Source organism: Methylobacillus sp. (genome assembly GCF_036844465.1).
GTDB lineage: Bacteria > Pseudomonadota > Gammaproteobacteria > Burkholderiales > Methylophilaceae > Methylobacillus.
Genome location: NZ_DAIUFW010000006.1, coordinates 1 through 55,293, shown reverse-complemented (window position 1 = coordinate 55,293; position 55,293 = coordinate 1). Strand labels below are relative to the sequence as shown.

The following is a 55,293-nucleotide window of genomic DNA, read 5'->3' as shown; positions in this document are numbered from 1 at the left end:
ACAAAAGGGGCATTTCGCCCCTTTATGTTTTGTAAGGATATGTGCCTTTAAACCACCTGGCCCATTTTGAAGATCGGTAGGTACATGGCAATCACCAAGCCGCCGATCAGGGTGCCGAGTACAACCATGATAATAGGTTCCATCAGGCTGGAAAGCGCCTCCACGGCATCATCCACTTCCCCTTCGTAGAAATCGGCCACCTTGCTCAGCATGGAGTCGAGCGCGCCTGATTCTTCGCCAATCGCCACCATCTGCAACACCATATTGGGGAATACTTCCGTGTTCTGCATGGCGACAGTCAGGCTGGCACCTGTGCTGATTTCGCTCTGTATTTTCTTGGTAGCATCATAATAGACGCGGTTACCCGACGCGCCTGCTACCGAGTCCAGTGCCTCAACCAGGGGCACACCTGCCGCGAACATGGTCGATAATGTCCGCGAAAAGCGTGCAATGGTTGCCTTGCGGATCACTTCACCAAAAATTGGCAATTTGAGCATCAGGCGATCCATGGTGGACTGCATTTGCTCCGAGCGTTTCCAGGTATAGAAAAAGAACCAGAGTCCGCCGCCGATAGCGCCGAAAATGGCCCACCAGTAATCGACGAAGAAATCGGAAATCGACATCACCAGCACGGTTGGCGCAGGCAGGTCTGCTCCAAAACTGCTGAACAGCTCCTTGAAGGCTGGAATCACGAAGATCATGATGACTGCCGTAATCACGAAGGCAACCACGATGATGGAAATTGGATAGAACAAGGCAGACTTGATCTTGCCTTTGATAGCGAGAATCTTTTCCTTGTAGGTGGCCAGCCGATCCAGCAGCGAATCCAGAATACCCGCCTGTTCGCCAGCGCCTACCAGATTGCAAAACAGGTTGTCGAAATACAGCGGATATTTGCGGAAAGCCTGGCTCAGGCTGCTGCCGGTTTCCACATCGGCCTTGATGTCTCCGAGCAGCTTGCTGACGGCAGGGTTGCTATGGCCCTTGCCGACGATGTCGAATGCCTGCAACAGTGGAACGCCGGCCTTCATCATGGTAGCAAGCTGACGAGTGAAGAAGGTGACGTCCTTGTCTGTGACTTTTCCGCTAGCCTTGAAGCGCTGCTTGCTGACCTTGACCACATTGATGCCCTGGCGACGCAGGGTAGCCTTGACGAATGATTCGCCGCTGGCCTTCATTTCTCCCTTGACGCGTTTGCCCTTTTTATCCGTACCCTCCCAAGCGTACGTGACTTCCTTGGTTTCCTTGGCGGCCATGGTTTCCTATTTCATTTTATTCGTTGGTGACAGCTTCAATCTCTTCCAGCGAAGTCAGGCCCTGCTTGATCTTGAGCAACCCGGATTGCCGCAGGTCGCGTATGCCTTCCTTCTGCGCTTGGTCTGCAATATCGTGCGAAGTGCCATTTTTCATGATAATGCGGCTCATCTCATCGGATACCGGCATGACCTGGTAAATCCCCACACGCCCCTTGTAGCCCTGGTTGCAATGGTCACAGCCTTCCGGATTGGCGGAATAAGGCTGCCAGCTGCCATCCAGCTCTGCCTCCGTGTAACCCATATTCAGCAAGGTCTCACGCGGAATGTCAGCAGGCCTTTTGCAATGAGGGCACAATTTGCGTGCCAGGCGTTGTGCTGTTATTAACGACACGGCGGAGGCAATATTGAAGGGTGCGACGCCCATATTGACCAATCGGGTCAAAGTCGAGGGCGCATCGTTGGTGTGCAGGGTGGAAAGCACCATGTGCCCGGTCGAGGCTGCCTTGATCGCCATATCTGCGGTTTCCAGGTCGCGGATTTCGCCGATCATGATGATGTCCGGATCTTGACGCAGGAAGGATTTGAGCGCTGCGGCAAATGTCAGGCCTTGTTTATCGTTGACGTTGACCTGATTGATGCCGGCCAAGGGAATTTCAGCAGGGTCTTCGGCAGTGGAAATATTCACGCCGGGTTCATTGAGGATATTCAGGCAGGTGTAAAGCGACACGGTTTTTCCCGAGCCGGTCGGGCCTGTTACCAGTACCAGGCCATACGGCCGGGTGACGGCACGCAACAGGGCTTCTTTCTGGTCTGGTTCGTAACCTAGCGCGTCGATCCCGAGTTTGGCGCTACTGGGGTCGAGGATACGCATGACGATCTTCTCGCCATTGATCAGCGGCAGGGTGCTGACGCGGAAATCGATGGCGCGGGTCTTGGATAGTACAAGCTTCATGCGGCCATCCTGTGGCACGCGTTTTTCCGAAATATCCAGGTTGGAAATCACCTTGATGCGTGAGGCCAGTTTTTCCTTGATGGCCAGTGGTGGCTGGGCGATCTCACGCAGGATGCCGTCAACCCGGTAACGGATGCGGTAGAATTTTTCATAAGGCTCAAAGTGCAAATCGGAAGCGCCCATGTTGATCGCATCCAGCAGGATTTTATGGATGTATTTGACGACAGGCGCATCATCAATTTCGACAGTTGCTTCAGGCTCGCTATCCTTGTCCTCGGTTTCTGTATCCAGGCCGAAGTCATCATCGGTGACCAGCGATTGCATGGTGGTGTCGCGCGCCTCCACCAGCTTGTCTATCCATTTGCCGAGCTTGTCGTCCTCCACAACGACCGGGACCAGGGTCTTGCCGGTCTGGAACTGGACTTCATCCAGCATATGCAGGTTGGTGGGGTCGGATACTGCCACAAACATATTGTTGCCACGATTGTATAAAGTCATGGCGCGATAGTTCTGCATCATTTGCGGACTAATGCCCTTGGCAGGGACAAAATCGGCATTCATGGCATTAAGGTCCAGCAGCGGGAATCCAAATGCATGGGAAGCCGCCTGCGCTACCTGTAATGCGGTGAGCTGGCGCGATTGCACAATATGGGTGATGAACGAAACCTGCTTGTTGTTAGCGGCGCTCTGGATAGCGATGGCAGCCTCTTCGCTCAGCAGTTTTTGGTGGATTAGGATGCGAGCAAGACCGCTCAGCTTGTTAGGAGTTGTGTCAGCAGCCATTGATCTTCAAGCCAGCCTTTTCCAGATGATGACAATTTGTTGGAATGATGATGCATGTTGGCATTTTATTTGTAAAGTAATTGCAATTTTAGTGCGATATGGAACGTCGGAAGACTGTTGCAGTCAAATAAAATTCATTGTTGAGAATCGAAAGCACTTGACTTATTCGAATAACCCACGTAAAACGCAAAAAGGCGTTTGGAATTCGAGTGCATTGTAGCCGGCAACTACCGACTTTAATTCTTGAAGTACAAACTTTTGGGGTCGCCTCCCCTATAAAGAGATAAGCAAGGAAGTATTGAAATGGCAACAGGTACCGTAAAGTGGTTTAATGACTCCAAAGGTTTTGGTTTCATTACCCCGGATGATGGTGGCGACGATTTGTTCGCTCACTTCTCCGCAATTGTAGAAGCTGGCTACAAGAGTCTGAAGGAAGGTCAACGTGTATCATTTGATGTTACCGAAGGCCCAAAGGGTAAACAGGCTTCTAATATCCAGAAGGCTTAATTGCCCGCTAGGCATCTAGTCTGAAAAAAGGCCCGGATTTCCGGGCCTTTTTTTATTTTGCCCGCCCGTAGAAACAGGCGGGCAAAATTGTGGTTTTACATGTGTCTGACGATTTCTTCGCCAAACTCTGCGCTGCCTACCTGAGTGGCGCCTTCCATCTGGGAAGAGAAATCGTGAGTCACGCGTTTGGCGGCGATAGCCTTGGCGACACCCTGCAGCACCAAATCCGCGGCTTCCGTCCAACCCAGATGGCGTAACATCATTTCTGCGGACAGAATGAGGGAGCTTGGATTGGCGATGTTCTTGCCCGCAATCTTGGGCGCTGTGCCGTGGGTGGCCTCGAACATGGCGACGGTGTCGGAAATATTGGCGCCCGGTGCGATGCCAATGCCGCCGACCTGAGCAGCCAGTGCGTCAGAAATATAATCGCCGTTCAGGTTGAGTGTCGCCGCTACGTCGTAGTCGGCAGGGTGCAGCAGGATTTCCTGCAGGAAGGCATCTGCAATGCAATCCTTGATAATGATGCCGTTGGGTAGTTTGCACCATGGGCCGCCGTCGATTTCCACCGCACCGAATTCTTCCTTGGCGATTTCATAGCCCCAATTCTTGAATCCGCCTTCAGTGAATTTCATGATATTGCCCTTGTGGACAATAGTGACGGACTTGCGGTTGTTGTCGATGGCATACTGAATCGCCTTGCGCACCAAGCGTTTGCTGCCATCCACTGAAACCGGCTTGATACCGATCGCGGAGCTGTCAGGAAAGCGAATTTTTTTGCGTACGCCCATGTCGCTGAGGAAATCCACGACTTTTTTTACTTCGTCGGAGCCTGCTGCCCATTCAATGCCTGCGTAAATATCTTCAGTATTTTCACGGAAGATAACCATGTCGGTTTTTTCCGGGTGCTTGACCGGGCTGGGCACGCCCTGGAAATACTGTATGGGGCGCAGGCAGACATAGAGATCAAGCTCCTGGCGCAGGGTGACGTTGAGCGAGCGAATGCCGCCGCCAACCGGCGTGGTCAATGGGCCTTTGATGGAGATGACGTAGTCCTTGATTGCTTTCAGTGTTTCGTCGGGCAGCCAGGTGTTGTCGCCGTAGGTGTTAACAGCTTTTTCACCAGCATATACCTCCATCCAGGCAATGGCGCGCTTGCTGCCATAAGCCTTGGTAACAGCGCTATCCACGACATGGCGCATGGGTGGGGTAATATCGACGCCGATACCGTCGCCTTCGATAAATGGGATAATCGGGTGGTCAGGGACGTTAAGCGTGTTATCGGCGTTGATGCTGATCTTCTCGCCATTGGCTGGTACTTTAATTTTTGTAGACATTCAGAACTATCCTATTCAAACGCTGGTGATACAGGCGTAATCATTGCAAGAGACCAAGATGCTGATTTTATTCAATAAGCCTTACGGCGTAATCTGCCAGTTCAGTCCGCATGAAAAGCATGAAACCTTGAAGGATTATATTGCCGTGCCAGGGGTTTATGCTGCAGGGCGGCTGGATACTGACAGCGAGGGTCTGCTTATTCTAACCGATGATGGCATGCTGCAACACCGCCTCTCCCATCCAAAGCATAAAGAATTCAAGACTTACTGGGCGCAGGTGGAGGGAGATCCAGATGATGAAGCGCTGGAGCCGTTGCGTAAGGGGGTTGACCTTGGCGACTTTGTGACGCAGCCGGCACGGGTCAGGCGCATGGAGGAACCCGTGGGTTTATGGCCGCGCAATCCACCCATTCGCGAGCGCAAGGCCATCCCGACCACCTGGCTGGAAATTATCATCAGCGAAGGCAAGAACCGCCAGGTGCGAAGGATGACGGCCAAGGTCGGCTTTCCTACATTGCGCCTGATTCGCTATGCGGTCGGGGCGCATACGATAGAAAACATTGCACCGGGGGAGTGGAGACAGATTTGAATGACGCAGTGCTGCAATATACAGCCAGCCAAATCATGCGGCGGGATATGTTAAAATCGCTATCCTGTTCACTTCACATACCGCGAAAAAATCCATGTCCGGCAATACGATAGGCACCTTGTTTACCCTGACTTCCTTTGGCGAGTCACACGGCCCCGCCATCGGCGGCGTGATTGATGGCTGCCCGCCGGGGCTGGAGCTCACCGCGGATGATATTCAGCAGGAGCTGGATCGCCGCAAGCCCGGCACTTCGCGCCACGTGACCCAGCGCAAGGAACCGGACACGGTGGAGATACTGTCCGGCGTCTTTGAAGGCAAGACGACAGGCACGCCAATCGGCTTGCTGATCCGCAACCAGGATCAGCGCAGCCAGGATTACGGCAAGATTGCCGAGACCTTCCGTCCCGGGCATGCGGACTATACCTATTGGCAGAAATACGGCATTCGCGATTATCGCGGCGGTGGCCGTTCCAGCGCGCGTGAAACTGCGGTGCGCGTTGCAGCGGGCGCGATTGCCAAAAAATGGCTCAAGCAGCGTTATGGCGTGACTATTCGCGGCTATATGAGCCAGCTAGGAGATATCCAGATTCCCTTCGTTTCGTGGGATAAGGTCAGCCAGAACGCTTTTTTTGCACCAAACGAAGCCATCATTCCCGAGCTGGAAGCCTACCTCGACCAGATCCGCAACGAGCGCGATTCTGTCGGCGCACGGATTACCGTCGTGGCGCAGGGTGTGCCGGTCGGCTGGGGCGAGCCTGTCTATGACCGGCTCGATGCCGATATCGCCCATGCCATGATGGGTATCAACGCCGCCAAGGGCGTGGAGATCGGCGATGGTTTCGCCAGCGTGGCCCAGCGTGGCTCGCTGCACAGCGATGAACTCACACCGCAAGGGTTCGCCAGCAACCACGCGGGCGGCGTACTTGGCGGCATTTCCAGCGGGCAGGATATCATCGCCCATGTTGCCTTCAAGCCAACTTCCAGCATTCCGCAATTGCGCCACTCCATCGACAAGCAGGGACAGGCCCTGGAAATGCAGACAACGGGCCGTCACGATCCTTGCGTGGGCGTGCGCGCCACGCCTATCGCCGAGGCCATGATGGCCTTGGTGCTGATGGATCATGCCTTGCGCCACCGCGCGCAGAATGCGGACGTGGTTGTGGACACCGTCAAGATTTAAGCAATGGGCCAACATGGCTGGCCCATTTCCTGACTTCATTCGCTGACCATGCCACAGACGCAATTACCCTATTGGCGGCTGTCCGGCTTTTACTTCGCCTATTTCGGTTTTGTCGGCGCGTTCACGCCGTTCTGGACGCTTTATCTCAAATCGCTGGCGTTCAATGCCTTCCAGATCGCCGTCCTGATGTCGTTGTTCCAGATCGCGCGCAGTTTCTCGCCCAGCCTGTGGGGCTGGGTGGCGGATCATCGGGGACACCGCGTGCCCATCATCCGCTTTCTTGCCGGTGCCAGTTTGCTGGCCTATATCGGCGTATTCTTCGGCACTAGTTTTTACTGGCTGTTTGCCGTCATGCTCACATTGAGCTTTTTCTGGAGCGCTTCCTTGCCATTGATCGAGGCAGTGACGCTTGGTCATCTGGGGGAGCGTTTCGAGCATTATGGGCGTATCCGTCTCTGGGGTTCGATCGGGTTCATCGTGGCGGTGATCGGTTTGGGCTATGCCTTGCAATATTTGGGCATGATGGCCTTGCTCTGGGTCATCATGTTTTTGCTGCTGGTTGTCTGGGTCTTGTCCTGGCGGCTATCCGACCCGCCCGGCGCCATCCACCATGAGGAACATCAAGGTTCATGGTGGGCCATTCTGCGCAGACGGGAGGTGATCGCCTTGCTGGGGGCCTGTTTTTCCATGTCTGCCGCGCATGGTGTCTATTACACGTTTTACTCGATCTACCTGGTTGATCACGGCTACAGCAAGGGTATTGTCGGCTGGCTGTGGGGACTGGGAGTAATATGCGAAATCATGGTCTTCATGGCCATGCCGCAATTGACGGTGCGATTCGGTCTGCGTCGCATCATGCTTGCCAGCCTGTTTCTGGCGTTTGTGCGCTTCTTCGTCATCGGCTGGGCGGTGGATATCTGGTGGCTGATCGTATTCGCGCAGATGCTGCATGCTGCCACTTTCGGCTCGTATCACGCTGCGGCAATTGCTTTGGTCCACCGCTATTTCAAGGGCAAGCATCAATCCAAGGGTCAAGGGCTGTATACCAGCATTTCCTATGGCGTGGGTGGTACGCTGGGCGCGCTAATCAGCGGCTTTGCCTGGGAGGACATGGGACCAGGCTGGACATTTACCGCATCGGCACTCTGCGCTATGCTCGGGTTTGTCATTTTCATGTTCATGATGCAAGAAGATTAACAAGGGGGGAAACATGCGGATTGGGGTGCTGGTGTTGACATGGCTGTTGCCTGCGCTGGCCTGGGCGGAAACCCAGGTAAATGTGGTCGGCCTGTTTCAAGGCAAGGCCATCATGGTGATCAACGGAGGAAAACCTCGCACCTTGTCTGTTGGCGATGTCAGCCCCGAGGGAATACGCCTGGTTTCCGCCAATAGCAGTCAGGCGATGATAGAGGTGAATGGCGTCAGACGAGAGCTTGGCATGGGGCAGGCGATTGCGCTCTCACCCAGGGATATTGCTACGAATGGAGGTAGCGTTACTCTGTATGCGGATTCGACGGGCCATCATTTCATTGATGGGCAGATCAATGGTGCGTCGCTGCGTTTTCTTGTGGATACCGGCGCGTCCGCTATCGTCCTGAACAGCGGCGACGCGAAATATGCCAAGATTGATTACAAGCGTGGCACTCCTGTATCGGTGCAAACTGCGAATGGCGTAGCCAATGCCTACAAGGTGGTGATCAATAATGTGCAGTTGAACGGGATGGCGCTAACCCAGGTGGATGGGCTGGTTATGGAAGGTGGTTCGCCAGCGGTGGTATTGCTGGGCATGAGCGCGCTGAACCGCATGGAAATGAAGCGCGACGGCATTGCGTTGACCTTGACCAAGAAATATTGAGCCATCGGAAATCAACATGAAAACGGCAGCCGAAGCTGCCGTTTTTTTATTGCTTTTATGCTATCTCAGGGATGAGGACTAGCGTTTGTCCTTCTCGATCAGCGCATAGGCGGAGTGGTTATGGATGGATTCGAAATTCTCTGATTCCACGGTATATTTGACAATGCGTGGCTCGGCATTGAGTTGGGCGGCTACATCACGCACGATATCTTCCACAAACTTGGGGTTGTCGTAAGCGCGTTCAGTGACGTACTTTTCGTCAGGACGCTTCAGCAGGCCGTAAACCTCGCAAGAGGCCTGATCTTCAACCAGACGGATAATGTCTTCTACCCAGATGAAATCGGTAATCAAGGCTGTCACAGTGACGTGGGAGCGCTGATTGTGCGCGCCGTAGTCGGAAATCTTCTTGGAGCAAGGACACAGGCTGGTAACCGGCACCACGACCTTGACGGTGATGTCGTATTTGCCCTGGTTGACCTCGCCGATGAAGGTGACCTCATAGTCGGACAGGCTTTGCACGCCGGAAACCGGCGCAGCCTTGTTGACGAAGTAGGGGAAAGTCATCTCGACATGGCCGGATTCTGCATCCAGACGTTTCACCATGGCGCGCAGGATGCTTTCGAACGATTCCACCGAGATTTCACGCTCATTGTTGTTGAGAATCTCAACAAAGCGCGACATGTGAGTGCCTTTGAAGTTGTGTGGCAGGAACACATACATATTGAAATTGGCGACTGTGTGCTGCACGCCACCGGTTTTGTCCTTGACCTTGACCGGATGGCGGATGGATTTGATCCCTACCTTGTCAATGGAGAGCTGGCGGGTATCCGGGGTATTCTGCACATCTTCAATCGGCGAAACTGGCGTTTGGTTCATGGAGTTCCTGTAATGCTTTCAATGAATTCGGTAATAGTTGAGTATACTACTTGGTTAATCTTTTCTCAATTGCAGCCACAATGCCTGTGGCGTTGAGACCGCATTCCGCCAGCATGGTTTCATGCACGCCATGCTCGATAAAGACATCGGGCAGGCCTAAGCACAACGCGGGAGTATGGATATTCAGCGCCTGCATGGATTCCATGACGGCCGCACCTGCACCGCCCATGATGGCATTTTCCTCGACCGTAACGATCAGGTCGTGGCTTTGCGATAGCTGTGAAATGAGAGCGACATCCAGTGGTTTGACAAAGCGCATATTGGCTACGGTGGCATTCAGTGTTTCAGCGGCTTCCAGTGACGGGGGAAGCATGCTGCCGAAAGCCAGGATGGCGACGCGGCTGCCTTGCCGGCGGATTTCCCCCTTGCCGATTGGCAAGGCTTGCATCTCTTTGCTGATAGCAGTGCCTGGGCCGCCGCCGCGCGGATAACGTACGGCGGATGGGCCGTTGTGCTGATAGGCGGTATAGAGCATTTGCCTGCATTCATTTTCGTCGCCGGGCGTCATGATGATGATATTCGGAATGCAGCGCAGGTAACTCAAGTCGAAGCTGCCTGCATGGGTCGGGCCATCAGCCCCGACGAGCCCTGCGCGGTCGATCGCAAACATTACGGGCAGGTTCTGCAGGGCGATATCGTGGATGAACTGGTCATATGCGCGTTGCAGAAAGGTCGAATAGATGGCGACGACAGGTTTCAGTCCTTCACAAGCCAGGCCCGCAGCGAAAGTGAGCGCATGCTGCTCGGCAATGCCGACATCGTAAAAACGGTCGGGAAACTGCTCGGAAAATGTATTCAGGCCCGAGCCGTCGCACATCGCTGGCGTGATGCCGATCAGGCGTTCATCCTGTTGCGCCATGTCCACCAGCCAATCGCCGAATACTTCGGTATAGGTTTTCTTGCCTGTCTTGGCAATGGAACAACCATTGCTGGGGTCGAATTTGCTGACGCCGTGGTATTTGCCCGGATTATCCTCGGCGGGTTGGTAGCCGTGGCCTTTCTGTGTGGCGATGTGCAGGAATTGTGGCCCCTTGAGTTCGCGGATATTGCGTAGGGTGGTCACCAATACATCAATGTCATGGCCATCGATTGGACCGATATAGTTGAAGCCGAATTCCTCAAACAAGGTGCCGGGCGTCATCATGCCCTTGACGTGCTCTTCCGCACGCTTGGCAAATTCACGCACTGGCGGCACGACGCCCAGCACTTTTTCCCCTGAACGGCGCATGGAAGCGTATAGCGGGCCTGAGAGCAGCTTGGCGAAATAGTTGGTCAAGGCGCCGACATTCGGCGAGATCGACATATCGTTGTCGTTGAGTATGACCAAGATATTGGCATCCATTGCACCGGCATTGTTGAGGGCTTCGAATGCCATGCCCGCCGTCATTGCGCCGTCGCCAATGATGGCAATTGAATGGCGAGCGGAGCCAGATTTCTGTGCGGCGATAGCCATGCCGAGTGCTGCGGAAATGGAGGTGCTGGAGTGTCCGGTACCGAAGGTGTCGTAAATACTTTCATCGCGGCGTGGAAATCCGGCGATACCACCGGGTTTGCGCAGGCCGCTCATGGCCTCGCGGCGACCAGTCAGTATTTTGTGTGGATAGGTCTGGTGTCCGACATCCCAGACGATACGGTCTTCCGGCGTATTGAATACATAGTGCAATGCAATGGTCAGCTCGACCACGCCCAGGTTGGAGGATAAATGCCCGCCAGTCTGAGCCACGCTGTTGACAAGAAAGCCGCGTAACTGCTGGGCAAGCTCATGCAGCTGCTTGCGGTCAAGCTTGCGTAGTTGTTCGGGTGAGTTGATGCTCTCTAGCAGTTCGTACATGGCAGATCCGCTCAAAAACTGCGTTGGGTAATGAAAAATGCCACCTGCTTCAATTGGTTGGCAGCATCGCCATAAGGGGCTAGCGGAGCCAACGCATCATCCAATAGCTCCTGCGCCAACTGCTTGGCGTGGTCTATGCCCAGGATGGTCACATAGGTCGGCTTGTCACTATCGGCATCCTTGCCTGCGGTCTTGCCCAGGGTTTCGCTGTCTGCTTCGGCATCGAGGATGTCATCGACCACCTGGAAAGCCAGGCCAATCGCCTGGGCATAGTGGTCGATCGCATGCAATTGCTCCTGATCCAGTTCAGGGACGCAATGCGCGCCCAGCAAGGCCGCTGCGCGGATCAATGCGCCGGTCTTGTGGATGTGCATATACTCCAGCTCAGTCTGGTCAAGTGCCTTGCCCACGCTGGCAAGGTCGATGGCCTGACCGCCCGCCATGCCGCGCGAGCCGCTGGCAATCGCTAGCAGGTTGACCATTTCCAGCTGACGGCCTGGGTCGGTGCATAGGCCGGGCGTGGCAAGAGTCTGAAAAGCCAGGGTTTGCAGAGCATCACCTACCAATAGGGCCGTGGCGTCGTCATATTGTTTATGGCAAGAAGGCTTGCCGCGGCGTAGGTCGTCGTCGTCCATGCAGGGCATGTCGTCATGCACCAGGGAATAGGCGTGAATCAGCTCGACTGCTGCGGCGGCCATATCCACCTTGGCTGGGTTGGCACCACATAATTCGCCTGCGGCATGAGCCAGCAGCGAGCGCACGCGCTTGCCGCCGCCCATCACGGCATAGCGCATGGCTTCATGCAGGCGCGCAGGGGCGATATTGGGAGCAGGAAGCAGTTTGTCGAGCACCTGCTCCATGCGTTGTTGGGTTTGGCGGGACCAGCTTTGAAATTCGATCATTGATTGTCGGTGTAAGGTTGTAGCTGGTTGGATTCAGTGAGGATGCGCACTTGTTGCTCTACATCGGCCAGCGATTGCTGGCAATGCTGCAACAATTCCGAGCCGCGCTTGTACGCCGCGAGTGATTGTTCAAGCGGCAGCTGGCCGGATTCGATCTGGCCGACCAATCCCTCCAGTTCGGTCATGGCGGCTTCGAAACTCAGGGTCTCGAACATGCTGGCCTGCGGATTGTCAGCTTTGGTTTTCTTGCTCATGAATACAACCGGTGCAGGGATGTCAAACCGCTCCATCAGGCTGGACTGCGCCCTGCGTTATTGAAAATAATGCGTTATTTTACGCTGAACTGCCCCCTTAAACCATGATTAAGTGAGTGTTAGAGCCTGTTCATGATCTTTTCATAGGATACGTTGCCCCGGCAAGGCGGTCGAAGCAAGGCACAAACCGCAAGCGTGCTGGTGGCCCGGCGAGGATTTGTAACGCAGCAGCGGCTGCCTTGCCGGGGCAACCCGCAGGGCATAGCTTCAGTATGCGCCCGCTCTGCGTTGCAGTCCTTGGCGAGGCAGTGAGCATCCCCTGCGGACTGCGCCTTGATCGGACACGTGTTGAAGCCATGCGTACCGATGAAAAGATCATGAACAGGCTCTTAGCCAAGATGGCGCTGCATGAAGCGCCGGATATCGTCAATTTCTTCCATGCATACCGAATGCGGTATCGAGTATTCATACAACTCTGGCGCGTAACCCGCCTGCTGCAGATCATGAACCGAAGCATGGTATCGCGCCAACGGGATCACATTATCCTGCGTCCCATGGGCCAGGAATATAGGAATGGACTGGTTAGCTGCCTGTTTCTCTGCCGCCAGGCTATCTGCCAGACCGAGGTAGGTGGAAAGGCCCAGCACGCCTGCCAAAGGAAATGGATGCCGCAAAGCCGTATGCAGTGCGATTACTCCTCCTTGTGAAAACCCGGCCAGCATGATGCGCTGGCTGGGAATGCCCCGCGCCACCTCATTGGCAATCAATGCTTCAATCTGCTGTTGCGATGCATGGATGCCTTCGGCATCCTGCTGGCCAGACGGCTGGAAACTGTAAATGTCATACCAGGCAGGCATGGCGTAACCGTTATTCACTGTCACGTGCATGACGGGAGCATGCGGCAGGATGAAGCGGGTATGTGGCAGGGCCAGTTCCTGGACAACTGGTGCAAAATCATTGCCGTCTGCGCCCAGGCCATGTAGCCAGATCACGCTGTTATGCACAGTATCGCCGGAGGAAATTTCCACAAAATCAAGTAAGGACATAAGTATTACCATCGGTGAAGGTAACGATATTCTGCCATGGTTGAGTGCGGCAGGATAAATGCGGGATGGCAATATGGGAATCGTCAGTAAGAGCGCCTAACAAAATGCAGCCCAGTGGTTTGGCGAGGCGTTGTGCCGCAGGTGATGCGGCAATGAAATAACGTCAGAGGATTTTGTTAATTACTCTATTTTGTTAGCTATCCTGTTGTTAATTGAGCCAAGCGAAACTGGCGCAATAAAGGTGGTGCTGGCATGATGCTGCAAATAACCGAGAGTGGCGGCAAGCCACCAGTCATGGCAGCCAGGCGCTGTTTATCAATGGAGACCGAATGGGGAATATCATGAGGATACAGGTATTAGGATGTAGCGGTGGCATAAGCAAGGGACTGCGAACCACCTCCTTGCTGGTGGATGACGATATCCTGGTGGATGCCGGTACCGGAGTGGGCGATCTTGCGCTGGAGCAAATGACGGCTATTGACCACGTATTCCTTACCCATTCCCATCTCGATCATGTTGCCTTGTTACCCCTGCTGCTTGATGCCGCCTTGGCCAAGCGCGAGCGACCTGTGACCGTGCATGCTTTGCCGGAAACCATAGCCAGCCTGCAAGACCATATATTCAACGGCAAAATCTGGCCAGATTTCAGCAAGATCCCCACGCCTGAGCAACCTTCATTGCAATATGCGCCGTTGGTTGTGGGCGATACAGTCGTGCTCGGCACTAGGCGCCTGGTTGCCTTGCCTGCCAACCACAGCGTGCCCGCGGTCGGCTACCTGCTGGATAGCGGCGCGGGCAGCTTTGCGTTTACCGGCGACACCACGAGTTGCGATGAGTTCTGGCAAGCCTTGAACCAAGTGGATAACCTGCGCCACTTGATGATCGAAACCTCGTTCACCAACGCCGAGATCGCCTTGGCGCTTGTCTCCCACCACTATTGCCCGGCTTTGCTGCTGAATGGCCTGGACCAGCTTCATGCTCGCCCGCAAGTCTGGATTACTCACCTCAAGCCTGGGGAGGGGGAAGCCATCATGCGGGAAATCCAGGCCGCGCAGCATATTCTTGCACCGCAGGCAATTCAGCATGGGCAGGGGTTTGAGCTATAGGTATTGTTGCCAATATGATGAGCGAATAAGTGATCACTCAATGATCGCTTGGAATGGGCAGCGTCGGAGTGTAACGAGTACTGGGTCTGCACCCAGCACGACAACAATCAAAGGTAGAAATGGGAGTACTGAAAAACATAAGGCAAACCAGAGTGCTGGCTTGCCTTATGTGATGGTTGGCGTGAAGCCATGCCGCTTGGTTATCGCGTCTCACGTATTGGATGCTGCTGCCTGGGGTACTGGTATTTCATCTCCGGTTTCAGGTGGCAGGTCGGGACTGGCGTTCAGCCAGGCATCAAAAGCGGCATTGTCGCCGCGCGCTTTGCGTTCGGTGAGGTAACTCTCGGTTTTCAGCGCGGATACTTTCTCAGCGCTGGCGGTCACGAAAAACTGGTTCATTGAGATATTCTCTTTTTTGCGGCTTCAAGTGGTCTTGGCGAACAGCACCACCTCTGGCAGTCCTTCGAAATGTGCGTCACAGGTGAGCAGTTCGGCACCCTGGCACCGCGCCGTCGCATAGACGATGGCATCGGCGGTAGCCAGCTTGTGTTCACGGTGCAGGTCCGCCGCGAGCAGGGCGATGGTAGTGTCCAGCGGCACCACGATGCACTTCTGCGTATAGGCGATCACTTGGTCGGCCTGCTCCTCACCAAGCTCACGCACCAGCCACTTCGATAGTTCGAGCTGCACGATGGTGGGCACGATGCACTGGGGTTTATCCGGCAACTGTTCAGCCAACTTCTTGCTGAGCGCGCTGCCGGTGAGCCATTCGATCCAGGCTGAGGTATCAACCACGCGCAAGCGTGCTGTCATTAGTAGCGGTCCCCGCGGTCGCGGTAGTCGTCGGTGCGCGCGCCCCTGGCGATACCGGCCAATTGCGCCAGTTGGGGCACAGGCATCACCAGCACGCCTTTGCCTTTGGGGATGAATACAAATTCTTGCCCGGCTTCCCAGTGCTGTGCTTCGCGCACGGCCTTGGGAATGGATATCTGGAACTTGCTGGATAAGGTAGCGGTAGCAGTCATTTTTGTACTCTTATAATATCGATCATAATTTGGTAAGAATACGCTACTTAATCCTGTGGAGCCAGATATTGCACCCATTATGCCCCCGTTTTACATGCCATCCCGGCCGTGAGCCGGGATTTTGTGATGTGTGCGGGAATGCTACGAGATGCCGGATCGAGTCCGGCATGACAACCGAAGGTGAAGGTGCGGAAACTGAAAAACATAAGGCAAGCCGGAATGCTGGCTTGCCTTTTTGGTGGTTAGCAGGGCGCAATGCCCGTTGGTTATTGCGCCTTACGTGTTAGATAGTGCACCCTTTAATTGCTCTTGCGCCAGTACCAGAAATAACGCAGGACCACTCAATATTTCCCCCGGCAACTGTTGGCGCTGTAGGAGTTAAGGTTGCAGTGATACCATCATAAGTGAATGCAAGCACACCGTTACCAGTACAACCAGGGATGGTAGCTCCCTGACCGTCTGTACATCCTAATGTACTGTCTACATTGTAAACTTCACCAACTTTGATTTTTTGACCAGCAAGTGAAGCAACAGCGTTACTTGCTTTTGCTTTTGCTGTGTAATCGGTATATGACGGGATCGCAATCGCAGCCAAAATACCAATAATCGCCACCACGATCATCAGTTCGATCAATGTAAAACCTTGTTGTACTTTCTTCATCATAAACCCCTTTGTTGAGTTGGTTGTTGCATGTGCGGCTGGAGGAGTACCGCATGACTTGGATACAGCAACGAGTATGCCAACTTTTCTATTATTTTTATTACCTGTTGAATTTAAAGGGTTTTGATTGGAGATGAATAAAAAAGCGGAGCTGATGCTCCGCTTTCTGTTGGCCTGGCACTGACAAATTTTGTCAGTAGGGTGACAAGCCTTGTTGGTGTTACTTGCCTTCGGCCACTTTCTTCAGGTTGGCCAAACCAGTGTCGTAAACGCCGGTGACGGCATCCACGGCGGATTTGTCATCCTGGCCTGGAGGAATAGGCGGGTTGAGCTTGTAGACGCGGTAGAAGCGGCCCATCCATTTGACCTCGGATTTGCCGCCATCAACAGCCTTGACGGAGATGGTGGAGTAGTAGTCGGCCACAGGCAGCACGCCTTCGATAATGCCGTATTTCATTTGCTTGCTGTCTTCGTCAATGCTTTTGAGATTTTCGAGGAGGGTGCCGCCGCCTTTTAGATTGAGCAGGCGCACGGTTTCTTCTTCACCGCTGTCGCTTTTGCGCTTGTCGAGCTTGGTGCTTTCAATGGCAGGGTGCCATTTCTGCCAGTTGCCGAAGTCCTTGATCAAGCCCCAGACTTTGTCGGCGCTGGCGTCGATGACGACAGTCTTTTCCACTTTCTGTGGCGAAGGGCCGTGGGCGGCTGCGGTGAATGGCAGCAGGCCGATGGCTAGTAGTGCGAGGATTTTCTTCATCTATTTTCTCCATGTTTTTGCAAGTTAAGGGTGGAACTGTCTGTGTGTTGTCCTGCTGCATGGCTGGAGCAGAACAAGACTCAGCAGCTCCTGATCAATGTGACGTCTTGTTGAGTATAAACTGCCCGAACGCCCGGCTTTGCTTGCCTGTCGGGATGTCCTGGATGTGTTTATGACTATTGGCGTCTATCACTGAAACCGAGTTGTCAAACCAGTTGGCAACGTAAATCCTGTTGGTGGCGGCGTCGTAGTTGATGCCTTCCGGGAAGCCGCCGACATGTATCCTGGCGGTTTCCTTGTCTTGTTCAAGGTCGATGACGGAGACGGTATCGGCCTGGGTGTTGGTCACATAGGCAAAGCGGTTATCCGGGCTGACCGTGACGCAGTAGGGGTGTTCGCCGACTGCAATGGTGCGGGATTGCTGTGTTTCCAGGTCGATGACGGACAGGCTGTTGGCATAGACATTGACGGCCAGGAGCTGCTTGCCGTCCGGGCTGAGCGTGATGCCGAATGGGTGCTCGCCTGTGGCGATGCGTTGTAGCACTTCGAGGGATTGCGTGTCGATGATGGCGAGATCGTTGCTATCGCGGTTGGCGACATAGAGCTTGCTGCCGTCCGGGCTGATAATGATGCCCGCTGGCGCCTTGCCGATGCTGACCTCGCGGCGCTGGCTTGTATCGCTAGTGTCGATGGCGAGTACGCGGTTGTCGTTCCAGTCGGCAACATAGAGGGTCTTGCTGTCCGGCGAGAGAGCAATGCCTACCGGTGAGCCGGTGATGTTCAATGTGTCGATGACCTCGTATTTTTCGGTGTCGATGACGGAGACGGATTGACTGTCTACATTGCTGATGTATGCCTTGCCCAGGCTGGCGGAGACAGCCACGCCGACCGGGGATTTGCCCACGGCGATGGTGGCGAGGATGCTGTGGTCGGCCAGGTTGAGGACGGAAACGGTGTTTTCTCCCTGGTTGGTGATATAGGCTTCATTGGCCTGCGCCAATAGCGAGAAGGTCAGGAAAAGCAGGAAACTGCTGAGGATGCGGAGGATATATTTCACTATTGATCAGGTGTTTGCCAATGGGTAAGGTAACGCGTCACGGCTTCCATGGGTTGACCTGAAAGTATACGGGTGGCCTGCAAATAGCGTCAAGGCTGGATTTCTCCTGATTTTTCCGGGATTTCGCGAGGTGGCCGCCGGACAGCCCGGCTTTCAATCTCCTGCGAAATATGGAAAAATGACGACAAATTTTAGAGGTAGGTTGTCATGATAGATCGGGATGGTTATCGCCCGAATGTTGGCATTATTTTATGTAATGCCAACAATCAGGTGTTTTGGGGTAAGCGCATCCGCGAGCACTCTTGGCAGTTTCCGCAAGGTGGCATTAAATATGGCGAAAGCCCTGAGCAGGCCATGTACCGTGAACTGATGGAAGAAGTCGGATTGCGCCCCGAGCATGTCAAAATTCTGGGGCGTACGCGGGATTGGCTGCGCTACGATGTGCCGACCAACTGGATCAAGCGTGAATGGCGTGGCAGTTACAAAGGGCAGAAACAGATCTGGTTTCTGCTGCGACTGGTGGGGCGCGATAGTGATGTGTCGCTGCGTGCCAGCACGCACCCGGAGTTTGATGCCTGGCGCTGGAGCGATTACTGGGTTTCCATGGATTCGGTCATCGAGTTCAAGCGCGAAGTGTATCGCATGGCGTTGCAGGAGCTGTCGACGCATTTGGCGCACCAGCGTGCCCAACGGTCACATCAGGAGAAACTGCGCCAGATGGCGCGTTGAACGGACCAAGTATGTTGGAGATGGTATAAACACTGCAATGAAATGACAAACCCCGGTAAAAGCCGGGGTTTGTTTATGAATGACTAAGAGGCTGGCGTGATTACGCCGGCTTTTTTTGCGCCATGGCTTCCCCCAGTCTGACCTGGCGCGCTGGCTGCCAGTCGCTCTGGAACTCCAGGCTGGCGCTGGCCGGATATAGCAGCACCACTGTGGAGCCGAGCAGGAAGCGGCCCATTTCATCGCCTTGTTTCAAGATGCGGTTGTACTTGCGGTAATCCCAGGTGCGGATATCACCGGAGCGCGGTGGGTTGATGATGCCATGCCAGGTGGTGCCCATGCTGCCGACGATGGTCGCGCCGACCATGACCAGTACAAACTTGCCTTCGGTATTTTCAAACTCGCAAATGACGCGCTCGTTGCGTGCGAACAGGCCTGGGACGTTTGCTGCCGTGGTCGGGTTGACGGAGAACAGGTCGCCGGGTACATAAGTCATGGAGAGCAGCTTGCCATCGCATGGCATGTGGATGCGGTGATAGTCGCGCGGGCTGAGATAGATGGTGGCAAACTGGCCGTTCTCATAGGTTTGCGCCATTTCCGTATTGCCGCCCAGCAGGGCTCGGGTGGAATACTGATGGCCTTTGGCCTGGAAAATCTGGCCTTGCGTGATGCGTCCGAGCTGGCTGATTGCGCCGTCTACCGGGCAGATCTGCGTGGCATCTGCGAGCGGACGGACGCCGGGTTTAAGCGCGCGGGTAAAGAAAGCATTGAAGGTGGTGTAGCTGGCGATATCCGGATTGGCGGCTTCCTGCATATTTACCTGGTAGCGTTTGATGAACCAGCGGATGACGGCAGTAGTGTATTTGCCGCCATGCAAGTGGGCCAGCTTGCCGGCCAGCTCGGTCAGCCCGGTGCGTGGCAGCAGGTATTGCAGCATGACGGAAAAGGGTTTGAACATGGGAACCTCGTAAAGCAAAAGAGGCTGGGTAGTGTACCCGGCCTCTTTTTGATTGGATGGTTTAATTCAGCAGCAATACAGCTGAAATTCTAGCTTCGTTGCTGCTTAAAGCTTGATCAGTTTGGGAGCCAATACTTAATCCCATTGGTTCTTGGATTGACCTTTTAAGTTCGATCAAATGACCAAAAACTGTTAGTTTTTGGATTGATCAACTAGCTTGTTCTTGGCAATCCAAGGCATCATGGCGCGTAGTTGGCCGCCAACTTGCTCGATAGGATGAGCAGCGTTGAGGCGACGGCGTGCGGTCATGGATGGGTAGTTGGTGCGGCCTTCCAGGATGAACTGCTTGGCGTAGTCACCATTCTGGATGTTGGTCAGGCATTCCTTCATTGCAGCACGGGCCTGGTCGGCAATTACGCGTGGGCCGGTGACGTATTCACCATACTCGGCGTTGTTGGAGATGGAGTAGTTCATGTTGGCAATGCCGCCTTCGTACATGAGGTCCACGATCAGCTTGAGTTCGTGCAGGCACTCGAAGTAGGCCATTTCAGGCGCGTAGCCCGCTTCAACCAGGGTTTCGAAGCCAGCCTTGACCAGTTCCACAGCGCCACCGCACAGAACGGCTTGCTCACCGAACAAATCGGTTTCGGTTTCTTCGCGGAAGTTGGTCTCGATCACGCCACCCTTGGTGCCGCCGTTCGCTGCAGCATAGGAGAGGGCGATGTCCTTGGCCTTGCCGGAAGCGTCCTGATAAACCGCGATCAGGGACGGCACACCGCCGCCCTTGAGGTATTCGGAACGCACGGTGTGGCCTGGGCCCTTGGGGGCGATCATGATGACGTCCAAATCTTTGCTTGGCACGATCTGGTTGTAGTGTACGTTGAAGCCGTGGGCGAATGCCAAGGCTGCGCCCTTCTTCAGATTAGGTTCGATTTCAGCATGGTAGATTTCAGCCATGGTTTCATCCGGCAACAGCACCATGACGACATCGGCGCCGGTAACAGCATCCTTGATTTCCTTGACATCATGGCCTGCGTTGACAGCCTTGGCAAAAGAGCTGCCATCCTTGCGGGCGCCAATGGTAACGCTGGCGCCGGAATCCTTCAGGTTTTGCGCATGGGCATGACCCTGGGAGCCGTAACCAACGATGGTGACCTTCAGTTTCTTGATCAGGGAGAGATCAGCGTCCTTGTCGTAATAGACTTTCATGTTTTACCTTTCGATACAGATAGTGTGTTGCAGCCGGATAATTGGCTGCGCAGATATTAAAGCTTGAGGATTCTGTCCCCGCGGCCTATGCCGGATGCGCCGGTGCGTACGGTTTCCAGGATGGCGGCCTTGTCCAATGCCTCAAGGAAGGCGTCCAGCTTGGAGCCGGAACCGGTCAGCTCGATGGTGTAGCTGCCGTCCGCCACGTCGATGATGCGGCCGCGGAAAATGTCGCACATGCGCTTCATTTCATCGCGGAACGAGCCAGTAGCCTTGACCTTGACCAGCATCAGCTCGCGCTCGATGAAGCGGCCGTCGTTGAGGTCCAGCACCTTGACCACATCAACCAGCTTGTTGAGCTGCTTGATGATTTGCTCGATCACTTCGTCCGATCCGGAGGTGACGATGGTCATGCGTGACAGCGTGGCGTCTTCGGTGGGGGCCACGGTCAGGGATTCGATATTGTATGCACGCGCGGAAAACAGGCCCGCCACGCGGGAGAGCGCGCCAGCTTCGTTTTCCATCAATATAGAGATGATATGTTTCATGGTTATTCTTACAGGTCTTCGGCCAGGATGATTTCAGACAGCCCCTTGCCATTTGGCACCATGGGGAACACGTTCTCATTCTGGTCGGTGATGAAGTTCATGAACACGAAGCGATCAGTCAGATTGAATGCTTCGGTCAACGCGCCTTCAACATCGGATGGCTTTTCGATATTCATCCCGACGTGTCCATACGATTCAGCGAGCTTGACGAAGTCAGGCAGGCTGTCCATATAGGATTCGGAGTAGCGGTTCTCGTAGAAGAACTGCTGCCACTGGCGCACCATGCCCAGATAGCGGTTGTTGAGTAGGATGACCTTGATCGGTAGGTGGTACTGCTTGCAGGTGGACAGCTCCTGGATATTCATCTGGATGCTGCCTTCGCCGGTGACACAGGCCACCTTGGCCTTGGGGTCGGCAAACTGCACGCCCATGGCGTAAGGCAGCCCGACACCCATGGTGCCCAAGCCGCCGGAGTTGATCCAGCGGCGCGGCTTGTCGAACTTATAATATTGTGCGGCCCACATTTGGTGCTGACCGACGTCGGAAGTCACGTAGGCGTCGCCCTTGGTCACTTCCCAGAGTTTTTCAATGACGAACTGCGGCTTGATGATCTCGCTGTTGCGATTGTAGTTCAGACAATTGCGCCCACGCCATTCCTCTATCTGCGTCCACCAGGCCTTGAGCGCGGCAGCATCGGGTGCGCGCGGGTCAGTGTCCAGCAGCTCGTTCATCTCGCCCAGCACGGATTGCACATGGCCGACGATAGGCACATCGACCTTCACGCGCTTGGAGATGGAGGATGGATCCACGTCGATGTGGATGATGGTGCGGTCCTTGTTGTAGAAATGCTGCGGATTGCCGATCACGCGGTCGTCGAAGCGTGCGCCTACGGCAATCAGCACGTCACAGTACTGCATGCCCATGTTGGCTTCCAGGGTGCCGTGCATGCCGAGCATGCCGACAAACTGTTTGTCGGTAGCAGGATAACCGCCCAGTCCCATCAGGGTGTTGGTGACGGGAAAGCCCAGCCTGCGTGCTAGTTTGATCAATTGCTCGGATGCATCGCCCAGCACCAGGCCGCCGCCGGTGTAGATCATGGGACGCTTGGCTTCCAGCATGAGCTTGAGCGCTTTCTTGATCTGGCCGGAATGTCCCTTGAGGATAGGCGTGTAGGAACGCATCTCCACACTCTTGGGATATTCGTAGTGGCCGAGATGAGCAGTGATGTCCTTGGGAATATCCACGACCACCGGGCCGGGACGGCCAGAGGCTGCGATGAAGAAAGCCTTCTTGATGGTCGGGGCGATATCCTTGACGTCCTTGACCAGGAAGTTGTGTTTCACACAAGGGCGTGAAATGCCGATCATGTCGACTTCCTGGAAGGCATCCAGCCCGATCGCGGGCGTGGGCGCCTGGCCGCTGATGACGACCAGCGGAATGGAATCCATGTGAGCGGTGGCAATGCCTGTGATTGCATTGGTGGCGCCGGGACCAGAGGTGACCAGCGCTACACCGACTTCTCCCGTGGCGCGGGAATAGGCATCTGCCGCATGGACGGCGGCTTGCTCATGACGGACCAAGATGTGCTTGAACTTGTCCTGTTTGAATATTTCATCATAGATGTTGAGCACCGCGCCGCCAGGATAGCCAAAAACGAATTTGACATTTTCTTCCTGCAGACAACGGATGACGATTTCTGCGCCAGATAATTCCATAGAAATTGCTTGTTATGTCGAGAACTTGGGAAACTTAGAACACTAACGGTTTGTGCTGGTTTGGTCAAGGATGATGAAGCGAAGAATGGCTTTAAGCCGGTGATTTTTAAGCGGCTTACTTCTGTGTTGGTAGCGGCATTTCATCATTGTTATTGGTTATTCGAATGGCGGTGGCGCGACCTTGAGCAGCTCTTCGATGGTAGTCAGGCCCGCAGCAACTTTTTCCAGGCCATTGATCAGCAGCGGTTGCATGCCTTGCTGATAAGCCAGCTTCTTGATGCTGGCGAGGTCGGCATCATGGGTGACGAGTTTCTTGAGTTCGGGCGATAGGGACAGCATTTCATAGATGCCGGTGCGACCCCGATAGCCGGTCATGCGGCATTCCAGGCAGCCGTTGGCTGTGTAGATTTGCGTGGGCTTGGGCAGCTTCCATGCGCCGGTCAGTTCGCTCCATCGCTCCTGGCTGATCTCCGCAGATGTTTTGCAATGCGGGCACAAGGTGCGCAGCAGCCGCTGCGCCATGATGCCGATCAGCGAAGAGTGGATAAGGTAGGGTGGAATACCCAGGTCCAGCAGGCGGGTCACGGCGGCAGGCGCGTCGTTGGTGTGCAGCGTGGAGAGCACCAGGTGGCCGGTCAATGCAGCCTGGATGGCCATTTCCCCGGTTTCCACGTCGCGGATTTCGCCGACCATGATAATGTCTGGGTCCTGGCGCAGCAGGGTGCGCACGCCGTCGGCGAACGTCAGGCCGATATTGTGCTGCACCTGCATTTGGTTGAACGCGGGCTCCACCATCTCGATCGGGTCTTCTACGGTGCAGACGTTGACTTCGGGCGTTGCGAGCAGCTTGAGCGTCGAGTAAAGCGTGGTGGTCTTGCCGGAGCCGGTAGGGCCAGTGACGAGGACGATACCGTTCGGACTCTGCGTCCATTGCGTCCATTTTTGCGCCTGTTCGTTGGAAAACCCCAGTTCCACAAAATCCTTGACCAGGATTTCCGGCGTGAATATCCGCATGACCAATTTTTCACCAAATGCCGTGGGCATGGTCGAGAGGCGCAGCTCAATTTCCTCGCCTTCGTCGGTCAACGTCTTGATGCGGCCGTCCTGGGGGCGGCGCTTCTCTACCATGTCCATGCGGCCCAACAGTTTGATGCGGTTGGTGATCGCATTCATGATCGCGCTGGGCAATTGATAGACCTGATGCAGCACGCCGTCGATGCGGAAGCGCAGAATGCCGATGTTGCGGCGCGGCTCCAGATGGATATCGCTCGCGCGTTGCTCGAAGGCATATTTGAACAGCCAATCGACGATATTGATGACGTGCTGCTCGTTGGCATCCAGGTTTTTATTCTTGCCCAGCTCAACCAGTTGCTCCAGGTTCTGCACGCCGATGACCTGTCCGGTCTTGGCAGTGTTGGCCAGGTTGATTGAATTGGCAAGGTTGTAGACTTCCGGTAGATAGCGGCTGATTTCACGTGGATTGGCGATCACCAGCCGGATATTGAGCTTGAGGATGCGTTCGAGATCGGGTATCCACTCAGTAAAAAAAGGCTCGGCAGTGGCGATGATGGCTTCCTGGCCGCTGACCCTGACTGGCATGATTTTGAGGCGTTCTGCATAAGCCTTGGAGATCACCTGGGCAATGGCGCCGAAGTCCAGCTTGAGCGGGTCGATATGGAAATGCTCTAGCGTGACGCGCTTTGCGAGCCACGCGGTCAATGCTTCCAGTGTGAGTGTCTTGCTAGGATTTTGCAGGTTTTTCCATTTTTGTTCGCTGACGATGATCAGCGGGTGCAGGTTGGAGCTGTCCAGCCGCCTGTCCTTGAACAACTGTTCCGCCTGCAGCTTATGCACCAGCCCGTCATTGACCAGCATGCGCAGGGTATCACCCAGTGAAAGACGTCCGGGGGCTGGATAAAAGGCGGCGGCAGGTTGCGTCATGTCAGGATTCCTGAAGGCTAGGCATGCGGGTTGGAGTCAGGCTGAAAACGCATGGACAGGTCTATTGCCTGGATGTGCTTGGTCAGGCCGCCGATGGAAATACGGTCAACACCGGTCAGGGCGATTTCTCGGATATTGCTGAGGTCTATACCGCCGGATGCTTCCAGAATGGCACGGCCAGTGTTGAGGCGGACGGCTTCCTTTAATCTGGCAGGATCGAAGTTATCCAACAGAACCAGCTTGGCACCCGCATTGAGCGCGGACTGCAATTGTGCCAGGGTTTCCACCTCGATCTGGATTGGCACATTGGCATTAAGCGCGCGCGCATTTGCCAGCACTGCCTCGATGCTGCCTGCCGCGGCGATATGGTTCTCCTTGATGAGGATACCATCGTAAAGTCCGATGCGCTGATTCAACCCTCCGCCGACACGTACAGCATATTTTTGCGCCAGGCGCAGTCCGGGCAGGGTCTTGCGAGTATCGAGGATATGGGCATTGGTCCCAGCAATCGCATCGACATAGCGGCGCGTGGCGGTTGCGGTGGCGGAAAGCGTCTGCAGGAAATTGAGCGCGCAGCGTTCGGCGGTCAGCAAGGCGCGGGCCGGGCCGGAAAGCGTGCATAAGGCGTTGCCTGCGCTGACGGTATCCCCTTCCTTGACTTGCCAATCAATGACAATGTCCCTGGAAACATGGCGGAATACGGCGTTGGCCCATGGAATACCACAGATAACCGCCTGCTCGCGGGAAATGATAACGGCGGTCGCCAGTTCCTCGGCGGGTACGAGTTGCGCAGTGACATCGCCGGAGCCGATGTCTTCTTTCAATGCGCGCTCGATGTCGGCTTCAATGGTGGTTTGCAGGGTGCTGGATAGCAATGATTGAGGTGATGTAGAGTCCATGAATTACATTATAATGCACTGAACTATCCCTTAAATTTTATTCGGATATTAAGTTTTTCCAGGCATTCAAGATTTTTCTTCTCAACCAAGTTCCCGAGTCTTATTCAAGATGAAGCTCCTATATTCCAATACCAGTCCTTATGCGCGCAAGGTGCGCGTGGTTGCCGCGGAAAAGCGCATTGATGTGCAAATGGCGCCAGTGGTGCTCTCAGACCCGGATTGTCCGATCAATGACTATAACCCGCTGGGCAAGATTCCTGTGCTGGTGCTGCCGGATGGCGATAGCCTGTACGACTCGCGCGTGATTGTGGAGTATCTGGATCACCGCACGCCGTTGGCGCACCTGATCCCGCAGGAGCATACCGCCCGGATTGCGGTTCGGCGCTGGGAGGCGCTGGCGGATGGCGTGACGGATGCAGCTGTCGCAGCGATGCTGGAAGGCCGCAGGCCAGAGGAAAAACAGGATGCTGCCGTGATTGTCAAGCAGATGGGCAAGGTGGAGCGCGGGCTCAAAGTCTTGAACGACGACCTGGGAAAAAGGAAGTGGTGCGTCAACGACAGCTTTAGCCTCGCGGATATTGCCGTGGGCTGCATGCTGGGATACATCGAGATGCGCTGTCAGCACCTGGGCTGGCAACAGCAATATCCCAACCTCGCCCGGCATTATGCTGCCTTGATGCAGCGGCCCTCCTTCCAGGATACCGCTCCGGTCACAGTCTGATGAAAGCGCTTGCTGCCCAGGGGTTGTAGATAAATCCTAGATGGCGGAGGTAATGATGCCGCCGCCCAGGCAGACGTTGCTCTCATAAACCACGACCGATTGCCCAGGTGTGATTGCCCACTGCTTCTGACCGAAGCGGATATCGGCTGAACCGCTCTCCAGCCTGTCGATTTCGCAGGGTGCATCCGGCTGGCGGTAGCGGGTCTTGGCAGCATAAACCCAATGCGTTCTCGGCTCTTCTCCCGCAATCCAGTGCAGGTTGCCCGCGACCAGTCCGTCATTGAGCAGCAGCGGGTGATCATGACCTTGCACCACAATCAGCACATTGCGCTGCATATCCTTGCCTGCGACGAACCACGGCTCGCCGTTGCTCTCCTTTGAGCCGCCAATACCCAATCCCTGGCGCTGCCCCATGGTGTAGTACATCAGGCCGTTATGCTGGCCGACGACCTTGCCTTCGGGCGTCTGGATTTCGCCCGGCTCGCGCGGCAGATAGCGGCTCAGGAATTCCTGGAATGGACGTTCGCCGATAAAGCAGATGCCGGTGGAGTCTTTTTTCTCGCTGGTGGGCAAGCCGGCGCGGCGCGCAATCTCGCGGATTTCGCGCTTGAGCAGGTGGCCTAACGGGAACAAGGTTTTGGAAAGCTGGGCCTGGTTCAGGCGATAGAGGAAGTAGCTCTGGTCCTTGGTGCCATCGTCCGCCTTCATAAGCTGGAACAAGCCATTCTTCTCGCGCACCTGGGCATAATGGCCGGTCGCCATAAGGTCGCCACCCAACGCCATGGCATGGTCGAGAAAGGCCTTGAACTTGATCTCGGAATTGCAGAGGATATCCGGGTTGGGCGTGCGGCCGGCACTGTATTCCTCTAGGAAATTGGCGAATACGCGCTCCTTGTATTCCTTGCTGAAATTCACAGCTTCGATCTCGATGCCGAGCTTGTCGGCGACGGCCGCTGCGTCGATCAGATCCTGCTTGGCAGGACAGTACTCATCGGTATCGTCGTCCTCCCAGTTTTTCATGAACAGGCCGACGACTTCGTAGCCTTGTTCCTTGAGCAAAAGCGCGGCGACGGAGGAGTCCACGCCGCCGGACATGCCGACGATGACTTTTTTCTTCATGGTGCGAATTCTATCTGATGATGACTTTATAAATGGGTGATGACATGCAGCGGAAAGCGCTGTCCGGCCAGGTAATGCTCAACGCATGCCAGCACTTGCGGGCTACGGTGTTTTGCCTGGCTGGCGCGGATTTCATCCGGTGTGAGCCAGATAGCGCGAAGGATACCCTCATCCAGCGCCTGGTGCGGTTGATGGTCGTCCGCCTGGCCAATAAAGGCGAAGCGCAGGTAGGTGATGTCCTTTAACGGGTGGCGCCAATGATAGATACCGAGCAGGCTATGCGGCGTGAAGCGGTAGGCGGTTTCCTCGCGTGCTTCCCTGATTACCGCCTCCAGCAGGCTTTCCCCGTTCTCCACGTGTCCGGCGGGCTGGTTGAGGCGTATGCCTTCCGCTGTTTCCTCTTCCACCAGAAGAAACCGGCCATCCTGTTCGATGATGGCGGCAACCGTGGCGTGGGGTTTCCAGATCATGGGTTCGGTCATAGGGTGGGACAGGCACAGAGTGCCCGATAACATAAACTTATAATTTTACAGTGGGATTGTGCCTGAGGCCAGCATGGAGATTGCCAGGCAGGAACTGTCTCCCTTGTTGGCGGAGAGGGCGATCAGGTAGTATCGATGCCCAATATCAATGGAAACCGGTGATCAGGATATTCAATGACACGCATTTATCTTGCCTCGCGTTCGCCGCGGCGCGCGGAATTGCTGCAACAAATCGGCGTGGATTTTATTGTGCTGCCTGCCGATATAGACGAGTCTGTATATAATGCCGAGTCGGCGACTGATTATGTGCAACGTCTCGCGTGGCAGAAGGCAGAGGCATGCGTACAGGGATTGCAAGTGCTTGATATGCCGGTGCTGGCGGCAGACACAACGGTATGCGTCGAAGGCGCCATTCTTGGCAAGCCGGAAGACGATGATGAAGCTTATGCCATGCTGGCTGCCATGTCGGGGCGCTGGCATGAAGTGCACACTGCGATTGCACTGGCAGATAGCCAGGGACTGGAACTGGCGCTCTCTACCACGCGCGTGAAAATGGGCGAGCTGCCCCCTGAGTTGATTGCCGCCTATGTTGCCAGCGGGGAGCCGCGCGACAAGGCGGGCGCCTATGGTATTCAGGGGCTGGGCGGCACGCTGATCGAGCGTATCGAAGGCAGTTATTCCGGCGTGATGGGGCTGCCGTTGTTTGAAACGGCGCGTCTGTTGAGAAAATACGGTTTTGCCATTCCGGCTTGAGTGCCTGGATGCGTTATATAAGGATTGAGCAATCCGGAAACAAAGGATGTCATGAGTGAAGAAATACTGATCAATGTCACACCGCAGGAAACGCGGGTGGCCATTGTGGAGCAAGGAGTGTTGCAGGAGCTGCATGTCGAGCGCGTCACATCCCTCGGGCTGGTGGGCAATATCTACCGCGGCAAGGTGTGCCGCGTATTGCCGGGGATGCAGTCGGCATTTGTCGAGATCGGCCTGCAGCGTGCTGCTTTTCTGCATGTGGCGGATATCCTGGAATGTTGCAGCCCGGAAAAGGAAAAAGCCATCCAGGAGGTGTTGCACGAAGGCCAGCCTGTCATGGTGCAAGTGATCAAGGAGCCGATCGGCACCAAGGGTGCGCGTCTGACCACGCAGATCAGCATTGCCGGGCGCTTCCTGGTTTACCTGCCGCAACAGCAGCATATCGGCGTATCGCAACGCATCGAGGATGAGGCCGAGCGCGAGATGCTGCGCGAGCGCCTGTTGCGTCTGTTGCCGGAAAACCGTGAAGGTGGTTATATCATCCGCACCATGTCCGAAGCCGCGACCGATGAGGAGTTGCTGGCGGATATCGATTACCTGCAAAAGGTCTGGAGCAATATCCAGGCAGCCAGTCACGGGGTGGCGGATCGTTCTCTGGTGTTCCAGGATCTGGATCTGTCCCTGCGCGTGCTGCGCGATGTGGTCAACGACAATACCGAGCGCATCATGGTGGATTCGCGCGAGACCTATCAAAAGTTGCAGGATTTCGCCAGCCATTATGCCGTGGGCGCGGTGCAGCGTATCGAGCATTATCAGGGCGAGCATCCCTTGTTCGATATGTACAACGTCGAACACGAAATCAACAAGGCCATGTCGCGCAAGGTGGAGCTTAAATCCGGTGGCTACCTGATTTTCGACCAGACCGAGGCATTGACCACCGTGGATGTGAATACAGGCGGCTTTGTCACTGGCCGTAGCCTATCCGATACCATATTCAAGACTAACCTGGAGGCGGCGCAATGTATTGCGCGCCAGCTGCGCGTGCGCAACCTCGGTGGCATCATCATCATCGATTTTATCGATATGGATGAGGAAGAGCAGCAAAACGCCGTGCTGGCTGAGCTGAAAAAGGCCGTGGTCAAGGACAGGGCGCGTACCGGGGTCAACGGATTCTCGGCGCTGGGCCTGGTGGAGATGACGCGCAAGCGCACCCGCGAGAGCCTGGCGCATATCCTCTGTGAACCTTGCCCTGCCTGCAAGGGCCGCGGCGAAGTGAAAACCGCGCAGACCGTCTGTTATGAAATATTCCGTGAGCTGTTGCGCCATGCGCGGCAGTTTACCGCGCGCGAGTTCCGCATTTTGGCAGCGCCCAAGGTAATCGACATGCTGCTGGATGAGGAATCGCAGAGCCTGGCTAATCTTTCGGATTTTATTGGCAAGCCGATTTCATTGCAGGCGGAAACGCCGTATGCGCAGGAAACTTATGACATTATCTTGATGTAGCAGTACGGTGAAAGATATGGAGCGAGATTGAAAAAGCCAGCGTCTAGCTGGCTTTTTTTATAGGAACTGAATGGAATCAGAATAACCGCAACAACTGCATTTCCGTGGGCGTTACCACAATAATGAGCAGAAGCTCGGCCACAATGAAAACCACCAGCGGCGTCAGGTCGAAACCGCCAGCCATGGGAATGCGGTTGCGCAGGGGTTTCAGCAGCGGCCTGGTCAACGCATCCAGCACCGGTGTCATGATGGTGTGGGGATTGATCCAGCTCAGGATGGCTTGCAGGAACACCGCATAGAGGAAGATGTAGATGCTGAGCTTGACCAGCCCAACAAAAGCGAGCCCCAGCAAGGCAATCCAAAGGGAGTTATCCGCGACGAACAAGGGATAGCCGCTGACCATTCTTGACCCGGTTTCCAGCAGGAACTGGGTGACAAAGGCCAGCAGCAGAGTAGACGTATCCACGCCCGCGATACCGGGAATGATGCGCCTGACGGGCTTGACGGCGAAGTTGGTCACGGAGACTACCGCCTGCGAAACCGGGTTCTGGAATGGCGCGCGCGTCAGTTGCAGGTAAAAGCGCAGCAGCAGGGCGATGGTGAACAGCCCCAGGATGGTATGCAGCAGGAATTGCAGGGCGGTATTGATCATGCGCGCTCCCTAGATAAATGAATGACGGGCATGGCTATTCCTTTCCCAATTGCTCGCCCAGTTCGCGCGCGCGTTCCGCTGCTGCCTGCGCAGCCTGGATGATGGCTTGCTTGATGTTGGCTTGTTCCATGGACAGGATGGCGCGTTCGGTGGTGCCGCCCTTGGAAGTCACCTGCGCGCGCAAGGTGGCTGCGGGAACATTGCTTTGACTAGAGGCGAGCTGGCTGGCGCCGAGGAATGTTTGCAGACTCAATGTGCGCGCCTGTTCTGTATCCAGTCCCAAGTCCAGGGCAGCCTGTTCCAGTGCCTCGATGAAGTAAAACACATAGGCAGGTCCGCTACCGGAGATAGCAGTGATCGCATCGATTTTGCTTTCTTCATCGACCCATACGGTAGTGCCGGTGGCGAGCATCAACGCATTGGCCTGTTCGCGTTGCTCCATTGTTACGCCTCCGGCGGCATACAGGCCAGAGACGCCAGCCTGGATCTGCGCAGGCGTATTGGGCATGACGCGCACGATGGTGTCGTAGCCGCCCAGCCAGCGGCTAAGCGCATTGCAGGTAATGCCCGCGGCGATGGAGATAATGAGCTGGTCATTGAGAAAGCTGGCGAGGAAGATGGCAATGTCCCGCAATTGCTGCGGCTTGACGGCCAACACGATGACCTCGGAACTGGCGACGCTGGGCAGGTGCTCGGTGGCATGCACACCGAACTCTTCTGCCAATTGTTCACGTTTTTCGGCTTCCAGTTCGATGACATTGATAGTCGCCATGTTGTAGCCTTTTTTCTTGAGGCCGCCGATGATGGCGCGCGCCATATTGCCGCCGCCGATAAAGCTGATTTTCATATTGATTGCTCTGTGGTTGGTTTGATGCGGGCACCGAAAATGGCGGAACCTACCCTGACTATTGTCGCACCCTCGCGGATGGCTGCGGGGAAATCTTCCGACATGCCCATGGATAAGGTATCAAGCGCGTGGCCTTCTGACAGCAGGTGGTCGTAAATTTTGCGCACGGCATGGAATTGTGCTTGTTGCTCTGTTGGATCGTCGGATGGAGCCGGAATTGACATCAACCCGCGTAAGCGCAAGTTGGGCAGTTGCCTGATATGGTCCGCCAGTGCAGTGGCATCAGCGGCGCTGGTGCCGCTCTTGCTTTCTTCTCCGCTGACATTGACCTGGATGCAGACCTGCAGGGGCTGGAGCGTGCCGCCGCGCGCGATATTCAGCCTGTCCGCAATCTTGGCGCGGTCCACGCTATGCACCCAGTCGAAATGCTGCGCGATGGGTTGGGTCTTGTTACTCTGGATCGGGCCGATGAAATGCCATTCGATATCCAGACTCTGGAGTTCCTCTTGCTTGGCGAGCGCTTCCTGCAGGTAATTCTCGCCGAACCGGCGCTGGCCGAGCGCGTGCAGTTCACGGATGGCGCTGGCCGGGTGCGCCTTGCTGACCGCAAGCAGGCTGACGGAATCCGGCGACCTGCCAGCATCCAGCACGGCAGCGTCTATCCCTGTCCTGATTGCTTGCCAGCGTTTGCCAATTGTGTTCATAATCCGTCCATTCTTCATGATTGCAACCCTCCGGGCATGGGCATGTCCGGGGCAAAATTATAACAGGAGCCTCTCTTGGATATTTCTGATCTGCTGGCGTTCTCGGTTAAAAACAAGGCTTCTGACTTACACCTTTCGGCAGGTATGCCACCTTTGATCCGCGTGCATGGCGACGTGCGCAAGATCAATGTGCCACCGCTGGACCACAGCGCCGTGCACGATATGGTGTACGACATCATGAACGACGGTCAGCGCAAGGTGTATGAAGAAACGCTGGAGTGCGATTTTTCTTTCGAGATTCCTAACCTCGCGCGTTTCCGCGTCAATGCCTTCAACCAGAACCGCGGCGCGGGCGCAGTGTTCCGTACCATCCCCTCCAAGGTGCTGACCATGGAGCAGCTAGGCTGCCCACCTATTTTCCGCGAGATTGCGCAGAACCCGCGCGGCATCGTGTTGGTGACTGGTCCGACCGGCTCTGGTAAATCTACCACGCTGGCAGCGATGATCGACTTCATCAATGAAAACGAGTTCGGCCATATTCTTACCGTGGAGGATCCGATCGAGTTTGTGCATACCTCAAAGAAGTGCTTGATCAACCAGCGCGAAGTCGGGCCGCATACTTTATCTTTCTCCAACGCTTTGCGCTCGGCGCTGCGCGAAGACCCTGATGTGATCCTGGTCGGCGAAATGCGCGATCTGGAAACTATCCGTTTGGCGCTCAGCGCGGCCGAGACTGGCCACTTAGTGTTCGGCACCCTGCACACTAGCTCCGCCGCCAAGACCATAGACCGTATCGTCGACGTATTCCCCGCAGCGGAGAAGGAAATGGTGCGCTCCATGCTGTCCGAGTCGTTACGTGCCGTCATCTCTCAAACTCTGTGCAAGACCAAGGATGAGCAGGGCCGCGTGGCGGCCCATGAGATCATGATAGGCACACCAGCGATTCGTAACCTGATCCGCGAGAACAAGATCGCGCAAATGTATTCCGCGATCCAGACTGGGCAGAATGTCGGCATGCAGACACTGGACCAGAACCTGCAAGACCTGGTGCGCCGCAATGTAATTTCGTTGGCCGAAGCAAGGACCAAGGCAGCCAACAAAGACGCCTTCGTCGGTTAGGATGTTAAAAGAATGAGTATGGATCAGGGCCAAGCGGAAAAGTTTGTATTCGACCTGTTGCGGTTGATGCTGGGCAAGAAGGCTTCAGACCTCTTTATCACCGCAGGTTACCCACCTGCGATGAAGATTGACGGCAAGATGACGCCTGTGACGCAGCAGGCTTTATCACCGCAGCAGGCGCGTGAAATTGCCCGCGCTATCATGAACGACAAGCAGGCCGCTGAGTTTGAAGCTACGCGCGAGTGCAATTTTGCTATTGGGATGCCGGGCGTGGCGCGTTTTCGCGTTAATGCTTTTGTGCAGCGCGGTAGTGTGGGCCTGGTATTCCGGACAATCACTACACATATCCCTAAGCTGGAGGAACTTGGTCTGCCCGATGTGCTTAAGGACGTTGCCCTGACCAAGCGCGGGCTGGTGATTTTCGTCGGTGGCACGGGCTCTGGTAAATCCACTTCTCTTGCGGCGATGGTGGGCTATCGTAATGAAAACAGCCACGGGCATATCATCACGATAGAAGACCCGATTGAGTTTGTGCATGAGCACAAGAACTGCATCGTGACCCAGCGTGAGATCGGCGTGGATACCGATAATTGGCAGATTGCCCTCAAGAACACCTTGCGGCAAGCACCTGATGTGATCTTGATCGGTGAAATCCGCGACCGGGAAACCATGGATTACGCCATTGCCTTTGCCGAAACTGGTCACCTGTGTATGGCGACATTGCACGCTAACAGCACCAATCAGGCGCTGGATCGCATCATCAACTTCTTCCCCGAGGAGCGCAGGCACCAACTGCTCATGGATTTGTCGCTTAACGTGAAGGCCTTTGTCTCGCAGCGGCTGATTCCACGCAAGGGCACTACTGGCCGCGTGGCTGCCATGGAAATCATGATCAATTCTCCCTTGATTTCAGATTTGATTTTCAAGGGCGATGTGCACGAGATCAAGGAGATCATCGCCAAATCGCGCGAGTCAGGCATGCAGACGTTTGACCAGTCCCTGTTTGACCTGCATGAGGCTGATCTCATTACTTATGAGGATGCGTTACGTAATGCTGATTCGGTCAATGACTTGAGGCTCAGAGTCAAGCTGGAGGGTAAAGATGCCCACGACAAAGACCTCTCCGCAGGGCTGGATAATCTCGGTATAGTGTGAGCCTACCAGCATCGCTTGCTGGCATCCCTTAGTTACTGTTCTGAAAGTCAAAAATGATTGAATGGTTGGCAAGTCCTGAAGCCTGGATTGCGCTTGCAACATTGACCGCCCTGGAAATCGTCCTGGGCATAGACAACATCATCTTTATCTCCATTCTCGTCGGGCGGTTGCCGGAAAAGCAGCGCAACACTGCCAGGCGGGTGGGCTTGAGCCTGGCCATGATCGCCCGTCTTGCGCTGCTGTTCTCCATCTCGTGGGTCATGGGGCTTACCAAGCCGTGGTTCGAGATTCTTGGCGTGGAAATCTCAGGCCGCGACCTGATCCTCATTGGCGGCGGCCTGTTCCTGCTCGCCAAGGCCACGCATGAAATCCATAACAGCCTGGAAGCTGTGGACGAGCAGCGCACAACCAATGCGGCAGCCGCCAGCATGGGCATGGTGCTGGCGCAGATCGCCGTGCTGGATATTGTTTTTTCCCTCGACTCGGTCATCACCGCTGTCGGCCTGGCCGACCATGTCAGCATTATGGCAACCGCCATCATCATCGCCGTCGGCGTCATGCTGTTTGCCGCCAAATCCATAGGCGAATTCGTCGACAACCACCCCACCATCAAGATGCTGGCTCTCTCTTTCCTCATTCTGGTCGGCGTCACCCTGATGGTGGAAGGTTTCGACGTGCATGTGCCCAAGGGCTACATCTATTTCGCCATGGCGTTCTCGGTCGCGGTGGAAATGCTCAACATTCGTTTGCGCAAGCGCATGAACGAAAGAAAGCCGGTCAAGCTGCGCAAGAAGCCGATGCGATAGCTGGCTGGGGGTTTCTTGATGACGGAGTACTTTTGATTTAAATCATGACGGGATAGTTCTGATATGGGTTGTTTGGGCTATCTCTTAATCTTTGTCGTTTTGGCAATGTGTCGCAGCATCAAATCAAAAAGAGTCAGTCTGAGCCCTTTAGATTTGATGGGGAATGGGGGAGCAATATGCCTCGGATAGAGTGGCTTGAAAGAATTGCGATTGAGAACATGAAGGGCAGGGAAGCCAACATGGACTTGATCACGCGGGAAGCGCACACAACATTGACAATCACGCTGTCTGCGCTGGGCGTGACGGTGGGCTATGCCATCAAGGTGATCGAGCAGGGCAGTGGCTGGGGCTATGTCGCCAGCTTCACGGCGCTGTACCTAGTGGCGACTGCGTTCGTCCTGGTGTGGGAGTGCTTGAGGGTCAAGGATTTTCCGAGTGTTTATAACGACCCTGCGAACCTGAACAGGCCGCACATGGATTTTGATGTGCTGCGCATGAAGGAAATTGAAAATCTGCAAGCCAGGATAGAAATGGCCCAGAAGCTGATTGCGGAGAAATCAATCTGGCTCAACCGAGCAAGAGTGATGCTGCTGGCAACACCGCTTGTGGTAGTGTTTGCCAGCATGCTGTTCAAGCCGCTGGGTTAATTTTGCGGCGGCTGGTGCGGCTTATCGACAGGCTGCGGTACTGGTCCGCGTTTGCCGGTTCCGGGCTGCGGTATTGAATCATCGCCAAATAGTTTCATTTCACTGGCCTCGGTGATACTTGCGCAGAATCTTTTCTGCCTGGTAATAGTTGAGATTTTCCTGATTTGCCATTATGTCCGGAATCCTGAGATGTTGCTCGGCCATTTTTATGATCTCGATGCATCATAAAACCGCATTAATCCAGTGACGGTCTGAAATGATGACAATCGGAGCACCGTGACTATTCCTGGATTGAGCCTGTGTAGAGCACACTCGCTTGCAGCGCCGTATGAATGATTGGCATTAAACATCTAGGAAAATCGTGGCTATCCCCTATTGTCTGTTCTATTCTCTCCAATCATTGTGGGACAGTAGTGACAGATCAAAGGTGACAGATTCTTTTGATCTTTCCCCTTTTCCTTTTGATGGTGAGTCGTAACAGATGGGGCCGAAAGGACTATTGGCAATTCATCCTGTAAGCATAGAATGTAAAAGTCAGTGTTTTATTGCAGTGATTGACAAATTTTACATCAGGGGAGGAAAACCAAATGCGCTTGACCATTGCAGCAACATCCTTGGCGATCAGCATGTTTGCGGTAGCGACACCAGCGGCAGCCGAGTTTTATACTGTCAATCTTGATGAATATGTGAACAGCTATGTATCCATCAATCCGCACACATTGCCGATTGGCACTAGCACGGGCAACCAGGGCACAGGAATTCCGTTTCAGGTATCCTCCGCACCACAGAATTCCAGCTATTCGGGAGTCTGGCTTTCCAGCGGTGCGGTCGGCAGCAGCGTAACGGTTGACCTGACACCTTACAACATTACTGGGGCTGCTTCCTTCTATGCCCTGCTGAACAATTATTACGGCACTTACAATGTCAATGAGTACAGCATCACCATCGCCTCCGCTACCCAGAGCGTTACCTATGAGTCGATCGGCGGTGTCGATACACGTGATTACAATGCCAATGTGTATACCAATACGATTGCGGACACGACAACCGAATGGTTCAACAACGGCATCGGGCAACGCTATGACGTGCGGACATTTTCCCTGCCGGATGCGTTTGCCAACGACACGATTACTTCCTTCACCATTACTCAAGTGCGTGCAGGGGATCATGCCATTTTCGCCGGGCTGACATTCAGTACATTGCCTGCTGGCGTGGTTCCATCTGTTCCCGAGCCATCCACCTATGGCATGCTGGCACTTGGTCTGGGTGTGATGGGCTTCACGCTGCGCCGTAGAAAACAGGCTACTGTTTCCGCCTGAGTATCGGACTGTGTTTGAATCAAAAAAGGCCGCCAGTGTGAACTGGCGGCCTTTTGTTTATCAGCATGTTATTCAGCGGTCTGAATCAATGGCGCCATAGGCAATCTCGCCATTGACCAGTGTATAGCGTACTTTCCCTGCCAGCTCCAAGCCATTGAACGGCGTGTTCTTGCCCTGGCTCAGCAGGTTTGCTGCTTCCACTTTCCAATATTGCTGCGGGTCGAAGATGCAGATATCGGCCTGAGCGCCGGTTGCCAGATGGCCCTGGCTGATGCCGAGGCGGGCGGCGGGGGCGCTGGTGATGCGGGCCAATGCTTCCATGAGGGGAGTTTTTTGTTCTTCCGCCCATTTGAGGGTGAGGGGCAGCAACAGTTCCAGACCAGTTGCGCCGGGTTCTGCTTCGCCGAACGGCACGAGCTTGCCGTCGTCATCCACTGGCGCATGGTCTGAACATACAAGGTCAATCGTGCCGTCTGCCAACCCTTGTCGCAGCGCATCGCGGTCACGCTGGCTGCGCAGCGGCGGTCGTAGATGACAATTAGCATTGAAGAAGCCGATATCATGCTCGGTCAGGTGCAGATGGTGGGCGCTGACGTCGCAAGTGATGTTCAAGCCTTTGCGTTTGGCTTCACGCACCATGTCCACACCCTCTGCACTGGAAAGTCGGCACAGATGTACTTTGGCACCGGTTTCCTGAGTGATATGCAAGATGGTGGCGAGCGCGAGGGTTTCCGCTGCGACAGGAATAGCCTTGAGGCCGAGACGGGCAGCAACTTCGCCGTCATGCGCAACACCTCCTTGCGCCAGGTAAGGCTCCTGCGGACGCAGCCAGACGGTAAAACCGAAAGTGGCGGCATATTGCAGCGCGCGCCATAGTACTTGGGTATCTACAACAGCCTGGTCAGCCTGCGAAAATCCGACGCAGCCTGCATCGGTCAGCTCGCTCATTTCCGTGAGCTGCTTGCCTGCCAGCTGGCGCGTGAGCGCGCCCAATGGATAGACATTGCTCAGGTGCAATTGACTGGCGCGATATTTGAGCATTTCCACCAGGCCGGATTCATCCAGTACCGGGTCGGTGTCAGGCGGGCAGGCAAGGCTGGTGACGCCGCCTGCCACGGCGGCGCGAAGTTCGCTCTTGAGAGTGGCCTTGTGCTCGTTGCCAGGTTCGCGCAGCCGGGCGGATACGTCCACCAGGCCGGGGCAGACGACTAATCCGCTGGCATCTATGGTCTGGTCTGCCGTGAAGTGGGCTGGTGCAGCGTCAATGCCACCAGCTATCTTGCCGCCGGAGACATAGATGTCCTGCACCGCGTCGATGTTGTTTTTGGGGTCGATCAGCCGACCTTGCTTGATGAGGATGTTCATTCGGAGTTTCCTGCGAGTATGCTCATGACGGCCATGCGCACGGCAATGCCATAGGTGACCTGTGGCAGGATCACGGATTGCTTGCCGTCGGCCACGGCAGAATCGATTTCCACACCGCGGTTCATGGGGCCAGGGTGCATGACGATAGCGTCCGGCCTGGCAAGGGCCAGTTTCTCAGGTGTGAGACCATAGCACTTGAAGTATTCCTGAGCACTCGGCAACAATGCGCCGTTCATGCGCTCGTTCTGCAGGCGCAGCATCATGACGACATCTACATCCTTCAGGCCTTCACGCATATCGTGGTAAACCTGCACGCCGAGTTTTTCCACATATTGCGGTAGCAGGGTCTTGGGCGCGATGACGCGGATTTCGGGCACGCCCAGCGTGGTGAGCGCGTGGATTTCAGAACGCGCCACGCGAGAGTGCAATACATCGCCGACTACCGCGATGCGCAGGTTGTGCATCTCCGGTTTGTAGCGGCGGATGGTGAATACGTCGAGCAGACCCTGGGTCGGGTGGGCATGGCGGCCATCCCCGGCGTTGATGACATGGATGTGGGGCGCGACGTGCTGCGCGATGAAATGGGCCGCGCCCGATTCCGCATGGCGGATGACGAACATATCGGCATGCATGGCGGTGAGGTTGTCGATGGTATCGAGGATGGTTTCCCCCTTGGATTGTGAGGAAGTGCCCACATTGAGGGTAATGACATCCGCCGACAGGCGCTTGGCCGCGATCTCGAAGGTTGTGCGTGTGCGCGTGCTGTTCTCGAAAAACAGGTTGCAGACGGTCTTGCCGCGCAGCAAAGGCACTTTCTTGACCTCACGCTCGGCCACGCCGACGAAGGATTCTGCAGTATCCAATATCTGGTTGAGAATGGTGCGCGGCAAGCCTTCTGTAGTGAGCAGGTGCTTGAGCTTGCCATCCTTGGTCAGTTGAGGGTTATGCATCAGGCATTTTCCTCCAGGCTGAATTGCAGTTGGTTGTTTTCGTCGCGGGATAATTGCAGTTTCTGTTCGAGCGGGATATCCAGTTGCAAGGCCGCTACCTGCGGGCAGATCGGCAGCTCGCGCCCGCCGCGATCCACCAGAACGGCGAGGGTGATGCTGGCGGGCCTGCCGTAGTCGAACAGTTCGTTCATGGCGGCGCGGATGGTGCGGCCGGTATAGAACACGTCATCAAGCAGGATGATGTGGCGATCTTCCACGTCAAAAGAAATCTGCGAAGGACGGGTCTCGGCATGCAGGCCGCGCTGATTGTAATCATCCCGGTAAAAGGAGCTGTCCAGCATGCCAAGCTCCAGCGAGCAGTGGGGGTGCGATTGCTGTAACAGGGGAAACAGTCGTTCAGCAATCCATGCACCACCGCTGTGGATACCGACAATTGCGGTCTTGGGCTGGATATAAGGAGCTAGTTGTTGTTGCAGCGTAAGCAGCAGGTGTTCTGCATTAGGTAATGTTAGGTGCGAAGTCATGAGGCAAGTCTATCAAAATAGGATTGCAGGATATGTTGGGCGGCGACCTGATCAAGCAGGGGTTTTTGCTTGCGGCCAGTGATGCCGGTTTGCCGCAATGCCTGGCTGGCTTCCGCCGAACTCAGGCGTTCGTCCACCAGTGTGACTGGCAGGTTGAACCTGCCTTCCAGCCGGCGCGCGAATTTGCGGCATAGCTGGGTCAATTCGTGTTCGTCGCCATTCAGGTAACTGGGCAGGCCAACCACGAGGGAGGCTGGCTGCCATTCAGTGATCAACGCGGCAATGGCGGCAAAGCGCTTGTCATTGGCTTCTTCATCAATCGTGACCAGCGGGTGGGCAATGCTGAGCAAATGCTCGCCAATGGCGACGCCGATGCGCTTTTCGCCGAAGTCGAAGCCAAGCACGCAGCCTTGCCGGGCAGGCCCAGGGTCAGGCATGTCCGGCTACCTCGGTCAGGCGGGAAAAATCCAGTCCTAGTAACGCCATGGCGGCCCCTACTTTTTCCTGCGGCGCTAGGCTGAACAACAGGTGGTCACGCTGTTCCGCCGTGGCTTCTATCGTCAACCAGGCATTTTGCGCGATTTCCTCTTCCAGCTGGCCCGGCGACCAGCCAGCATAACCCAGGCTGATGAGAAAATTGCTGGGCGCGTTGCCATCGGCAATTGCCTGCAGGATATCCCTGGAAGTGGTGAGGCCGGTATCATTGCCCAGATCCATGGTGGAATCCCATTCCTGCAAGGGCTGGTGCAGCACAAAACCGCGATCTTGCTGCATGGGACCGCCGAAGTAGATGGGGTGGTCGGCCAGGCTGGTGGCTGTCGGCATGTTCAATTGCTTGAATAACGCCTGTAAATCCATCTCAAAGGGGCGGTTGATGACGAGGCCGACAGCGCCTTCTTCGCTATGCTCCCAGAGATAGGTGATGGATTTCGCGAAATTGGGATCAGCCATGCCCGGCATGGCAATCAGGAATTGACCGGTGAGATTCATGTTTTCCACGCGAGAACTCTTAAAAACTGATGATGAGCAAGTGGCTCAGGGTGCTTCAACATATCCGGTGATTTCCAGACCGAAACCGACAATGCTAGGCATTTTGCGCGGGGCGGCCAGCAGCTTCATTTTGCGCACGCCAAGGTCAAGCAGGATTTGCGAGCCGATGCCGTAGTTGCGCAAATCCTGGCGGATGCGCACCGGCTCGTCGGCAAACTTGATGCGCTCAACGAGGTTTGTGGCATCTTCGCCGCCGTGCAACAGTACGACCACGCCGCTTTGCGCCTCCTGTATCTTTCTCATGGCCTGCAAGGTGTTCCACGAGTGTGAGCGGCTGCTCTCGTCGATGAGGTCGAAGACGGAAAGCGGTTCGTGCACGCGCACGAGGACTTCCTGGCTTGGGTTTATCTCGCCTTTCACCAGCGCCAGGTGGGTTTCGTTGGCGATCATGTCGGCATAGGCGATCAGGCGCATCGGGCCGTAGGGAGTGACGACCTCGCGCTCGGCGGCGCGCTTGACCAGGCATTCGTTTTCATTGCGATACTGGATCAGGTCGGCAATGGTGCCGATCTTGAGCTTGTGCTGTTTGGCAAACTCCATCAAGTCCGGCAGCCGTGCCATGCTGCCGTCTTCCTTGAGAATTTCGCAAATGACGGAAGCCGGCGTGAGCCCCGCCAGCGCGGCAAGGTCGCAACCCGCCTCGGTGTGACCGGCACGCACCAGCACGCCGCCATTCTGTGCTGCCACCGGGAAGATATGCCCAGGGCTGACGATGTCGCTCGGTTGGGCATTCGGTGCGACCGCTGCCTGTATCGTCCTGGCGCGGTCGCTGGCGGAAATGCCTGTGGTGACACCGGTAGCGGCTTCGATCGACACGGTAAAATTGGTGCCCATGCCGCTGCCGTTCTTCTGCACCATGGCAGGCAGGTTGAGCTGTTTGCAGCGGTCTTCGGTCAAGGTCAGGCAGATCAGGCCACGGCCATGTCTGGCCATGAAGTTGATGTGCTCGGCAGTGGTGAATTGCGCGGCCAGCACCAGGTCGCCCTCGTTTTCCCGGTCTTCTTCATCCACAAGGATAACCATGCGCCCCTGGCGCATTTCTTCAATGATTTCAATGGTGGGACTGATCATGTTGGCTCAAGAGGTGAGGTTGCATGGGTAAGGGTTCAGGCCGGGGTGTCGTTCCATTGGGTCATGCGATCGACATAGCGGGCAATGAGGTCAACTTCCAGATTGACGCGGCTACCCACGCCCAGGCTTTTCAAGGAGGTGACCTCCACGGTATGGGGGATGAGATTGACGCTGAAATCGTCGCCATCAACCCTGTTCACGGTCAGGCTGACGCCATCAATGGTCACGGAACCCTTGACAGCGATATAGCGTGACAATGCATGCGGCGCGCGTACCACCAGCAGCATGCTTTCACCCACAGGCTCAAAACGGATGACCTGGCCCACGCCATCCACGTGGCCGCTGACCAAATGGCCGCCCAATCGGTCGGAAAGTCGCAGGGCTTTTTCCAGATTGACATCGCGCGGGGTATCCAGCCCCACCGTGCAGGAAAGCGTTTCCTTGGAAACATCTGCCTCGAATGATCTTTCCCCCAAGGTAATGACGGTCAGGCAAACGCCATTAACGGCAATGCTGTCGCCAATGGCGACGTCTTGCAAATCAAGGCTGCCGGTATTGATGGCAAGCCTGGCGTCTTCGCCATGGGGAGTGATGGTGCTGATGTGGCCTTGGGCCTGAATGATGCCGGTAAACATAGCGTGGATTTTAACAGACGTACCGGCCAGTTTGGCGGAATATTGCGCCGGAATATACAGGCTGGAAAAGGGATGATCGGGGTTAGTCCAATGGGACTAATTAGTACAGATGGGCTAAATGCAAGGGAAGCGATCAAGGCTATATTGGCGACATATCACCCCAGCGACATTAGCAATTCAGTTTTCTGGCGGCGATAGGTATATGGGGTGCATGAATATCCCATGTGTTGTCCGATGATTCGGCATGCAGATCAAAAGCAAAGAAAAAGGAGATAGTGATGTTAAATTTCAAGGGGATCGCAGGTGCGGCAGTGGTTGGTTTGGCATTGGCAAGCCAGGGTGCATTTGCGTCAGATAATATCGATGCGACATTGAACGGTTTTGAATACAGCGGCAAAAATGATGCTGTCACTGTGGATTGGAGTTTTAATGGCAGTGCCTGGAGCAAGGCGTACGCTGGCGCTTTCAGCGGCACCTTCGATCTCAACAGCGAGTCTTTTGTCTCATTCTGTGTTGAAGTGACCCAGAAGGCTGCTGCCTGGGGATCGACAGCTAGCTACACAGAGGCTTCCTTTAGTTCCACGGTTGCCGGCAACCTGACCAATTTGGCAAACAAATACTATTCGTCTGTCAGTGACTCCTTGACCTCTGCGGCATTCCAGATGGCCGTCTGGGAAATCGTGCTGGAAGACGGCGCATTCGACCTGACAAGCGGCGCGTTCAAAGTCAAGAACAGCGCGGAAGCGATCAGCCTCGCCCAGAGCTGGTTGAATGGCATCAACGACGACAACGTGTTGGCCACTGGCGATTACAGTCTGCGCTATCTGCAAAATGGCAAGTACCAAGACATGCTGGTGCTGACCCCAGTGCCTGAGCCTGCCACTTACGGCATGCTGCTGCTGGGCATGGGGCTGATTGGATTGTTCGCCCGCCGCCGCTCCACTCCTGTTATCAGCGCCTGATCGAGTACAGGACGTATGAGCCAAAAAAGGCCTTTCCATTTGGGAGGGCTTTTTATTGCCAGCCGCTAATTGCGGGCAAAGGTGTCAGGACGAGTCAGAGCGCCAGAAATCTGCATTTAGCCCTAAGTCAAGGGGATTAGTCCAATGAAACTAATTAGTACGGATGGGCTATAGGCAGAGGAAACGATAGGCCGTACATTGCGCTCCACAAAAAGGCCGGGCGAGTGGATGGTATGAAAAGCTGGCCTGGATTGTGCATGGAAATACATGTTTCGCGTTCTGGTGATGATGGATATACGGAATGCGGGGACATTTCAGCAGCGATGCCGAAAATTCGGCACCGTGGATAACTTAAAAAAGGAGAAAGTGATGTTGAATTTCAAGGGGACAATGGCAGGCGCTGTTCTGGTTGGCATGAGTGTCGTTAGCCAGGCTGCATTTGCGGACAACGCCAAGGTAACCAAGTTTGAATATTCCGATGTCGTTGATGTCAAGATCAGCAGCAATAGCGGAAAATCGTGGAATACAGTCCAGGCTGGCGCCTACCAAGGCACTTTTGCCAATGGTGATAGCTTCGCTGCGTTCTGCATAGAAATTTCCCAGAACCTGGCGCCATGGGGCAGCACGGTTTCCTATACCGATGGCAGCAGCGTTTATGCCAAGTTCACTGATAGCCTGACTTCGCTGGCAAACAAGTATTATTCCTTCGTGGATGACGCGGTATCTTCCGCCGCATTCCAGATCGCGATCTGGGAAATCGTGACGGAAGACAAGAAGGGTTTGAACCTCGATAAAGGAACCTTCCGGGCTGACAATACGACGATGCAAGTCAAGAATGGTTGGTTGGGTTGGAAGACCGTAGACAATCCAGATTCCCTGGCTGCCGTGACCTTGGCACAAACATGGCTGGCTGGCCTGGGTGACGACAGTATTGCCGACACTGGCAACTATAGCCTGGAGTACCTGAAGAACAAGAAATATCAAGATCTGGTGATCTTCACGCCAATTGCAGCCGTACCAGAGCCATCGACCTATGGCATGCTGCTGCTGGGCATGGGCCTGGTTGGGCTGTTCGCGCGCCGTCGCACTGCACAATCCATCCGCATGTAATCAGTTACTGGATGCATGAATCAAGCCCTTCCTGAAACGGAAGGGCTTTTTGTTTTCTGGCTTGCGGAAACAAGTCAGGCAAGCCGATGGCTGCATGCTGTGTTTGGCGGGCTTTCACGCTAGAATGCCGCATGACATTTTTCAGACAACTTCCCTTTGAGCTTTTTGTCGGCTTGCGCTACACGCGGGCGAAAAGGCGCAATCACTTCATTTCATTTATTTCCCTGACCAGCATGGTGGGCATCGGCCTGGGTGTGGCGGCGCTGATCATCGTGCTTTCGGTGATGAACGGTTTTCAGGAGGAGCTGCGCAACCGCATCCTGGGCGTGGCCTCGCACCTGCAGATCACCGGGCCGGACAATACGCTGGAGGATTGGCCCAGGCTGGCGCGGCAGGTGGAGGGGGCTCCCCATGTGCAGGCGGCAGCGCCTTACATCATGGCGCAAGGGATGCTGTCTTTCGGCCAGGCGGTGCAAGGGGCGATTATTCGCGGCGTCTTGCCCAATGACGAAGATAAAGTGGCCGAGCTCGGCAGCCATATGCGGGCTGGCAAGCTGGAAGACTTGAAGCCAGGTGAATTCGGCGTGGTGCTGGGTTCGGAGCTTGCTCAATCCCTGGGCGTGGCGCTGGGCGACAAGGTGGTGCTGATGGCACCGCAGGGCCAGTTCACCCCGACCGGGTTGGTGCCACGCATCAAGCAGTTCCGCGTGGTGGGCTTGTTCGAGATCGGTATGTATGAATACGACGCGGGTTTGGCGTTGATCCATATTAGTGATGCTGCCAAACTCTACCGCATGGGCGAAAAGGTTTCGGGGGTGCGCCTCAAGCTGGATGATCTGTTTAGGGCGCCCGCCGTGGCGCGCCAGCTTGGAGAGCGCCTGATGGGGGTGGGCAATTATTACATCAGCGACTGGACGCAGCAGCATGCGAATTTCTTCCGCGCCATCCAGATGGAAAAACGCGTGATGTTTATTATCCTGGCGCTGATTGTGGCAGTGGCTGCGTTCAATATCGTTTCCACGTTGGTGATGGCGGTCACGGACAAGCGCGCGGATATCGCGATCATGCGCACCTTCGGCGCCAGCCCGCGCAGCATCATGCAGATATTCATCGTGCAGGGCGCCTTGATTGGCGTCATCGGGACAGTGGTGGGGGCATTCTTCGGCGTGCTGATCGCGCTCAATATTGATGTCATCGTGCCATTCATCGAACGCATGTTCGGCGTGCAGTTTCTCGCCAAGGACGTGTACTACATCAGCGACCTGCCTTCCCGGTTGTTATGGTCTGATGTCACGGTGATCGTGGTGCTGTCTTTTGTGCTGAGCCTGCTGGCGACGCTGTACCCGAGCTGGCGCGCAGCCAGGATCAACCCGGCGGAGGCTTTGCGCTATGAATGACCAGATCATCCTGCAGTGCACGGACTTGCAGAAAACCTATACCGGCCTTGATGTGGCCGTGCTCAATGGCATCAGCTTGCAGGTCAATACCGGTGAACAGATTGCCATCGTGGGGACTTCAGGTTCGGGCAAAAGCACATTGTTGCACTTGCTGGGCGGGCTCGATGAGCCTACCGCTGGCAGCGTACAGGTCATGGGCAAGCCTCTGGTTGCCTTGAGCGAGGCGCAGCGCGGCCAGTTGCGCAATCAGGCGTTGGGTTTCGTATATCAGTTCCACCATCTTTTGCCGGAATTCACTGCCCTGGAAAATGTTGCCATGCCCCTGATGATAAGGCGTGTGGCACGGGAAGAGGCAATGGAGCAGGCACGGGAATTGTTAGATAAAGTAGGGTTGGGACATCGCGTGGAGCACATGCCGGGCGAACTTTCCGGCGGCGAGCGCCAGCGGGCGGCAGTTGCCCGCGCATTGGTGACCAATCCCCGCTGCGTGCTGGCCGATGAGCCGACAGGCAACCTTGACCGGCATACGGCCCAAGGCGTATTCGACTTGCTGCTGGAACTGAATCGCGGCCATGGAGTAAGCCTGGTGGTGGTGACGCATGATCTTGAGCTGGCGGGACGCATGCAGCGGCAATACCGCCTGCAGGACGGCAAGTTGAATCCTTTCTGACGAGACAGCATCGAGAATGCCTGTGTTTGCACTGATGTTTGTCGCCGGTGCCTGGGCATTGCAACAGTTTCCCTGGCTACCATCCTTGACCTGGGGATGGGGAATATTGCCGGTCGCTGTGCTCTTCTATTGTCTTCGCACATTCACTGTCATCCGCTGCGTACTGCTAGCAGTGCTGGGCTTGACGCTCGGGTTTTTCTGGGCGGCATGGCTGGCCCAGGGGCGCATGGCAGATGAACTGCCTCCCGCATGGCAAGGCCGGGACATCGCTATCGTAGGCGTGGTAGCCAGCCCTCCCGTTATGCACGACCGTGGCATGCGGTTCGATTTTGATGTGGAACAGGTGCAGACTGCGGGGGCTGCTGTTCCCAGGCGCATCTCGTTGATCCACTATGCCGGCGGTTTTGCGATGGCAGCACCTACACCTGCCGAGACTGCTGAAAAAGCTAATCTTCCCGTATTTCATGCAGGCGAGCGCTGGCAATTGACGGTGCGTCTCAAGCGGCCTCACACCACTTCCAATCCGCATGGATATGATTTCGAACTGTGGATGCTGGAGCGTAATATCAGGGCCAGCGGTTATATCCGCCAGCAACCAGAAGCTGTCCGTCTGGATGAGAGGGTCAACCGGCCTGGGTATTGGATAGAGATGGTGCGGGAATCCGTGAGCCAGCGCATAGCGCGAGTGTTGCATGGGCAGTCTTATGCCGGTGTGTTGAAGGCGCTGGCGATTGGCGAGGATGATGATATCTCCCAGCAGGATTGGCAGGTGTTCCGCAATACTGGGATTATCCATCTCGTCAGCATTTCCGGCCTGCATATCACCATGCTCTCAGGCATGGTTTATGTAATGGTGGCTGGTTTCTGGCGACGGGTGCCGCGATGGGCATTGTATTTGCCAGCCCGCAAGGCAGGTTTGCTGGCAGGAGTAATCGCGGCGATAGCCTATTCTCTGGTGGCGGGGTTTTCCATCCCGACACAGCGCACTTTGTACATGTTGTCCGTGTTTGCGCTGGCATTCTGGTCCGGCCGCCGTGTATCCGTGAGCCGTGTGCTGCTGCTGGCGCTGTTCGTCGTTGTACTGATCGACCCATGGGCGGTGCTTGCCGCTGGTTTCTGGCTTTCATTCGGAGCGGTGGCTGCCATGGTCTATGCCATGAGCGGACGGCTGCACAGGCCGCATTGGCTGCGTGATGCCGTAGCGACGCAGTGGGCAGTCACGATCGGCCTGATGCCGGTATTGCTGATGTTGTTTGGACAGGTATCCCTGATTTCACCGCTTGCCAATGCATTCGCCATTCCCCTGGTCAGCCTGGTAATTGTGCCCTTGACCTTGCTCGGGAGTTTCCTGCCTCTGGATTCGTTGTTATGGCTGGCGCACTGGATCATGCAGCTTGCCATGGGTTTGTTGAAATGGCTCAGCGCCTTGCCAGTAGCAGTCTGGCAGCAGCATATGCCATCTGTATTGGCCATGTTGCTCGCGGTGGCAGGCGTGATTTGCCTGATGTTGCCGCGAGGGGTTCCATTGCGCTGGCTGGGGGTGATGGCGATATTGCCATTATTTCTTGAAATGCCGCCCGTCCCTAGTGGTGGCGATATGCAGGTTGCGGTGCTGGATGTGGGTCAAGGGCTGGCGGTAGTGGTGAGAACGGAGAATCACGCGCTGCTCTATGACACCGGGCCGCGGTTTTCCAATGAAAGCGACAGCGGCAACCGTGTCATTGTGCCTTACCTGCATGGCGCAGGCATCAGGCGGCTCAATGGCATGGTCGTGAGCCATGATGATCTCGATCATACGGGCGGAATAGATTCCGTATTGGCGGCAATGCCGGTGGATTGGGTGCTGAGTTCGCTGCCATCCGGCAAGCCATCGCTGGCAAAGGTGCAGCACCTGCCCTGCCAGGCTGGACAGAAATGGCAATGGGATGGGGTTGAGTTCGATATGCTATATCCGGCGAATGCCGCCCGCTTGCCGGAAAAGGCGAGCACCAATAACCGCAGTTGCGTGCTACGTATCCGCAGTGCAGCAGGCAGTCTGTTGTTGCCTGGCGATATAGAGCGCTCCGCCGAATCAGACCTCTTGGATGCGGCGGGGGAGAGTATGAGCGCAGACGTGCTGGTGGCGCCGCATCACGGCAGCAGGACTTCTTCTACTGCCCGGTTTGTGGATGCCGTCAAACCGCAGGTGGTCATTTTTACCGCCGGATATCTCAACCGTTTTCATCATCCTCGATCTGAGGTGATGGAGAGGTATGCCGCAATGGGAGCCAATCTTTACCGTTCGGACCATGATGGCGCCATTGTGCTGGAATTCAGGCAAAAAGAGGGGATCGGTGTAACGCGTTGGCGCAGAAAAGCGCAACGCTACTGGCACAATCAGCCTGCCGGTTTTATCGCGGCTTCCCTTGCTGAAACCGGAAACGCGCGATAAAGTAACGCCACTTTACAGAACATCTTAGGGGCACTTTTGTGTGGGAAATCATTAAAGCGGCAGGATGGCCGATCTGGCCGCTGATCTTTGCTTCGATTGTCGCAGTAGCCATTATCATCGAACGCCTGATTGCATTGCGCGAACAGCAGATCGTTCCCAAAACGCTGTTGCCGGAAGTGCAAAAGTGGTTGGGACAGGGACATGCTGGCGTCACGGCGGAAGCATTATCCCGATTGGAAAAGCACTCCTTGCTGGGGGCGGTATTCTCCAGCGCACTGAGAAACCTGGGAGCATCGCGTGAAGTGATCAAGGAGGCAGTGGAAGAGTCGGGCCGCGCAGCTGCGCACAAGCTGGAAAGATATCTGAATACATTGGGAACGATTGCGACAGTAAGCCCATTATTGGGCCTGTTGGGCACCGTGATCGGGATGGTGGAACTGTTCGGTGCTTTCACAGCGACAGGCCACGATGTTGCGCAGTTTGCCCGCGGTATTTCCGTGGCACTGTACAATACTGCTGGCGGTATCGTGGTGGCAGTGCCCGCCATGATTTTTCATCGCTACTTCCGCGGCAAGATTGATGGATTTATTGTCGACATGGAGCAGGAAGCGGTCAAACTGGTCGAAATTATCCATGGTGAGCGCAAGGAATGAATTTCCAACGAGGTAAAAAGCACGAGGAACTGGAAATGAACCTTGTGCCCTTGATTGACGTATTGCTGGTGATCATCATCTTCCTGGTGGTAAGCGCGACTTTCTCACGCGTCACGGAGTTGCAGATCAACTTACCGACGGCGGAAGCAGAAGCACCGCAGGATAAGCCCTTGGTCATTAATGTCGGAGTGGATGAATCCGGGCATTATGTGGTCAATAACAATGAAGTATCGGACACTTCCGTAACTGGTATTGCCGATGCACTGCGCAAGGCGGCAGGAGACGGCAAGGATCCTACCATCATCATCAGCGCGGATGCCAAAAGCACTCATCAGTCAGTGGTGAATGTCATGGAAGCATCGCGCCAGGCAGGTTATAGCCAGATCACATTTGCAACACAAGCACGCTCCGGTTCTTGATTTTTTAAAGTATTCAACATGACCAACGATGCACAGGGGATGGCGCCAGCCTCCACGCCAAGTGCCCGGGCGCTGTATTTGCGCCTGCTCAGATATGCAGCCCGCTACTGGTTTGTCTTCCTCATCAGCGTCATCGCACTGGTGACTTTCTCTGCAACCAACACAGGCTTTCTGGCCGCCATCAAGATGGTGACGGACGAGGGCTTCGTCAAGCAGGATTCAGCCAAGTTGAGCCTGCTGCCGTTCATGTTGTTCGGCCTACTTGCTATCCGCGCATTGGCTGGTTTTGTGTCCAATTTCGCCATGCGTTGGGTGGCGCGGCGCGTGGTGGAGAATTTGCGTCAGGATACCTTCCGTCGCCTGATGAGCTTGCCCGTGAGTTTTTTTGATTCGGTGTCGGCAGGGGTGGTGACTTCCAAACTGACCTACGATACCGAGCAGATGTCTGGCGCGGCCACCAAGGTGGCCATGAGCGCCGTACGCGATACACTGACTATTCTCGGCATGGTGGGATACATGCTGTACCTGGATTGGCAGCTGACCCTGATTTTTGCTGTGGTAGCCCCGGCGATGGCGTGGTACCTGAAGAGCATGACGCCAAGGTTACGCAGCTCTGGCAAGGCCGTGCAGCAATCCATGGGCGAAATGACCAAGGCGATTGAAGAAGCGGTATCAGGGCAGCGCATGGTGAAGATATTCGGCGGCGGTGATTATGAGTATCAACGCTTTGCCAAGGTGGCGGGCAAGAACCGCCATATGCAGATTCGCCTGGCGCGCTTCTCTGGCATGAACAGCATGGTGGTCGAACTGTTGGCAGGCGTTGCCTTGGCCCTGGTAGTGTTCTATGCCGTGGGCAAGTTCAGCGCGGGGGAGTTTGCCGCTTTTATCGGCGCTTTACTCATGTTGATCGGACCTATCAAGACACTGACCAGTCTTAATGAGGAGTTGCAGGTTGGCCTTGCTGCCGCGCATAGCGTATTCGAGCTGATCGATAACGTGCCTGAAGTAGACGATGGCAAAACGGAGATAGCGCGGGCCAAGGGCGAAATCGTCTTTGATCATGTAACCCTGCAGTACCCTACGGCGAACCGCCCTGCGTTGATTGATCTGGATTTTACAGTCAAGCCAGGTGAAAAAGTGGCTCTGGTTGGTCGCTCTGGCGGCGGTAAATCGACCTTGGTCAATTTGTTGCCACGTTTTTATGAAGCGCAACAGGGCCGGGTGCTGATTGATGGTGTCGATATTCGGGAGCTTAGCCTGAAAAGCCTGCGCCAGCAGTTTTCCCTGGTCAGTCAGGAGGTCATCCTCTTTAATGACACGGTGTTCAATAATATTGCCTATGGTGTGCTGCGTGACGCCAGGGAAGAAGATGTGATTGTTGCCGCCAAGGCTGCGCATGCGTGGGATTTTATCCAGCAGCTGCCACAAGGTTTGATGACCGAAATTGGCGACCGTGGCGTGCGTCTTTCCGGCGGCCAGCGGCAGCGTTTGGCAATTGCGCGTGCTATTCTCAAGAATGCGCCCATTCTCTTGCTGGATGAGGCGACTTCCGCGCTGGATACTGAATCCGAGCGCCATGTGCAGGCAGCGCTGGATGAGTTGATGCAAAACCGGACTTCAATCGTCATTGCACATAGGCTCTCCACTATAGAGAACGCGGATCGGATACTGGTCATGGAGCAAGGGCAGATTATTGAGGGCGGAAGCCATGCCGAACTATTGGCTTTGAACGGACATTACGCCAAACTTTACCGAAAGCAGTTTCACTGATTGTTACTAGCTTGTGGTGCCATTGCCAGTTTGACCAATCAGTTTACTAACCATTTCATCAGGAGTTGCTGACCATGCACCAGTCATTCAGCCGATGGCTGGAACGCCAGTGGTACCAGCGTACTGGCTGGCAGATTATCCTTAGGCCGGTGTCGTGGGTGTTCCGCATGTTGACGACCTTGCGCAGGTTGGCTTATCGGCTGCGCTTGTTCAAGTCGCAGAAACTGTCTATTCCCGTCATTATCGTCGGCAATATCAGTGTAGGTGGCACCGGCAAGACGCCATTCGTCATCTGGCTGGTGCAACTGTTGCGGCAGAATGGCTGGTACCCCGGCATTATCAGCCGTGGTTATGGTGGTAATGTCATTCATACCCACCAAGTTACCAAAGATAGCTCTCCGCATGATGTCGGAGACGAACCCGTCCTGCTGGTGCAGCGCACTGGCGCACCTTTATATGTCGGGCGCAAGCGCACGCGTGCTGCGCGTTACCTGTTGCGGGATTATCCCGAGTGCAACCTCATTATCAGCGATGATGGCCTGCAGCATTATGCGCTTGAACGGGATATGGAAATCATCATCATTGATGGGGAGCGTGTATTCGGCAACGGGCAGCTATTGCCCGCCGGTCCTTTGAGAGAAGCCAGTACACGTTTGGAGGAGGCGGATGCTGTTGTTTTCAACAGCGGACCTCCTGCTGCAGGCAGTTATCTCATGCAGCTGGTACCAGAAGGCCTGCGCAGGCTGAATAATCCAGAAGATCGCATGGAGTTATCCGAGCTGATCGGCAAACAGGTGCATGCGGTCGCCGGTATCGGCAATCCACAAAGATTTTTCGGCCAACTGGAAAAGTTAGGCATGATTGTGGAGGCACATCCTTTTGCGGATCATCATGCCTATAGCGAAGCTGATTTCCAGTTCGCCAAGGATGACATCGTGCTGATGACAGAAAAGGATGCCGTTAAATGTATTCCCTTCGCACGCGAGAACTGGTGGTTCATGCCCATCAGCGCAGAGATAGACCGTAGCCTTGCGGAGAAAATTCTGTCACGCCTGACCAGACTTATGGAAGAAAAGGAAACTTGATCAATGGATGCAAAACTTCTTGAAATCTTGGTATGCCCAATTTGCAAGGGACCATTGCACTATAAAAAGACAGAGCAGGAGTTTGTCTGTAAACCATGCCGTCTGGCTTATCCCATTCATGACGGTATTCCCGTCATGCTGGAAGAGGAGGCGCGCAAGCTGCCGCCTGAGGAAGAGGTTGCCTAATGACGTTCAAGGTCGTGATTCCTGCCCGTTACGCCAGTAGCCGCCTGCCAGGGAAGCCATTGCTGGATATCGCTGGCAAGCCCATGGTGGTGCGGGTTGTCGAACAGGCTATCGCCAGTGGAGCGGCTGAGGTAATCGTTGCCACAGATCATGAGCAGATTCGGGATGCGGTGGGAGGTTATGGATATGAAGTGATTATGACCAATCCGGAACATGCCTCCGGAACCGACAGAATTGCCGAAGTCGTGCAAAAGCAAGGCTGGAGCGATGACACTATTGTAGTGAATGTACAGGGAGACGAGCCGTTGATCGATCCGGCGCTGATCGGTGAAGTGGCTGGCAACCTGGCCTCGCATGCGGAGGCTGCAATGTCCACAGCCTGTCATACCCTGCACGATACCCCTTCAATTCTGAATCCTAATATTGTTAAAGTGGTGCTCGATCAGCAAGGACATGCCCTCTATTTCAGTCGCGCCCCTATTCCTTACCCTCGTGATGCATTTGCCGCTAACCGTGATGTGCCGGCAGACATGCCGGTATATAGGCATATTGGCGTGTATGCCTATAGGGCGGGGTTTTTGCGCGCATATGCGGCACTCACGCCATCCGTCATTGAGCATATTGAAATGCTGGAACAACTGCGTGTCCTTTGGCATGGATATAAAATCAGTGTCGAAATCACAGAAAAAGCACCGGCTGCCGGCGTGGATACTGAAGCAGACCTGACCTATGTCCGTGCTGCCATCATCAGTAATGAAAATAAACCGCTATAATCGATAGCTAACTAATTGATTCCGTAATGATAGACTTCAATGGGTGAACTGGATCATAGTTTAAATGCCAGAAATGCATTGACATCGGGAATCCGGCTTTGCTATAGTCTCGTTTCTCGACGCAACGCAAGTTAATAGATGTGTTGCGAAGACATCGGTCGCGGGGTGGAGCAGTCTGGCAGCTCGTCGGGCTCATAACCCGAAGGTCACAGGTTCGAATCCTGTCCCCGCAACCAAATCGCAAGTTTTACAAATTAGTGTTGACATATAAATTCTGATCTGTAAAATGCGCGGCTCGCTGATGAGATGGGTAGCGAAGTTGGTGGTGAAGATTATTGAATAATAAATTTTCGAAACTGGCTTGACCGAATTAAAAAGGTCTGTATAATGC

Annotated in this window: 58 protein-coding genes and 1 tRNA gene; 27 read left to right on the top strand and 32 right to left on the bottom strand. The window is 55.2% G+C overall.

All coding sequences use genetic code 11. From position 1 onward, the window contains the following. Positions 1–47: 47 nt before the first annotated feature. A complete protein-coding gene (locus tag V7Z75_RS09300; protein ID WP_334108346.1) occupies positions 48–1,256 on the bottom strand; it encodes a type II secretion system F family protein in 1,209 nt (402 codons plus the stop codon). Positions 1,257–1,272: 16 nt separating this feature from the next. Continuing rightward, positions 1,273–2,991, bottom strand: a complete 1,719-nt coding sequence (gene pilB / locus V7Z75_RS09295) for a type IV-A pilus assembly ATPase PilB (protein ID WP_334108345.1) — start codon at positions 2,989–2,991, stop codon at positions 1,273–1,275. 303 nt (positions 2,992–3,294) lie between these two features. Between pilB and V7Z75_RS09290 the strand changes: the two genes are divergently transcribed. Then, positions 3,295–3,498 (top strand): cold-shock protein, encoded by a 204-nt coding sequence (locus V7Z75_RS09290; protein WP_011480361.1) that lies wholly within the window; start codon positions 3,295–3,297, stop codon positions 3,496–3,498. 95 nt (positions 3,499–3,593) lie between these two features. Here V7Z75_RS09290 and icd read toward each other — a convergent pair whose 3' ends face one another. After that, the gene (gene icd, locus V7Z75_RS09285; protein WP_334108344.1) at positions 3,594–4,832 is read right to left on the bottom strand and encodes an NADP-dependent isocitrate dehydrogenase; all 1,239 of its coding nucleotides are present in this window, start codon (positions 4,830–4,832) and stop codon (positions 3,594–3,596) included. Between the two features lie 58 nt (positions 4,833–4,890). Here icd and V7Z75_RS09280 point away from each other — a divergent pair, with 58 nt between their 5' ends. The 4 genes from V7Z75_RS09280 (at position 4,891) to V7Z75_RS09265 (ending at position 8,456) form a co-directional block, all read left to right on the top strand. Next, positions 4,891–5,421, top strand: a complete 531-nt coding sequence (locus V7Z75_RS09280) for an rRNA large subunit pseudouridine synthase E (RefSeq protein ID WP_334108343.1) — start codon at positions 4,891–4,893, stop codon at positions 5,419–5,421. Between the two features lie 94 nt (positions 5,422–5,515). Then, a complete protein-coding gene (aroC, locus tag V7Z75_RS09275; protein WP_334108342.1) occupies positions 5,516–6,601 on the top strand; it encodes a chorismate synthase in 1,086 nt (361 codons plus the stop codon). Positions 6,602–6,649: 48 nt separating this feature from the next. Then, positions 6,650–7,798, top strand: a complete 1,149-nt coding sequence (locus tag V7Z75_RS09270; protein WP_334108341.1) for an MFS transporter — start codon at positions 6,650–6,652, stop codon at positions 7,796–7,798. Positions 7,799–7,811: 13 nt separating this feature from the next. Continuing rightward, positions 7,812–8,456 carry a retropepsin-like aspartic protease family protein gene (locus V7Z75_RS09265; protein ID WP_334108340.1) on the top strand — a complete coding sequence of 215 codons (645 nt, stop codon included), beginning with the start codon at positions 7,812–7,814 and terminating at the stop codon, positions 8,454–8,456. 78 nt (positions 8,457–8,534) lie between these two features. Here V7Z75_RS09265 and folE2 read toward each other — a convergent pair whose 3' ends face one another. The 5 genes from folE2 to V7Z75_RS09240 form a co-directional block, all read right to left on the bottom strand. After that, the gene (gene folE2, locus V7Z75_RS09260; protein ID WP_334108339.1) at positions 8,535–9,332 is read right to left on the bottom strand and encodes a GTP cyclohydrolase FolE2; all 798 of its coding nucleotides are present in this window, start codon (positions 9,330–9,332) and stop codon (positions 8,535–8,537) included. Between the two features lie 46 nt (positions 9,333–9,378). Continuing rightward, positions 9,379–11,223, bottom strand: a complete 1,845-nt coding sequence (gene dxs, locus V7Z75_RS09255) for a 1-deoxy-D-xylulose-5-phosphate synthase (RefSeq protein ID WP_334108338.1) — start codon at positions 11,221–11,223, stop codon at positions 9,379–9,381. Between the two features lie 11 nt (positions 11,224–11,234). Then, positions 11,235–12,125, bottom strand: a complete 891-nt coding sequence (locus V7Z75_RS09250; RefSeq protein WP_334108337.1) for a polyprenyl synthetase family protein — start codon at positions 12,123–12,125, stop codon at positions 11,235–11,237. Then, positions 12,122–12,379 (bottom strand): exodeoxyribonuclease VII small subunit, encoded by a 258-nt coding sequence (locus V7Z75_RS09245; protein WP_334108336.1) that lies wholly within the window; start codon positions 12,377–12,379, stop codon positions 12,122–12,124. The genes V7Z75_RS09250 and V7Z75_RS09245 overlap by 4 nt, the downstream gene beginning before the upstream one ends. Before the next feature lie 389 nt (positions 12,380–12,768). Further along, positions 12,769–13,425, bottom strand: coding sequence for an alpha/beta hydrolase (locus V7Z75_RS09240; RefSeq protein WP_334108335.1), 657 nt, complete (start codon positions 13,423–13,425; stop codon positions 12,769–12,771). A 329-nt stretch (positions 13,426–13,754) separates the two neighbouring features. Between V7Z75_RS09240 and V7Z75_RS09235 the strand changes: the two genes are divergently transcribed. Beyond that, positions 13,755–14,531: a 3',5'-cyclic-nucleotide phosphodiesterase gene (locus V7Z75_RS09235; protein ID WP_334108334.1), complete on the top strand. Its 777-nt coding sequence runs from the start codon at positions 13,755–13,757 to the stop codon at positions 14,529–14,531. A gap of 210 nt (positions 14,532–14,741) precedes the next feature. Here the strand turns inward: V7Z75_RS09235 and V7Z75_RS09230 are convergent, their stop codons facing one another. The 6 genes from V7Z75_RS09230 to V7Z75_RS09205 all read right to left on the bottom strand — a co-directional run bounded on the left by V7Z75_RS09230 (position 14,742) and on the right by V7Z75_RS09205 (position 18,028). Further along, entirely contained in the window at positions 14,742–14,930 is a 189-nt protein-coding gene (locus tag V7Z75_RS09230) for a hypothetical protein (protein WP_334108333.1), read from the bottom strand. A gap of 24 nt (positions 14,931–14,954) precedes the next feature. Beyond that, positions 14,955–15,344: a type II toxin-antitoxin system VapC family toxin gene (locus tag V7Z75_RS09225; RefSeq protein ID WP_334108332.1), complete on the bottom strand. Its 390-nt coding sequence runs from the start codon at positions 15,342–15,344 to the stop codon at positions 14,955–14,957. Further along, the gene (locus V7Z75_RS09220) at positions 15,344–15,556 is read right to left on the bottom strand and encodes an AbrB/MazE/SpoVT family DNA-binding domain-containing protein (RefSeq protein ID WP_334108331.1); all 213 of its coding nucleotides are present in this window, start codon (positions 15,554–15,556) and stop codon (positions 15,344–15,346) included. The genes V7Z75_RS09225 and V7Z75_RS09220 overlap by 1 nt, the downstream gene beginning before the upstream one ends. Before the next feature lie 283 nt (positions 15,557–15,839). After that, positions 15,840–16,220 (bottom strand): pilin, encoded by a 381-nt coding sequence (locus tag V7Z75_RS09215; protein ID WP_442919905.1) that lies wholly within the window; start codon positions 16,218–16,220, stop codon positions 15,840–15,842. A gap of 217 nt (positions 16,221–16,437) precedes the next feature. Then, positions 16,438–16,971 (bottom strand): SRPBCC family protein, encoded by a 534-nt coding sequence (locus V7Z75_RS09210; protein ID WP_334108330.1) that lies wholly within the window; start codon positions 16,969–16,971, stop codon positions 16,438–16,440. 94 nt (positions 16,972–17,065) lie between these two features. Then, complete coding sequence (locus V7Z75_RS09205; protein WP_334108329.1) at positions 17,066–18,028, bottom strand: YVTN family beta-propeller repeat protein; 963 nt, start codon at positions 18,026–18,028, stop codon at positions 17,066–17,068. A gap of 207 nt (positions 18,029–18,235) precedes the next feature. On the opposite strand from V7Z75_RS09205, the gene V7Z75_RS09200 reads away from it, so the two are divergent. After that, positions 18,236–18,757, top strand: coding sequence for an RNA pyrophosphohydrolase (locus tag V7Z75_RS09200; protein WP_334108328.1), 522 nt, complete (start codon positions 18,236–18,238; stop codon positions 18,755–18,757). 100 nt (positions 18,758–18,857) lie between these two features. On the opposite strand, the gene asd is transcribed toward V7Z75_RS09200, so the two are convergent. The 6 genes from asd to nadC form a co-directional block, all read right to left on the bottom strand. After that, positions 18,858–19,712 carry an archaetidylserine decarboxylase gene (asd, locus tag V7Z75_RS09195; protein ID WP_334108327.1) on the bottom strand — a complete coding sequence of 285 codons (855 nt, stop codon included), beginning with the start codon at positions 19,710–19,712 and terminating at the stop codon, positions 18,858–18,860. A gap of 192 nt (positions 19,713–19,904) precedes the next feature. Further along, positions 19,905–20,921, bottom strand: coding sequence for a ketol-acid reductoisomerase (gene ilvC / locus V7Z75_RS09190; RefSeq protein WP_334108326.1), 1,017 nt, complete (start codon positions 20,919–20,921; stop codon positions 19,905–19,907). A gap of 56 nt (positions 20,922–20,977) precedes the next feature. Further along, positions 20,978–21,469, bottom strand: a complete 492-nt coding sequence (gene ilvN / locus V7Z75_RS09185) for an acetolactate synthase small subunit (protein WP_334108325.1) — start codon at positions 21,467–21,469, stop codon at positions 20,978–20,980. Positions 21,470–21,477: 8 nt separating this feature from the next. Continuing rightward, the gene (locus V7Z75_RS09180) at positions 21,478–23,184 is read right to left on the bottom strand and encodes an acetolactate synthase 3 catalytic subunit (RefSeq protein WP_334108324.1); all 1,707 of its coding nucleotides are present in this window, start codon (positions 23,182–23,184) and stop codon (positions 21,478–21,480) included. 156 nt (positions 23,185–23,340) lie between these two features. Continuing rightward, a complete protein-coding gene (locus tag V7Z75_RS09175; protein WP_334108323.1) occupies positions 23,341–25,125 on the bottom strand; it encodes a GspE/PulE family protein in 1,785 nt (594 codons plus the stop codon). A 17-nt stretch (positions 25,126–25,142) separates the two neighbouring features. After that, the gene (nadC, locus tag V7Z75_RS09170) at positions 25,143–26,024 is read right to left on the bottom strand and encodes a carboxylating nicotinate-nucleotide diphosphorylase (protein WP_334108322.1); all 882 of its coding nucleotides are present in this window, start codon (positions 26,022–26,024) and stop codon (positions 25,143–25,145) included. A gap of 109 nt (positions 26,025–26,133) precedes the next feature. On the opposite strand from nadC, the gene V7Z75_RS09165 reads away from it, so the two are divergent. Then, positions 26,134–26,745 (top strand): glutathione S-transferase family protein, encoded by a 612-nt coding sequence (locus V7Z75_RS09165; RefSeq protein ID WP_334108321.1) that lies wholly within the window; start codon positions 26,134–26,136, stop codon positions 26,743–26,745. A gap of 36 nt (positions 26,746–26,781) precedes the next feature. Here V7Z75_RS09165 and mnmA read toward each other — a convergent pair whose 3' ends face one another. Both mnmA and V7Z75_RS09155 read right to left on the bottom strand, forming a co-directional pair. Further along, the gene (mnmA, locus tag V7Z75_RS09160) at positions 26,782–27,864 is read right to left on the bottom strand and encodes a tRNA 2-thiouridine(34) synthase MnmA (RefSeq protein ID WP_334108320.1); all 1,083 of its coding nucleotides are present in this window, start codon (positions 27,862–27,864) and stop codon (positions 26,782–26,784) included. A gap of 26 nt (positions 27,865–27,890) precedes the next feature. Next, positions 27,891–28,334, bottom strand: coding sequence for an NUDIX hydrolase (locus V7Z75_RS09155; RefSeq protein ID WP_334108319.1), 444 nt, complete (start codon positions 28,332–28,334; stop codon positions 27,891–27,893). A 186-nt stretch (positions 28,335–28,520) separates the two neighbouring features. Between V7Z75_RS09155 and V7Z75_RS09150 the strand changes: the two genes are divergently transcribed. Continuing rightward, the gene (locus V7Z75_RS09150; RefSeq protein ID WP_334108318.1) at positions 28,521–29,099 is read left to right on the top strand and encodes a Maf family protein; all 579 of its coding nucleotides are present in this window, start codon (positions 28,521–28,523) and stop codon (positions 29,097–29,099) included. A gap of 51 nt (positions 29,100–29,150) precedes the next feature. Further along, on the top strand, positions 29,151–30,602 hold the full coding sequence (gene rng, locus V7Z75_RS09145; protein ID WP_334108317.1) for a ribonuclease G: 1,452 nt from the start codon (positions 29,151–29,153) through the stop codon (positions 30,600–30,602). 76 nt (positions 30,603–30,678) lie between these two features. Here the strand turns inward: rng and V7Z75_RS09140 are convergent, their stop codons facing one another. From V7Z75_RS09140 to V7Z75_RS09130, 3 genes are read right to left on the bottom strand one after another with little or no spacing between them, the layout of a single operon-like run. Then, a complete protein-coding gene (locus V7Z75_RS09140; RefSeq protein WP_334108316.1) occupies positions 30,679–31,254 on the bottom strand; it encodes a YggT family protein in 576 nt (191 codons plus the stop codon). 34 nt (positions 31,255–31,288) lie between these two features. Further along, on the bottom strand, positions 31,289–32,101 hold the full coding sequence (proC, locus tag V7Z75_RS09135) for a pyrroline-5-carboxylate reductase (protein WP_334108315.1): 813 nt from the start codon (positions 32,099–32,101) through the stop codon (positions 31,289–31,291). Beyond that, the gene (locus V7Z75_RS09130) at positions 32,098–32,805 is read right to left on the bottom strand and encodes a YggS family pyridoxal phosphate-dependent enzyme (RefSeq protein WP_334108314.1); all 708 of its coding nucleotides are present in this window, start codon (positions 32,803–32,805) and stop codon (positions 32,098–32,100) included. The genes proC and V7Z75_RS09130 overlap by 4 nt, the downstream gene beginning before the upstream one ends. A gap of 75 nt (positions 32,806–32,880) precedes the next feature. Between V7Z75_RS09130 and V7Z75_RS09125 the strand changes: the two genes are divergently transcribed. From V7Z75_RS09125 to V7Z75_RS09105, 5 genes are all read left to right on the top strand, one after another. After that, entirely contained in the window at positions 32,881–33,924 is a 1,044-nt protein-coding gene (locus tag V7Z75_RS09125; protein ID WP_334108313.1) for a type IV pilus twitching motility protein PilT, read from the top strand. A gap of 18 nt (positions 33,925–33,942) precedes the next feature. Beyond that, positions 33,943–35,079 (top strand): PilT/PilU family type 4a pilus ATPase, encoded by a 1,137-nt coding sequence (locus V7Z75_RS09120; RefSeq protein WP_334108478.1) that lies wholly within the window; start codon positions 33,943–33,945, stop codon positions 35,077–35,079. A 53-nt stretch (positions 35,080–35,132) separates the two neighbouring features. After that, a complete protein-coding gene (locus V7Z75_RS09115) occupies positions 35,133–35,885 on the top strand; it encodes a TerC family protein (RefSeq protein WP_334108312.1) in 753 nt (250 codons plus the stop codon). Positions 35,886–36,124: 239 nt separating this feature from the next. Further along, positions 36,125–36,532: a hypothetical protein gene (locus V7Z75_RS09110; RefSeq protein WP_334108311.1), complete on the top strand. Its 408-nt coding sequence runs from the start codon at positions 36,125–36,127 to the stop codon at positions 36,530–36,532. A 587-nt stretch (positions 36,533–37,119) separates the two neighbouring features. After that, positions 37,120–37,851: a PEP-CTERM sorting domain-containing protein gene (locus V7Z75_RS09105; protein ID WP_334108310.1), complete on the top strand. Its 732-nt coding sequence runs from the start codon at positions 37,120–37,122 to the stop codon at positions 37,849–37,851. Between the two features lie 72 nt (positions 37,852–37,923). Here V7Z75_RS09105 and V7Z75_RS09100 read toward each other — a convergent pair whose 3' ends face one another. The 7 genes from V7Z75_RS09100 to V7Z75_RS09070 are packed head-to-tail and all read right to left on the bottom strand — an operon-like array spanning position 37,924 to position 43,446. Next, on the bottom strand, positions 37,924–39,216 hold the full coding sequence (locus V7Z75_RS09100; protein WP_334108309.1) for a dihydroorotase: 1,293 nt from the start codon (positions 39,214–39,216) through the stop codon (positions 37,924–37,926). Then, entirely contained in the window at positions 39,213–40,166 is a 954-nt protein-coding gene (locus tag V7Z75_RS09095; protein ID WP_334108308.1) for an aspartate carbamoyltransferase catalytic subunit, read from the bottom strand. Before V7Z75_RS09095 ends, V7Z75_RS09100 begins: the two co-directional genes overlap by 4 nt. Next, on the bottom strand, positions 40,166–40,690 hold the full coding sequence (gene pyrR / locus V7Z75_RS09090) for a bifunctional pyr operon transcriptional regulator/uracil phosphoribosyltransferase PyrR (protein ID WP_334108307.1): 525 nt from the start codon (positions 40,688–40,690) through the stop codon (positions 40,166–40,168). The genes V7Z75_RS09095 and pyrR overlap by 1 nt, the downstream gene beginning before the upstream one ends. Beyond that, entirely contained in the window at positions 40,687–41,127 is a 441-nt protein-coding gene (ruvX, locus tag V7Z75_RS09085; RefSeq protein WP_334108306.1) for a Holliday junction resolvase RuvX, read from the bottom strand. The genes pyrR and ruvX overlap by 4 nt, the downstream gene beginning before the upstream one ends. Then, positions 41,120–41,689, bottom strand: coding sequence for a YqgE/AlgH family protein (locus V7Z75_RS09080; RefSeq protein WP_334108305.1), 570 nt, complete (start codon positions 41,687–41,689; stop codon positions 41,120–41,122). The genes ruvX and V7Z75_RS09080 overlap by 8 nt, the downstream gene beginning before the upstream one ends. 36 nt (positions 41,690–41,725) lie before the next feature. Beyond that, positions 41,726–42,811: a bifunctional 3,4-dihydroxy-2-butanone-4-phosphate synthase/GTP cyclohydrolase II gene (gene ribBA, locus V7Z75_RS09075; RefSeq protein WP_334108304.1), complete on the bottom strand. Its 1,086-nt coding sequence runs from the start codon at positions 42,809–42,811 to the stop codon at positions 41,726–41,728. Positions 42,812–42,846: 35 nt separating this feature from the next. After that, on the bottom strand, positions 42,847–43,446 hold the full coding sequence (locus V7Z75_RS09070; RefSeq protein ID WP_334108303.1) for a riboflavin synthase: 600 nt from the start codon (positions 43,444–43,446) through the stop codon (positions 42,847–42,849). A gap of 278 nt (positions 43,447–43,724) precedes the next feature. On the opposite strand from V7Z75_RS09070, the gene V7Z75_RS09065 reads away from it, so the two are divergent. The 12 genes from V7Z75_RS09065 to V7Z75_RS09010 all read left to right on the top strand — a co-directional run bounded on the left by V7Z75_RS09065 (position 43,725) and on the right by V7Z75_RS09010 (position 55,138). Then, a complete protein-coding gene (locus V7Z75_RS09065) occupies positions 43,725–44,408 on the top strand; it encodes a PEP-CTERM sorting domain-containing protein (RefSeq protein WP_334108302.1) in 684 nt (227 codons plus the stop codon). A 369-nt stretch (positions 44,409–44,777) separates the two neighbouring features. Next, positions 44,778–45,518 (top strand): PEP-CTERM sorting domain-containing protein, encoded by a 741-nt coding sequence (locus V7Z75_RS09060; protein ID WP_334108301.1) that lies wholly within the window; start codon positions 44,778–44,780, stop codon positions 45,516–45,518. A 131-nt stretch (positions 45,519–45,649) separates the two neighbouring features. Further along, complete coding sequence (locus V7Z75_RS09055) at positions 45,650–46,915, top strand: lipoprotein-releasing ABC transporter permease subunit (protein WP_334108300.1); 1,266 nt, start codon at positions 45,650–45,652, stop codon at positions 46,913–46,915. After that, positions 46,908–47,585 (top strand): lipoprotein-releasing ABC transporter ATP-binding protein LolD, encoded by a 678-nt coding sequence (lolD, locus tag V7Z75_RS09050; protein WP_334108299.1) that lies wholly within the window; start codon positions 46,908–46,910, stop codon positions 47,583–47,585. The genes V7Z75_RS09055 and lolD overlap by 8 nt, the downstream gene beginning before the upstream one ends. A gap of 16 nt (positions 47,586–47,601) precedes the next feature. Further along, positions 47,602–50,016, top strand: a complete 2,415-nt coding sequence (locus V7Z75_RS09045; RefSeq protein WP_334108298.1) for a DNA internalization-related competence protein ComEC/Rec2 — start codon at positions 47,602–47,604, stop codon at positions 50,014–50,016. Between the two features lie 38 nt (positions 50,017–50,054). After that, entirely contained in the window at positions 50,055–50,669 is a 615-nt protein-coding gene (locus V7Z75_RS09040) for a MotA/TolQ/ExbB proton channel family protein (RefSeq protein WP_334108297.1), read from the top strand. After that, positions 50,666–51,088 (top strand): ExbD/TolR family protein, encoded by a 423-nt coding sequence (locus tag V7Z75_RS09035; RefSeq protein WP_334108296.1) that lies wholly within the window; start codon positions 50,666–50,668, stop codon positions 51,086–51,088. The genes V7Z75_RS09040 and V7Z75_RS09035 overlap by 4 nt, the downstream gene beginning before the upstream one ends. An 18-nt stretch (positions 51,089–51,106) precedes the next feature. Continuing rightward, complete coding sequence (gene msbA / locus V7Z75_RS09030) at positions 51,107–52,858, top strand: lipid A export permease/ATP-binding protein MsbA (RefSeq protein WP_334108295.1); 1,752 nt, start codon at positions 51,107–51,109, stop codon at positions 52,856–52,858. Positions 52,859–52,932: 74 nt separating this feature from the next. Beyond that, the gene (gene lpxK / locus V7Z75_RS09025; protein WP_334108294.1) at positions 52,933–53,943 is read left to right on the top strand and encodes a tetraacyldisaccharide 4'-kinase; all 1,011 of its coding nucleotides are present in this window, start codon (positions 52,933–52,935) and stop codon (positions 53,941–53,943) included. 3 nt (positions 53,944–53,946) lie between these two features. Further along, positions 53,947–54,129: a Trm112 family protein gene (locus V7Z75_RS09020; protein WP_334108293.1), complete on the top strand. Its 183-nt coding sequence runs from the start codon at positions 53,947–53,949 to the stop codon at positions 54,127–54,129. Then, entirely contained in the window at positions 54,129–54,902 is a 774-nt protein-coding gene (gene kdsB, locus V7Z75_RS09015) for a 3-deoxy-manno-octulosonate cytidylyltransferase (RefSeq protein WP_334108292.1), read from the top strand. The genes V7Z75_RS09020 and kdsB overlap by 1 nt, the downstream gene beginning before the upstream one ends. Positions 54,903–55,061: 159 nt before the next feature. Continuing rightward, positions 55,062–55,138: transfer RNA gene (locus V7Z75_RS09010), tRNA-Met, on the top strand. The last annotated feature ends 155 nt before the right edge of the window (positions 55,139–55,293 follow it).

Bases quoted from the DNA above. Each gene is read 5' to 3' on its own strand.
- V7Z75_RS09270 (WP_334108341.1), top strand. From the start codon at position 6,650: ATGCCACAGACGCAATTACCCTATTGGCGGCTGTCCGGCTTTTACTTC.
- V7Z75_RS09280 (WP_334108343.1), top strand. From the start codon at position 4,891: ATGCTGATTTTATTCAATAAGCCTTACGGCGTAATCTGCCAGTTCAGT.
- pilB (WP_334108345.1), bottom strand. From the start codon at position 2,991: ATGGCTGCTGACACAACTCCTAACAAGCTGAGCGGTCTTGCTCGCATC.
- proC (WP_334108315.1), bottom strand. From the start codon at position 32,101: ATGAAAATCAGCTTTATCGGCGGCGGCAATATGGCGCGCGCCATCATC.
- ilvC (WP_334108326.1), bottom strand. From the start codon at position 20,921: ATGAAAGTCTATTACGACAAGGACGCTGATCTCTCCCTGATCAAGAAA.
- V7Z75_RS09220 (WP_334108331.1), bottom strand. From the start codon at position 15,556: ATGACTGCTACCGCTACCTTATCCAGCAAGTTCCAGATATCCATTCCC.
- rng (WP_334108317.1), top strand. From the start codon at position 29,151: ATGAGTGAAGAAATACTGATCAATGTCACACCGCAGGAAACGCGGGTG.
- V7Z75_RS09300 (WP_334108346.1), bottom strand. From the start codon at position 1,256: ATGGCCGCCAAGGAAACCAAGGAAGTCACGTACGCTTGGGAGGGTACG.
- asd (WP_334108327.1), bottom strand. From the start codon at position 19,712: ATGTTCAAACCCTTTTCCGTCATGCTGCAATACCTGCTGCCACGCACC.
- V7Z75_RS09240 (WP_334108335.1), bottom strand. From the start codon at position 13,425: ATGTCCTTACTTGATTTTGTGGAAATTTCCTCCGGCGATACTGTGCAT.
- V7Z75_RS09070 (WP_334108303.1), bottom strand. From the start codon at position 43,446: ATGTTTACCGGCATCATTCAGGCCCAAGGCCACATCAGCACCATCACT.
- V7Z75_RS09035 (WP_334108296.1), top strand. From the start codon at position 50,666: ATGAATTTCCAACGAGGTAAAAAGCACGAGGAACTGGAAATGAACCTT.
- folE2 (WP_334108339.1), bottom strand. From the start codon at position 9,332: ATGAACCAAACGCCAGTTTCGCCGATTGAAGATGTGCAGAATACCCCG.
- kdsB (WP_334108292.1), top strand. From the start codon at position 54,129: ATGACGTTCAAGGTCGTGATTCCTGCCCGTTACGCCAGTAGCCGCCTG.
- lpxK (WP_334108294.1), top strand. From the start codon at position 52,933: ATGCACCAGTCATTCAGCCGATGGCTGGAACGCCAGTGGTACCAGCGT.
- V7Z75_RS09250 (WP_334108337.1), bottom strand. From the start codon at position 12,125: ATGATCGAATTTCAAAGCTGGTCCCGCCAAACCCAACAACGCATGGAG.
- V7Z75_RS09235 (WP_334108334.1), top strand. From the start codon at position 13,755: ATGGGGAATATCATGAGGATACAGGTATTAGGATGTAGCGGTGGCATA.
- V7Z75_RS09060 (WP_334108301.1), top strand. From the start codon at position 44,778: ATGTTGAATTTCAAGGGGACAATGGCAGGCGCTGTTCTGGTTGGCATG.
- V7Z75_RS09165 (WP_334108321.1), top strand. From the start codon at position 26,134: ATGAAGCTCCTATATTCCAATACCAGTCCTTATGCGCGCAAGGTGCGC.
- V7Z75_RS09110 (WP_334108311.1), top strand. From the start codon at position 36,125: ATGGACTTGATCACGCGGGAAGCGCACACAACATTGACAATCACGCTG.
- V7Z75_RS09175 (WP_334108323.1), bottom strand. From the start codon at position 25,125: ATGACGCAACCTGCCGCCGCCTTTTATCCAGCCCCCGGACGTCTTTCA.
- V7Z75_RS09215 (WP_442919905.1), bottom strand. From the start codon at position 16,220: ATGATGAAGAAAGTACAACAAGGTTTTACATTGATCGAACTGATGATC.
- ribBA (WP_334108304.1), bottom strand. From the start codon at position 42,811: ATGATCAGTCCCACCATTGAAATCATTGAAGAAATGCGCCAGGGGCGC.
- V7Z75_RS09230 (WP_334108333.1), bottom strand. From the start codon at position 14,930: ATGAACCAGTTTTTCGTGACCGCCAGCGCTGAGAAAGTATCCGCGCTG.
- V7Z75_RS09055 (WP_334108300.1), top strand. From the start codon at position 45,650: ATGACATTTTTCAGACAACTTCCCTTTGAGCTTTTTGTCGGCTTGCGC.
- V7Z75_RS09210 (WP_334108330.1), bottom strand. From the start codon at position 16,971: ATGAAGAAAATCCTCGCACTACTAGCCATCGGCCTGCTGCCATTCACC.
- V7Z75_RS09105 (WP_334108310.1), top strand. From the start codon at position 37,120: ATGCGCTTGACCATTGCAGCAACATCCTTGGCGATCAGCATGTTTGCG.
- V7Z75_RS09130 (WP_334108314.1), bottom strand. From the start codon at position 32,805: ATGAACACAATTGGCAAACGCTGGCAAGCAATCAGGACAGGGATAGAC.
- V7Z75_RS09200 (WP_334108328.1), top strand. From the start codon at position 18,236: ATGATAGATCGGGATGGTTATCGCCCGAATGTTGGCATTATTTTATGT.
- V7Z75_RS09265 (WP_334108340.1), top strand. From the start codon at position 7,812: ATGCGGATTGGGGTGCTGGTGTTGACATGGCTGTTGCCTGCGCTGGCC.
- V7Z75_RS09095 (WP_334108308.1), bottom strand. From the start codon at position 40,166: ATGCATAACCCTCAACTGACCAAGGATGGCAAGCTCAAGCACCTGCTC.
- V7Z75_RS09245 (WP_334108336.1), bottom strand. From the start codon at position 12,379: ATGAGCAAGAAAACCAAAGCTGACAATCCGCAGGCCAGCATGTTCGAG.
- nadC (WP_334108322.1), bottom strand. From the start codon at position 26,024: ATGGACTCTACATCACCTCAATCATTGCTATCCAGCACCCTGCAAACC.
- ilvN (WP_334108325.1), bottom strand. From the start codon at position 21,469: ATGAAACATATCATCTCTATATTGATGGAAAACGAAGCTGGCGCGCTC.
- ruvX (WP_334108306.1), bottom strand. From the start codon at position 41,127: ATGCCTGACCCTGGGCCTGCCCGGCAAGGCTGCGTGCTTGGCTTCGAC.
- V7Z75_RS09290 (WP_011480361.1), top strand. From the start codon at position 3,295: ATGGCAACAGGTACCGTAAAGTGGTTTAATGACTCCAAAGGTTTTGGT.
- V7Z75_RS09065 (WP_334108302.1), top strand. From the start codon at position 43,725: ATGTTAAATTTCAAGGGGATCGCAGGTGCGGCAGTGGTTGGTTTGGCA.
- V7Z75_RS09150 (WP_334108318.1), top strand. From the start codon at position 28,521: ATGACACGCATTTATCTTGCCTCGCGTTCGCCGCGGCGCGCGGAATTG.
- pyrR (WP_334108307.1), bottom strand. From the start codon at position 40,690: ATGACTTCGCACCTAACATTACCTAATGCAGAACACCTGCTGCTTACG.
- msbA (WP_334108295.1), top strand. From the start codon at position 51,107: ATGACCAACGATGCACAGGGGATGGCGCCAGCCTCCACGCCAAGTGCC.
- V7Z75_RS09115 (WP_334108312.1), top strand. From the start codon at position 35,133: ATGATTGAATGGTTGGCAAGTCCTGAAGCCTGGATTGCGCTTGCAACA.
- V7Z75_RS09100 (WP_334108309.1), bottom strand. From the start codon at position 39,216: ATGAACATCCTCATCAAGCAAGGTCGGCTGATCGACCCCAAAAACAAC.
- aroC (WP_334108342.1), top strand. From the start codon at position 5,516: ATGTCCGGCAATACGATAGGCACCTTGTTTACCCTGACTTCCTTTGGC.
- V7Z75_RS09120 (WP_334108478.1), top strand. From the start codon at position 33,943: ATGGATCAGGGCCAAGCGGAAAAGTTTGTATTCGACCTGTTGCGGTTG.
- mnmA (WP_334108320.1), bottom strand. From the start codon at position 27,864: ATGAAGAAAAAAGTCATCGTCGGCATGTCCGGCGGCGTGGACTCCTCC.
- lolD (WP_334108299.1), top strand. From the start codon at position 46,908: ATGAATGACCAGATCATCCTGCAGTGCACGGACTTGCAGAAAACCTAT.
- V7Z75_RS09180 (WP_334108324.1), bottom strand. From the start codon at position 23,184: ATGGAATTATCTGGCGCAGAAATCGTCATCCGTTGTCTGCAGGAAGAA.
- V7Z75_RS09045 (WP_334108298.1), top strand. From the start codon at position 47,602: ATGCCTGTGTTTGCACTGATGTTTGTCGCCGGTGCCTGGGCATTGCAA.
- V7Z75_RS09225 (WP_334108332.1), bottom strand. From the start codon at position 15,344: ATGACAGCACGCTTGCGCGTGGTTGATACCTCAGCCTGGATCGAATGG.
- V7Z75_RS09155 (WP_334108319.1), bottom strand. From the start codon at position 28,334: ATGATCTGGAAACCCCACGCCACGGTTGCCGCCATCATCGAACAGGAT.
- V7Z75_RS09020 (WP_334108293.1), top strand. From the start codon at position 53,947: ATGGATGCAAAACTTCTTGAAATCTTGGTATGCCCAATTTGCAAGGGA.
- icd (WP_334108344.1), bottom strand. From the start codon at position 4,832: ATGTCTACAAAAATTAAAGTACCAGCCAATGGCGAGAAGATCAGCATC.
- dxs (WP_334108338.1), bottom strand. From the start codon at position 11,223: ATGTACGAACTGCTAGAGAGCATCAACTCACCCGAACAACTACGCAAG.
- V7Z75_RS09140 (WP_334108316.1), bottom strand. From the start codon at position 31,254: ATGATCAATACCGCCCTGCAATTCCTGCTGCATACCATCCTGGGGCTG.